The sequence below is a fragment of the Shinella pollutisoli genome (genome assembly GCF_024609765.1).
Taxonomy (GTDB): Bacteria; Pseudomonadota; Alphaproteobacteria; order Rhizobiales; family Rhizobiaceae; genus Shinella; species Shinella pollutisoli.
Map to the genome: position 1 here is coordinate 1 of NZ_JANFDG010000038.1, position 42,312 is coordinate 42,312.

The window sequence follows — 42,312 nt, forward strand, 5'->3', positions numbered from 1 at the left end:
CCTCAACGCAAGAATGAGAGACCATCTCACAAAAACGCTTGCGGCCTAACACCGTTGCTTTTTTTCGTTTCCCGCCGGCGACGCGGGAATAAGCGGCGGCCCGTGTCCGTTTCCGGAAGATCGAACAGCCTCCAGGACGGAACCGCCCCATGCTCCGATTGTCCGCCGCCGCCCTCCTCGTCTCCCTCCCTCCCGCCCATGCGGCCGAGGAGCCGCCCTATGTCGGCACCTGGGACTGCGAGGTCTCCTCCTTCACCTTCACCGCCGACACCTACGACGCCGGCGAAGGGCCGATGCCGATCCTCAAGGTCGAGCGGCCGGACGGCGCCTATCGCCTGAGCTTTACGGACGGCTACGCCATCAACCTCGCCAACATCACCGCGACCGACATGGACTGGTTTTCCGAGGCGAGCGGCGACGTCTTCCATTGCAGGCGGATCGGCGGCTGAGCCCTCGCTGTGCGCGACTCTTGACCGGCGCGGACGAAGCACCTATTTCTTCGCCATCGAGATTTGAACGTTGACTTCTGCCTAGGCGCGCCCGCGCGTCGTGACGCGAACTTTCCTTCAAATTCGACCTCCCATGATCGCTGCCGACAGCGGCGATCGAAGATTGATTTGACGCATAGAAAGGTTTCGTCATGGCAATGGGCACCGTGAAATGGTTCAACACCACCAAGGGCTACGGCTTCATCCAGCAGGACAGCGGTGAGCCGGACGTCTTCGTCCACATCTCCGCCGTGCAGCGCGCCGGCCTCGCCGGCCTCAACGAGGGCCAGAAGGTCTCCTTCGAGCTCGTGCGCGACCGCAAGTCGGGCAAGATGTCGGCGGACCAGCTCTCCGCCGCCTGATCGGATTTTTCCGTCAGCGATGAGAAGGCCGGCTCTGCCGGCCTTTTTTGTTGCCCGCGTCAGGCCGCGCTCAGCCCCGCCTCCGCCCAGCGGCATTCCGCAAGGCCCGCCTTCGCGAAGGGATCGACGAGCGTGCCGGAGACGATCGCCGCCAGCAGCTGCGGCGCCGGCGGCACCCTCGCCACCGTTGCGACCAGCCGGTCGCGCAGCCAGGCGATCGCCCGCGAATCCGACTGGTAGAACGGCGTGAACAGCAGCGACAGCAACTGGAAGAGCCGCACGTGGCCCCGCCGCGCGGCGGCATAGGCGGCAAGCCCCTCCTCCACCGTCGCGGCCTGCGCCAGCGCATGCGCGAGCGCGGCTGCGTCGAGCAGCGCCATGTTCGCGCCCTGGCCGAGTTGCGGGCTGGTCGAGTGGGCGCTGTCGCCGACGAAGGCGATGCCGTCGGCATGGGGCGGCAGCGCCGTGCGGTGGGCGTAGCGGGCGAGCGTCAGCTGGTCCCAGTCGGCGATCTGGTCGAGGAAGGGTTCCGTCTCCGGCCAGTAGCGCCGGATCTCCGCCTTCCAGCGGGAAAGGCCTGCCCGCTTCACCGCGTCCGCCTCGGCCACCTTGAGGCTCCAGAAGAAGGCGGCCTTGCTGCCCTCGCCGATCCGCGCCCGGCCGACCGGCAGCACGCCGATCATCACCCGCGCCGCGTCGTAGCGCTGCGTCAGCGCATGCGGGTCGTGCGGGACGGCGTCGCAGTCGAGCGTCGCCCAGAAGGCGCCCCAGGCGAGCGCGCGCACGTGCGGGGCGACGACGGACGCCGCCGCCAGCGGCGAGCGCGCGCCGGTTGCGTCGACCACGAGGTCGTAGTCGCCGACGATCTCGCCGTCCGGATCGTGCAGCGCCGTGCGCGACAGGCGCGTCTCGGCCTTCGCGAGCGTGATGCCGGTGCGAAGCGGAATGCCCTCGGCGAGAACCGCCTCGTGGAGCGTGCCGAACAGGGCCGCGCGATGCACCGCAAGCCCGTAGCGCCCGCCGGCAAGCGCGTCGTAGCGCACGTCGAGCACGGTGCGCCCGCTGAGCGCGTCGGCGCCGTGCAGCCGGTCGATGCGGTTGCCGAGCGCGTGGATCGCCGGGCCGAGCCCGAGCGCGTCGAGGACCGTCAGCCCCGTCGGCTGCATCAGGAGCCCGGAGCCGACCGGCGCAGGCGTGTCGAAACGCTCGATCAGCTCGACACGGTGCCCCGCACGCGCCAGGAAGAGCGCCGCCGCGAGCCCCGCAGGCCCCGCGCCGGCGATGCCGATCTCCAGAGGCTTCATGCCGTCCCTCCCCCCTTTCCCCTCAGGCCTCGCCGGCGTCATAGGCGCGGCGCGCGGCGCGGATGGCCGCGTGGTTTTCCGCCGACCACCGCACCAGCGAGCGCAGGAGCGCGAGGAAGGACCGGCCGAGCGGCGTCAGCCGGTATTCGACGCTCGGCGGCTTCGTCGGATAGACCGTGCGCGTGATGTAGCCGTCGCGCTGCAGGTCGCGCAGCGTCTGGGTCAGCATGCGCTGGGAAATGTCCGGGATGAAGCGGCGCAGCTGCGAGAACCGGCGCGGCCCCTCGGCGAGCCCCATGATCATCAGCGAGGTCCACTTGCCGCCGACGCTGTCGAGCACGTCGCGCACCGGGCAGTCGTCGAGCGACATGGCGACGCCGTCGATGAGGACGACGCGCTCGCCCTCGGCGCGGTCGACGGTCCTGTTCATGGCCGGTTCCCTTCGCGTAACCATGGCAGGAAAACCTGCCTCCTTTACAAATCCTAGCAGCCTACAAGATAAGAGCAAGTCTCGATAAGAGACCAACTTGCGGCGGGAGCCTCTTCCTCCCGGCCGCCCGCTCGAAAGGCAAGGACATGACCGAAACCCTCCTCATCACCGGCGCCTCCGGCCAGCTCGGCCGCCTCGTCATCGACCATCTCCTCGCCTCCGGTAAGGTCGACCCGGCGACGGTCATCGCGACGACCCGCGACCCTGCGAAGCTCGACGCCTATGCCGTAAGGGGCGTGAGCGTCCGCAGGGCCGACTTCGACGACCCGGCCTCGCTCGATGCGGCCTTCGCCGGCGCCGACAAGGTGCTGATCGTCTCGACCGACGCGCTCGACGCACCCGGCAGGCGCCTCGCCCAGCACAAGGCCGCCGTCGCCGCCGCCGCGAAGGCCGGCGCGAAGCACATCCTCTACACGTCCATGCCGCAGCCCGACGATTCGCGCGTCACCTTCGCTCCCGACCATCTCGGCACCGAGGCGGCGATCAGGGCGACCGGCATCCCGCACACGATCCTGCGCAACGGCTGGTATGCGGAAAACCTGTTCATGTCGCTGCCGCACGCGCTGCAGACCGGCGCCTGGTACACGTCCTCCGGCGCGGGCCGCATCGCCCACATCGCCCGCGCGGACATCGCCGCCGCGGTCGCCGGCGCGCTCCTGAAGGTAGGGGGCGAAAGCGCGACCTACACGCTCACCGGCACGAAGAGCCGCACGGCGGACGAGATCGCGGCGATCGTCTCGGCCGCGACCGGCAGGCCGCTGGCGGTGGTGCACGTCAGCGACGACCAGCTCGCCGAAGGCCTGAAGGGCGCCGGCCTGCCGGAGGCCTTCATCCCGACGATCGTCTCCTTCGACGCCAACACGCGCGACGGCAAGATCGCCATGGTGACGAAGGATGCCGAAACGCTCGCCGGCCGCGCGCCGCAGCCGTTCGAGGATTTCGTCGCGGCCAACCGGGCCGCCCTCCTCGGCTGAGATCAGACGGACTGGCCGCAGGCGCGGCGGAAGCGGCGCACCGTTTCCGCCATGCCGTATTCGAGCGCGTCGGCGGTCAGCCCGTGGCCGATCGAGACTTCGGCGAGCCTCGGGATGCGGGCGACGAGCGCCGGCAGGTTGGCGACGGTGAGGTCGTGGCCGGCGTTGACGCCGAGGCCGAGGTCGAAGGCGATGTCGGCCGTCTCGCCGAGCCGTCCGGCAAGCCGCTCCGCCCCGGCAGAATCGTCGTAGCAGCCGCCATAGGGGCCGGTGTAGAGCTCGATCCGGTCGGCACCGACCTCGCGGGCGATCGCGAGCGCCTCGCGGTCCGGCTCGCCGTCGGCGAAGACCGAGACGCGCAGGCCGAGCCCCTTCAGCCGGCCGACTACCGTTTCCAGCACGCCGCGGCTCTTACGGAAATCCCAGCCGTGGTCGGATGTCGCCTGCGCGGGGTCATCGGGCACCAGCGTCACCTGCTCGGGCCGGTGCATCTCGACCAGCCGCAGGAAGCCCTCCTCCGGATAGCCTTCCATGTTGAACTCGGCTTCGGGGAACTCCGTGTCGATCAGCGCGCGGATCGGCCCGAGGTCGGAAAAGCGGATGTGGCGCTGGTCCGGGCGCGGATGGACCGTCAGGCCGCTCGCTCCCGCCTGGAGCGCGATCCGCCCAAGCCCCGTCACGCTCGGCCAGGGAAGATCGCGCCGGTTGCGCAGCATGGCGATGGCGTTGAGGTTGACCGAAAGCTTCGCGGGCATGGGAAGGCGGGCTCCTGTTCTTGCCTCCCACCTCTAGCCTGTCGCTCCGGCAAGGGCAATCGGCCCGCGCGCGACGGTACGCGGCTCGGGCGTCCCGGCGGACGGTCCAAGCCCTTGCGCTTCGTCAAGAAACACTGATAAACTTTTCGTGATCACGCGCGGGACTGCTCTATACTGCCCGCATCGAGGAGATTCGGGAAGGAAACGGGCGAAGACGATGGCGTCCCCCCACGCAGCGCTATGAGCGGAACCGTCAGGCCGGACAGCGAGGCCGTGCGCCGCGCGCTCGACGCGATCCTGTCGAGCGAGGCCTTTGCGCGCTCCGAGCGGCTCCGCTCCTTCCTCGGCTACGTGGTGGAAAACGAACTCTCCGGCAAGGCGGCCACGCTCAAGGGCTACAGCATCGGCATCGACGTCTTCGGCCGCCCGCCCGGCTTCGACGCCGGCAACGATCCGCTGGTGCGCGTCCAGGCCGGCAAGCTGCGCAAGCTGCTCGACCACTATTACGAGACCGACGGCGCCGACGAGGCGCTGCGCATCCGCATCCCGCTCGGAAGCTACGTGCCCGAATACGAGATGCGGGCCACGCCACCCGCCGCCGACCCCGAGGCGCTGCCGGAACCGCCGCCGGCGGCACCCCCGCCGCACCATCGACGCCGCCGCTCGCGCGGCGGCTGGCTGCCGGCGCCGGTCTCCTCGCCGCTCGCGCTGTTCTCGCTGCTGCCGCTCTTCTTCCTCGCCCCCACGACCTATCCCGGCACCACGAGCGCGGCGATCGACGAGCCCGGCCTGACGCGCGCCGTGCAGGACAGGCTCTCCGGCCGGGCCAACGCCCTGCCGCGGGTGCAGATCCTCCAGTGCTGGCCGGCGAGCGGCGAATGCAGCGCGCTCGCCGAGGCCCTCGCCGCGTCGATCGCCTATCACAAGACCGTGCGCATCGACGACCGGCAGGACGGCGACGGCGCGCCGCTCGCCTATTCCGTGCGCATCGACAACCAGCCGGACGGCCGCGCGCTCTTCATGCGCCTCGTGCACGACCAGACGGGGGCGACCGTCTATGCCCGCCACCTGTGGCGCGAGGAGCTCTCCAGCGAAAGCAGCATCACCTACGAGGCGGTGTCCTTCGCCGCCCGCACGCTGTCGCCGAACGGCCTCGTCTACCGCCATGCCCTGCGCGCGGGCATCGCGAGCAGCCTCATGCGCTGCCTCGCCGACACGGTGCAGAGCGCACCGCCCGGCGGACCGGAAACGGTCGACCCGGAGGCCTGCCCCCTCGGCATGCCGGAGGCGGTGGCCGAGGCCGCGCCCGACGGCGACGGCCGGGCCGCCGACCGGACGCTGATGCGCTGAGCATCCGTTCTGCGCGGCTTGCGGGTCCGCGCGGCCCGATACATCCCTAGAGTTCACGATATGCACCGCCGCCCGTCCGGATTATGTATGACCGCGGGGCGGCTGGTTCGGATTCCGTCCAGGTTTGCCGGGCGGGGCGGACGAGATGCGGTGCCTGCGCGGACAAACCCCGAAATCGATGCGGATCGTCCCGTCTCGCGGCGGAGGCGGACGATGCGCGAAGGGACATCGGCCGTGCGGCGTCCGTTCTGCGGACCGAAGACGCCGTCCGGCCAGCGAGGGATACGATGGCACATCTTCCATCCGAAAGCGGCTTCCATGATGGCGAATGAATCGCGCAAACCGTCCGTCCACGGCCGGCAGGCGGTCGGCGTCAGGAAACCCATCCGCTTCCTGCCCGCGGCCCCCCTGCCCGACGACCTGCCCGAGGGGCGCCTTGCCATCGCGGACATGGCGAACGTCTTCGGCGTCACCCACCGCACGCTGCACTTCTACGAGGAGAAGGGCCTGCTGACGGCCGCGCGCGTCGGCCCCATGCGGGTCTACGGCCCGGCGGAGATCCAGCAGATGGCGGTGGTCAACACCTGCCGGGAGACCGGCATGCCCGTCGCCGTGATCCAGGAACTGCTGGGCGATCTCTCCGGCGCGGAGAGCCAGCAGGAGGCCGACGAGATCTTCCGCACGGCGATGATCGCCCGCAGGCGCGAGCTGGCGGCGCAACAGTCCACCATCCGCCGGCAGATGCAGCAGATCAACGAACTCCTCGATTTCAGTGCGGAACAGGGCATGGAAACCAACGACAACGCGCCGCGCGCCAACCTGACCACGACGGAGCTGCACTGCCTGTCGCTGATGGCCGAGGGCTATCCGGTGAGCCGCATCGCCCGCGCGCTCGACATCGAGCCCGGCGAGGTGCAGGCGATGGAAAGGGCGATCATCGCCAAGTTCCACAGCAACAACCGCTTCCAAGCCGTCGCCAAGGCGGTGATGCTCGGCATCGTCGGCCACTGAGCGGTCGCGATCACCGCACGACGGTGAGCGTCTCCGCCGCCCGGGTGATCGCGGTGTAGAGCCAGCGCTCGCGCGTGTCGCGGAAGGCGCGGCTCTCGTCGAACAGCACGACGTCGTTCCACTGCGAGCCCTGCGCCTTGTGCACCGTCAGCGCATAGCCGAAATCGAACTCGTCGTAGCGCTTGCGCGTCGACCAGGGGATCTCCTCGTCGAGGTTCTCGAAGGCGGCCTTGAGCAGCTTGATCTTCGCCGCGCCGCGGTCCATGTCGTCGTCTTCCGGGCGGATCATCAGGTTGATGCCCGGCTTCACCGTCTCCTTGGACGAGCTCATCACCTGCCAGAGCGAGCCGTTGAGCAGGCCCTTGGCAGGGTCGTTGCGCAGGCACACCAGCTTGTCGCCGGATTGCGGATAGTCGGTCGTAAAGCCCTTCAGCTCGCGCAGGCGCTGGTTGTAGCGCCGGCGCGTGCGGTTGGTGCCGACGAGCACCTGGTCGGCGTCGAGCACCAGCGACTGCGTGACCTCGTCGCGGCCGATCACCTTCGCCGCACCGTAGTCGCCGTAGTCGATGTCGCCGCCCTCGCGCACCTGCATGGCGAGCCGGATGATCGGGTTGTCGCGCGCCTGCCGGTGGATGTCCGTGAGCAGATAATCCGGCTCGTGGCTGGTGAAATAGCCGCCCCCCGAGACCGGCGGAAGCTGGCCCGGATCGCCGAGCACCAGGATCGGCGTGCCGAAGCTCATCAGGTCCTTGCCGAGCGCCTCGTCGACCATCGAGCATTCGTCGACGATGACCAGCGCCGCCTTGGCGACGGGGCTCTGGCGGTTGATGGAGAACATCGGCGAGATCGAGGTCTTGCCCGTCTCCTCGTCCGCCACCTCCTCCTCGCCGCGCGGGCGGTAGATCAGCGAATGGATCGTGCGGGCGTTGGAGGCGCCCTTCGAGCGCAGCACCTGCGCCGCCTTGCCGGTGAAGGCGGCGAACAGCACCTCGCCGTCCACGTGCTCGGCGAAATGGCGCGCGAGCGTCGTCTTGCCGGTGCCGGCATAGCCGAACAGCCGGAAGAGCGGCGCGCGGCCCTCGCGCAGCCACGCCGCGACGGCCTTCAGCGCCTCGTCCTGTTGGGGTGCGAATTCCATGGCGGGACTTGGCAGGATTCGCAAGCGCGAGGCAAGGGCCGATGCGCGTCGCGCCGCCGCGTCTCCCGGGAATTCGGCGCTTCCCGCCTTTTGGCCCTGTCCTCCGCGCGCCGCTTCCTTTATTCAGGCGGCGGTATCGCATCGCGGAGCACCCATTTGCCGTCTCCCCTTCCCGAAGGCAGCGAATCATCCGGTCTCGGCCGGCTCGCCGCCCCCGTCCAGTGGCTCGTCCTCGGCGCGCTGTCGCTCGCCGTGACCGTGCCGCTCGAACTCTCCGGCTTCCCGGCGGCGCTGCTGATCGGGCCGATGCTCGCCGGTATCGCCGTCGGGCTGTCCGGCGGCACGATCCGCCTGCACCCCGTCTTCTTCCTTCTCATCCAGATCGTGCTGGCGCTGATGATCGCGGCGACCGTCTCGCGCGACTTCGTCGGCACCTTCGCCGCCAACTGGCCGCTGATGCTGCTGGTCGTGCTGTCGGTGATCGGCGTCAGCACGCTGAGCGGCTGGACCATCGCCAGGAGCGGCATCCTGCCGGGCACGACGGCGATCTGGGGCTCGTCGGCGGGGGCCGCCTCGACGATGATGGCGATGGCCGAGGCCTACGGCGCGGACGTGCGCCTGGTCGCCTTCATGCAATATCTGCGCGTCGTCTTCGTGGCGAGCATCGCCACCCTCGTCGCCCGCTTCGGCGGACATGCCGGCACGGGCATGCCGGCGCACGGCCTGCTCGACCCCGTTCCCCTCCTGCCGCTCGCGGAGGCGCTCGCCGTCGGCCTTGCGGCGGGCTTCGTCGGCCACCGGCTGCGCATCCCGGCCGGCGCCTTCCTCGTGCCCTTCGCGCTCGGCTCGGTGCTGAACCTCTCCGGCGCGATCGCCATCGCGCTGCCGCAAGGGCTGCTCGCCGCCGCCTTCACGCTGCTCGGCTGGAACATCGGCCTGCGCTTCACCCGGGCGATCCTGCTCCATGCCCGCCGCGCGCTCCTGCCGACCGTCGCCTCCATCGTGGCGCTCGTCGGCTTCTCCGCCCTGCTCGCGGTGCTGCTCGTCCTGCTCCTCGGCATCGATCCGATGACGGCCTATCTCGCCACCAGCCCCGGCGGCCTCGATTCCATCGCCGTCATCGCCGCCTCCAGCAAGGTCGACGCCGCCTTCGTCATGGCGCTGCAGACGGCGCGGCTCGTCGTCGTCACGATCGCCGGCCCCGCCCTCGCCCGCTTCGTCGCCGATAGAAGCTAAAGCATTTCCAGCCGAAGCGGCATCGCTTCGGCGTCGGATAATGCGGTAAAGCTAGCGCAGCATCGGCCAGAGGCTGGCGACCAGCAGCAGCGCCATGGTGATGTTGAACCATTTCAGCCGTGCCGGCTCGGCCAGCCATTGCCGGAGCGCCGAGCCGAAGCCGGCCCAAGTCGACACGCTCGGGAAATTGACGAGCGCGAAGGCCACGCCGACGAGGAGCACGCTGAGCGTATGGTTGCGCGGATCGGTATAGGTCGCCATCGCCGAGACGGCCATCACCCAGGCCTTCGGGTTGACCCACTGGAAGGCGGCGGCCTCCAGGAAGTTCATCGGCCGCGCCCCGGCCTTGCCCTCGCCGAGGCTGCGCGACGTGCCGATCTTCCAGGCGATCCACAGGAGATAGGCACCGCCGGCGAACTTCAGCACCGTGTAGAGCAGCGGCACCGTCTCCAGGAGCGCGCCGAGGCCGAAGCCGACGGCGATGAGCAGCACGAAGAAGCCGACGCCGATGCCGACCATGTGCGGGATCGTCCGCACGAAGCCGAAGTTCACGCCCGACGCGAACAGCATCATGTTGTTCGGACCGGGCGTGATCGAGGTCGTGAAGGCGAAGACGAGAAGCGCCAGGAAGATTTCGATCGGCATGCCGCCCCGCCTTCCAGCCGCTCACATGCCCTGCGGGCCGCGGTTCATCGCCGCGATCCCCGTCCGGCAGACCTCGGTGAGGCCGAGCGGCTTCATGATGGCGACGAACTGGTCGACCTTGGACGACTTGCCGGTGATCTCGAAGATGAAGTGGTCGACGGTGGCGTCCACCACCTTGGCCTGGAAGGCATCGGCAAGGCGCAGCGTCTCGGCGCGCAGCTCGCCTGAGCCCGCGACCTTCACCAGCGCCACCTCGCGCTCGACGGGACGCTCCTGGCCGAGCATCCGCGCGCGCACCGTCAGGTCGACGACGCGGTGCACCGGCACGATGCGCTCCAGCTGCGACTTGATCTGCTCCAGCACGCTCGGCGTGCCGCGCGTGACGATGGTGATGCGCGAGAGGTGCGCCTCGTGCTCGGTCTCGGAGACCGTCAGGCTCTCGATGTTGTAGCCGCGGCCGGAGAAGAGGCCGATGACGCGGGCAAGGACGCCCGGCTCGTTGTCGACCAGCACGGAGAGCGTGTGGCTCTCCGCGACCTGGGTTTCCTTGGCGATGAAATAGGCGGAGCCGGTGGGCTGAAGGTGTGCGTTCATTGTCTCTCTCTACCTATTCCTGTCAAACGAGCTGGCGGCCCTTGGCGTCGATCGCGTTGGCGACCGCCTCGTCGGTGGCCTCGTCGGGCAGCAGCATCTCGTTGTGCGCCTTGCCGGAGGGGATCATCGGGAAGCAGTTGGCGAGGTTGGCGACGCGGCAGTCGAAGATGACCGGCCGCTTGACGTCGATCATCTCCTGGATGGCCGCGTCGAGGTCGCCCGGCTTGTCGCAGGCGATGCCGACGCCGCCATAGGCCTCCGCGAGCTTGACGAAGTCCGGCATCGCCTCCGTGTAGGAGTTGGAGAGACGATTGCCGTGCAGCAGCTGTTGCCACTGGCGCACCATGCCCATGTACTGGTTGTTGAGGATGAAGATCTTGACCGGCAGGTTATGCTGCACGGCACAGCTCATCTCCTGGATGCACATCTGGATCGAGGCGTCGCCGGCGATGTCGACGACGAGGCTGTCGGGATGGGCGACCTGCACGCCGATCGCGGCCGGGAAGCCGTAGCCCATCGTGCCGAGCCCCCCGGAGGTCATCCAGCGGTTCGGCTGCTCGAAGCCGTAGAACTGCGCGGCCCACATCTGGTGCTGGCCGACCTCCGTCGTGATGTAGGTGTCGCGGTCCCTGGTCAGCTCGTAGAGCCGCTGGATCGCGTATTGCGGCATGATGACCTCGTCGCTCGGCTTGTAGGCGAACGAATTGCGGGCGCGCCAGCGGGCAATCGAGGTCCACCAGTCGGAGAGCCCCGCCTTGTCGAAATCCTTCGCCGCCGCGCGCCACTGCCGGACCATGTCCTCCAGGACGGCGCCGACGTCGCCGAGGATCGGCACGTCGACGCGGACGTTCTTGTTGATCGAGGACGGGTCGATGTCGATATGGATCTTCTTCGAGTTCGGCGAGAACGCGTTGAGGCGGCCGGTGATGCGGTCGTCGAAGCGCGCGCCGATGCAGACCATGACGTCGCAGTCGTGCATCGCCATGTTCGCCTCGTAGGAGCCGTGCATGCCGAGCATGCCGAGCCAGTTCTTGCCGGACGCCGGATAGGCGCCGAGACCCATCAGCGTCGAGGTGATCGGGAAGCCGGTGATCTCGACCAGTTCGCGCAGCAGGCGGGCGGCCTCCGGCCCCGAATTGACGACCCCGCCGCCGGAATAGATGATCGGCCGGCGCGCCGACTTCATCAGGCTGACGGCCGCCGCGATCTGGCCGGCGTCGCCCGTGGTCTTCGGCTGGTAGCTCTTCTGGATGGGGGCGGCGTCGGGCGGCGTGTAGGTGCCGGTCGCGAACTGGACGTCCTTCGGGATGTCGACGACGACCGGGCCCGGCCGGCCGGACTGGGCGACGCGGAAGGCCTCGTGGATGATGCGGGCGAGGTCGTTGACGTCCTTGACCAGCCAGTTGTGCTTGGTGCAGGGCCGCGTGATGCCGACCGTGTCGCATTCCTGGAAGGCGTCCGAGCCGATCAGCGTGGTCGGGACCTGGCCGGTGATGCAGACGAGCGGGATCGAATCCATCAGCGCGTCCTGCAGCGGCGTGACCGCATTGGTGGCGCCGGGGCCGGAGGTCACCAGCATGACGCCGACCTTGCCGGTGGAGCGGGCATAGCCCTCGGCCATGTGGCCGGCGCCCTGCTCGTGGCGGACGAGGATGTGCTGGATGTCGTCCTGCTGGAAGATCTCGTCATAGATCGGCAGGACGGCGCCGCCCGGATAGCCGAAGATATGCTTCACGCCATTGTCCTTCAGCGCCTGAATGACAATTTCCGCGCCCGTCATCTGGTTTTCTGTTCCGCTCATCGGATTTTCCGTCCGTCTTTCAAGAATTGCCGGCTTTCGAGAATTGCCGGTGTGTTATCGAATCTGAAGGCATAAAAAAAGGCCCCTGGAGGAGCCTGCTTACCGCGCATGGGTGCTTTCGCCGGGTGGTTACACCACCCTGCCCATGCGCGTTCCCACCACGAGAATGACTGCGACGTGATTTTTCATGGCGCGGATTGTTAGACGCAAACGTGCCGCCCGTCAACGCTCTTTGCGCTGTCGCGAAACGGCACGCCCGCCGGTGCTCCCGCCCGCGCGCCGTGCCGCGACGAAACGTCTTGTTAAGCCGCGGCCTTTAAGGTTGCGCCATTGTATGGGGTGCCCCGAATTGCTGAACAGTGATTTTCAGAGCGCGATGGCCGCGGGAGAGCAGGAGCGTCGCGACGACGGCACCGCCGGCAACCGCCTGCTCGGCCGCGTCGTCGCCTGCAGCGGCTCGCGCGCCACGATCAGCGCGATCGCCGAATACGGCCAGACGGCGCTCACCGAGCTTTGGTCCGTCGGCCGGCTGATCTCCATTTCCGTCGGCCCGAACCGCATCGTCGCCCTCGTCTATGCCATGTCGACCGACCAGCAGAGCTGGGTGGAGAACCGCGACACGATCTTCCGCATCGAGGTCGAACTCCTCGGCGAGGTGCATGTCGGCCCGGACGGGCGCGAGGAATTCTCCGCCGGCATCACCGACTATCCGCATCTCGGCGCCATCGCCCACCGCATCCGCGCCTCCGACCTCGCCAGGGTCTACGACACCGGCAAGAACGACGTCTGCACCATCGGCAAGCTCACCCAGGACGAGAGCCTCGACGCGACGATCCACGTGCCGTCGATGCTGGAGAAGCACTTCGCCATCGTCGGCACCACCGGCGTCGGCAAGTCGACCGCCGTGACGCTGCTGCTGCACAAGGCGATCCAGGCCGACCCGCGCCTGCGCGTGCTGATCCTCGACCCGCACAACGAATTCGCCGCCGCCTTCGGCGAGCTCGCCGTCGTCGTCGACACCGACACGCTCGACCTGCCCTTCTGGCTGTTCCGGCTGGAGGAGTTCGCCGAGGTCGTCTTCCGCGGCCGCCCGGCCGTGCCGGAGGAGCTCGACATCCTGCGCGACCTCATCCCCGAGGCCAAGCGCGCCTTCCGCGGCTCCAGCGAGAGCGGGCTGATGCGGCGGTCGACCGAGAAGAGCTCGGTGACGGCCGACACGCCGGTGCCCTACCGCATCGCCGACCTGCTGGCGCTCGTCGACGAGCGCATCGGCCGGCTGGAAGGCCGGGCGGAGAAGCCGCACCTGCGCTCGCTCAAGGTCAAGATCATGTCGGCGATCAACGACCCGCGCTATCATTTCATGTTCTCCTCGAACACGATCACCGACACGATCCTCGACACGATCGCCCGCATCTTCCGCATCCCCGGCGACGGCAAGCCGGTCACCACCTTCCAGCTCGCCGGCATCCCGTCCGAGGTCGTCAACTCGGTCGCCTCGGTGCTCTGCCGCATGGCCTTCGAGATCGGGCTGTGGAGCAACGGCGGCGTGCACATGCTGGTCGTCTGCGAGGAGGCGCACCGCTACGTGCCGGCCGACCCGAAGCTCGGCTTCCTGCCGACCCGCCAGGCGATCGCCCGCATCGCCAAGGAAGGCCGCAAGTACGGCGTCTCGCTCGGCATCATCACCCAGCGCCCCGGCGAGCTCGACCCGACGATCCTCTCGCAGTGCTCGACCATCTTCGCCATGCGGCTCGCCAACGAGCACGACCAGGACATCATCCGCTCGGCGATCCCGAATTCCTCCTCCTCGACGACGAGCTTCATCTCCTCGATCGGCAACGGCGAGGCGATCGCCTTCGGCGAGGCGGTGGCGGTGCCGATGCGCATGCGCTTCTCGCGCGTCGAGGCAAGCCGCCTGCCGAAGGCGAACGGCACCGGCGTCAAGACGACGGAGGAGACGCCGAACAACGTCGACCTGCGCTCCATCGTCGCCCGCATGCGCGCGATCAGCGGGCCGGACATTTCCAGCTTCCAGAATTCCTACCTCGCCGCACAGGGCGGCGGCGCGCCGCTCACGGCCGGCTACGAGGACGCGCCCTACGAGGACGAGGAGGACTATGTCGAGACGCTGCAGGCCGCGGCACCCGCCCGCGCGCCGGCTCCGCCTGCGGCCGAGCCCTACCGCGCCAACATGCTGCCGGGCGCCGCCGGCGCCTACGAGCCGCCGCCGCGCGACCGCTTCGAGGCGGCGCGCCGCGAGCTCGAGGCCGACGCGCCGCGCACGCCACAAGCCCCGGCGCCGGATCCCTATCGCCAGCAGCCGCCCCGCCCGGCCCCGAGCTTCGGCGAGGCGGGCGGCGCGGAAGGCCGCCGCGATCCCTCGATCCGCGAGCAGCTCCTGAAGAAGCCGCTGAGCAGCCTCATCCGGCGATAGGCCGCTTTCACGTTCGCGCGTTTCCGGACGCAAGCCGGAATTGCTAGTCCGACAGCGGATCGATCCGCCGCCAGCTCTCGTCGAGCTGGTTGCGGAACCAGGTCATCTGCCGCTTGGCATATTGCCGGGTCGCCGCGCTGGCGCGCTCGATCACCTGCGCCCGCGTCATCTCGCCGGCCAGCATCGCCGCGATCTGCGGCACGCCGATCGCCTTCATCGCCGGCATCTGCGGCGGCAGGCGGAGCGCCAGCAGCGCTTTCACCTCCTCCACCGCGCCGCTCTCGAGCATGGCGGCGAAGCGCCGGTCGATCCGCGCGGCAAGCACGGCCCGGTCCGGCAGCACGACGATCTTCTCCGCCGCCGCGGGATCGATCACCGCCGCCCCGCCGCCCGCCTGCAAGGCGGAGATCTGCTGCCCCGTCGCCGCCAGCACCTCCAGCGCGCGCACGATGCGCTGGCCGTCGCCCGGCCGCAGCCGCCCGGCCGCGGCGGGATCGCCGCGCGAGAGCTCCCGGTGCAGTGCCTCCGGCCCTTCCGCCGCGAGACGGGCGCGCAGGCCCTCGCGGATCGCCGGCGGGATCGCCGGCATGTCGGAAAGGCCGCCGGTCAGCGCGCGGAAATAGAGCCCGGTACCGCCGACGAAGACGGGAAGCCGGCCCCTGCCCCTCAGCTCCTCCACCAGCCGGGCCGCCTCGCGCAGCCAGTCGCCGGTCGAATAGGCGGCCCCCGCCCGCACGTGGCCGTAGAGCCGGTGCCCGATGCCGGCCATGTCCTCCGGCTGCGGGCGGGCGGTGAGCACGTTCAGCGTGTCGTAGACCTGCATGCTGTCGGCATTGACCACCACGCCGCCGTGCTCGGCGGCCAGCCGCACGGCGAGCGCGGACTTGCCGCTGGCCGTCGGCCCCGTTATCAGGATCGCGCCCCATTCTCGATCAAGGTTCCTCATCATGGCTTTCGTTGCCACGCTTGTCGCCAATCCGTCAAATCCCGTCCTCACGCCGAAGCTCGCCGAGACGGCCGCGGACAAGGTGAAGGCGTCCGGCCTCTACTGGCTCGCCGACGGGATCGCCTGCGACATCGCGCTTCGCGACGGTGACGACGTTCAGGCCGCCCGCGACACGATCCTCGCCGTCATCGGCGGCGAACCCGTCGATCTCGCCGTGCAGGAGGCGGAGAGCCGGCGCAAGAAGCTGCTCATCGCCGACATGGATTCGACGATGATCGGCCAGGAATGCATCGACGAACTGGCGGCCGAGGTCGGCCTCAAGGAGAAGGTGGCGGCGATCACCGCGCGCGCCATGAACGGCGAGATCGCCTTCGAGCCTGCGCTGCGCGAACGCGTCGCGCTGCTCAAGGGCCTGCCGATCTCGGTGGTGGACGAGGTGATCGACAAGCGCATCACGCTGACGCCGGGCGGCCGCGAACTGATCGCCACGATGAAGGCGAAGGGCTATTACACCGCCCTCGTCTCCGGCGGCTTCACCGTCTTCACGAACCGCATCGCCGCCGTGCTCGGCTTCGACGAGAACCGCGCCAACGTGCTCCTCGAATCGAATGGCCTGCTCACCGGCGAGGTCGCGGAACCCATCCTCGGCAAGCAGGCGAAGGTCGACGCGCTCGCCGGGATCGCCGCCCGCCTCGGCATCTCGACCGATGAGGCGATGGCCGTCGGCGACGGCGCCAACGACCTCGGCATGCTGCACCTCTCCGGCGCCGGCGTGGCGCTGCACGCCAAGCCCGCCGTCGCGGCGGAGGCGAAGATCCGCATCGACCACGGCGACCTGACGGCGCTCCTCTACCTCCAGGGCTACCGCAAGTCGGACTTCGTCTCGTGAGGGTCGCCGAGACGCAGCGCCTCGTCTTGCGCAACTGGGAGGACCGGGACCGCGACCTCTTCCACGAGATCAACTCCGATCCCGAGGTCATGGAATTCTTCCCCTTCCGCCGCACGCGCGAACAGTCGGACGCGCTCCTCGGCCGGCTTTCCGCCGTCATCGCCGGGACCGGCCTCGGCTTCTTCGCGCTCGCCGACCGGGCGACCGACGAGGTCTTCGGCTTCTGCGGCCTCTCGCGCACCGACCTCGAACCGCACCTGCCGAAGGGCACCGTCGAGATCGGCTGGCGGCTCGCCCGGCGCCACTGGGGCCGCGGCTACGTGACGGAGGCCGCGCGCGAGCTCCTCCGCCTCGGCTTCGAGGACAATGGCCTCGACGAGATCGTCTCCTTCGCGGTCGCCTCGAACGCGCGCTCGATCGCCGTCATGCAGCGGATCGGCATGCGCGCCGACCCTTCCCGCGATTTTCCGATGCCGGACATCGACGAGGCGCACGCGCACCTGCGCCCGCACGTCTTTTATGCCATCAGCAAGGCGGACTGGCAGCGGAAAGGCCGCTGAAGCGACGCTTCAACGGCCTGAATCGATCCCTGCATTTCGCCGTGCAAGCCCTTGGCGGGACTCGCCTTTCCGTCAGTCGATGCGGACGGTGACGAAGCGCAGCGCACCGGTCTTGTCGGCGATCATCAGGAGGGCGTTGCGCCGGTCCTCGGACTTGAGCCTGGCGATGCGCTTCGTCACGTCCTCGGCCGTCGACACGGCCTCCTGGCCGATCTCGACGATGACGTCGCCGGCGACGATGCCGCGCTCGGCCGCGGCCGAATCCGGCGCGACCTCGGTGATCACCACGCCCTGCACGCTCTCGGCGATGCCGAAGCGCTGGCGGGCGGCCTCGTCCAGCGCGCCGACCGACATGCCGAGCACCTTGCCGGCCGCCGCGACCGTGTCGGCCGGATCGCCGTCCTCGGGCGCGGTGTCGTCCTGCGTCACCTCGTCCTGCGTGTCCTCGGTCTCGTCGGCCGCGGCCTTCTCGCCGTCCTCGAGCCGGCCGAGCGTCACCTTGACGCTCGTCTCCTTGCCGTCGCGCAGCAGCACCACGTCGACCGCCTTGCCGACCGGGCTCTCGGCGACGACGCGCGGCAGGTCGCGCATCTCGTCGACGTCCTTGCCGTCGAAGCGGATGATGACGTCGCCGGTCCGGATCGAGCCGTTGTCGACCGGCCCGCCCTTGATGACGCCGGCCACCAGCGCGCCCTTGGCCTCGCTCATGCCGAGGCTTTCGGCGATGTCGTCCGTCACCGGCTGGATGCGCACGCCGAGCCAGCCGCGCCGGGTCTCGCCGAATTCGCGAAGCTGGGCGAAGATGTTCTCCGCAAGCTCCGTCGGCACCGAGAAGCCGATGCCGATCGAGCCGCCGGAGGGCGAGATGATGGCGGTGTTGATGCCGATCACCTCGCCGTGCATGTTGAACAGCGGGCCGCCGGAATTGCCGCGGTTGATGGCGGCGTCCGTCTGGATGAAGTTGTCGTAGGGACCGGCGTTGATGTTGCGCCCGCGCGCGGAGATGATGCCGACCGTCACCGAGCCGCCAAGCCCGAACGGGTTGCCGATCGCCATCACCCAGTCGCCGATGCGCATCACCCGCGAATCGCCGAAAGGCACCGCCTTGAGCAGCGTCTTCGGTTCCACCTTCAGGAGCGCGAGGTCGGTCTTCGGGTCGGTGCCGACGAGCTTGGCCTTGAGCTTGGAGCCGTTGGCGAAGTTCACCTCGATGTCGTCCGCGCCCTCGATGACGTGGTTGTTGGTGGCGATGAAGCCGGACGGATCGATGACGAAGCCGGAGCCGAGCGAGTTCACGGTGCGCGGCTGGTTGTCGTTGCCGCCCTCGCCCTTGAAGAACTCGTCGAAGAAATCCTGGAAGGGCGAGCCCTCCGGCACCTGCGGCATCGGCGCGCGGTCCTCGTTCTTCACGTTCTGCGAGGTCGAGATGTTGACGACCGAATCGAGCAGGCTCTCGGCGAGGTCGGCGACCGATTCCGGTCCGGCCTGCCGGTTCTGTTGTGCCACCGCCGGCGCCGGAACCGTGCCGCCCGCCGCAAGCGAGATGCCGAGACCGAGGGCGAGTGCCGCACGGATTGCGCTGGACCTTTGCTTCGAAGCCATGTTCGGCATTCCTTTTTCGTCTTTCGTGTGCGGCACAGTGTTCGCCGGGGATGCGGCAAAATTCCGTCCGCCGCGCCGGCCCGAAGGCGCACTCTTGCCTCTCTTCGCCGCCGGCCGCAAGCCCGCCGCGTCAGCCGCGGATGAGCCAGACCATGAGGACGCCGAGCGCCATCGCGGCAAGCCCGCCGAAACGCAACTGCGCCTCGGGCATGAGCGGCAGCATTTGCGACAGCCGCTTCAAAAACGAAGGGGCCAGTGCGTACACCAGCCCCTCGATGATCAGGAAGAAGGCGATCCCCGTCAGGAAATCGGACACGGGAAAAGCCCTCAGTTCGCGCCCGCGGGCGGCGCGGCGACGGCCGCACCGGCGGCATCGCCGAAGTAGCGGAAGAATTCCGACTCCGGCGAGATGACGAGCGTCGTGTCCGGCGTCGTCAGCGAGGCGCGGTAGGCGCTCATCGACCGGTAGAAGTCGAAGAAGCCCGGATCGCGCGAGAAGGCCTCGGCGAAGACGCGGTTGCGCTCGCCCTCGCCCTCGCCGCGCAGGATCTCCGAATCGCGCTGGGCGGCGGCCACCAGCTCGACGACCTGGCGGTCGGCGATGGCGCGGCGGCGCTGGCCCTCCTCGTTGCCGCGGGCGCGGATCAGCTCGGCCTCGGCGAGACGCTCGGCCTTCATGCGGTCGTAGGTCTGCTGCGAGACCTCCTGCGTCAGGTCGGTCCGGCGGATGCGCACGTCGGAAATGGCAAGGCCGAGGTTCTCGGCGTCGCCGGTGAGCTCGCCGCGCACCTCGCGCATCATCGAGGCGCGCTCCTCCGAAAGGGCGGACTCGAAGCCGCGCAGACCGTAGACGCGGCGAAGGGCGGCGTCGAGACGGGTGCGCAGCCGCGCTTCCGCCGCCTCCCGGTCGCCCGAGACGGCCTCGCGGAAGCGGTGGGCGTTGGTGATCTTGTAGACCACGAAGGCGTCCACCTCGTAGAACTTGCCGCCGGAGACCTGGACGCGGATGTCGTCGAGGTCGAAGCGCAGCGCCTGGTCCTGGATGTACTGGACGCTGTCGGCGTCCATGAAGCCGAAGGGCAGCTTGAAATAGATGCCCGGCTCCGTCTTCACGTCCTGGATCTGGCCGAAGCGGATGACGATCGCCTGCTGCCGCTCGTTGACGACGAAGACGGAGGAATAGGCGATGAAGAGCAGGACGCCGACGGCGATCAGTATGGCGGGTACGCGGTTGGCCATCACTGGGTTCCTCCCGTCGCCTGCTGCTGCTGGGTGCTGCCGCGGCCGAGCTCGTTGAGCGGCAGGAAGGGAACGACGCCCTGTCCGCCCTGCTTCTCGTCGATGATGACCTTCTTGGAACTCTTCATCACGCCTTCCATGGTTTCGAGGAACAGGCGCTTGCGGGTGACGTCGGGCGCCAGCCTGTACTGTTCGTAGACGGAGACGAAGCGCGCGGCCTCGCCTTCCGCCTCCTTGACGACGCGGTCCTTGTAGGCGGCCGCCTCTTCGCGGATCTGCGCGGCCTCGCCTCGGGCCCGGCCGAGCCGCTGGTTGGCGTACTGATTGGCCTCCTCGACGAAGCGGTCCTCGTCCTGCTCGGCGCGCTGCACCTCGTCGAACGCGTCGGCCACCTCGCGCGGCGGCGCGGCGTCCTCGATCGCCACGGTGTTGACGGAGATGCCGGCGCCGTAGGCGTCCATCGTCGCCTGGATCGTCGCCTTGACGCTCTCGGCGATCGCCTGGCGGTTGTCGCGGAAGATGTCCTGCGCCGGACGACGGCCGACGACCTCGCGCATCGCGCTCTCGGCGACCTGCTGCAGCGTCTCGGCCGGATATTCGAGGTTGAAGAGGTAGGCCTTCGGGTCGGTGACGGAATAGAGCACCGAGAACTGGACGTTGACGATGTTCTGGTCGCCCGTCAGCATCAGGCCGGAATTGTCGGAGCTGGAGGGGGCCGCGCGGCGGCCGACGTTCTGCTGCTGCTCGGTGATCTTCACCAGTTCGACGGTCTCGACCGGCCAGAACAGGAAGTGCAGGCCCGGCATGGAGATCTCTTCCTTCGGCTTGCCGAAGCGCAGCTCGACGCCGCGCTCGTCCGGCTGGACCGTGTAGATCGAGTTCATCAGCCAGAAGACGCCGATCAGCAGCGCGGCGATGACGAAGATGCCGCCGTTGAAGCCGCCGGGCATGACGTTCTTGAGCTGGTCCTGGCCGCGCCGGATGATCTCGTCGAGATCCGGCGGCCCGCCGCTGCCGCTACCGCCCCCGCCGCGGGGACGCTGCGGCCCCTGCCCCCAGGGGCCCTGATTGTTGCCGCCGCCGCCCCAAGGGCCGCCGCCGCCGTTCTGATTGCTCCAGGGCATCCATACCTCTTTCTTGTCAAATCCCCTATGCGCCGGATTTCGCGGCTGTCACGCCGCGACAGGCGAAGTGATCCCGTTATAGGTATCCCTCCGGCACCTTTCAACAAATTGCCGCGGCCCTTCGCCGCCAATGCGGCAAAATAGTTCGTGATCGGCCTCAGCCGGCCGCTTTTCGGCGCCAGGTGACGAAATGCATGGCGTGGCTGTCCTTCTCCCCCTGCGGGATCGGCTCCTCGGCCACCTTCTCGAACACGGCCGGGTCGATCCGCGGAAAGCGCGTGTCGCCCTCCACCGCGGCCTCGACATGGGTGACGTGGAGGATGTCCGCCCGATCGAAGACCTGCCGGTAGATCTCGCCGCCGCCGATGACGCAGATCTCGTCGACGCCGAGCGCCTCCGCCTCGCGGCGCGCGGCCGCCAGCCCCGCCTCCAGCGACGAGACGACCTCCGCCCCGGGCGCGGAGAAGCCGGGATCGCGGGTGACGACGATGTTCGGCCGCCCCGGCAGCGGCCGGCCGATCGAGGCCCAGGTCCTGCGCCCCATCAGCACGGGCTTGCCGAGCGTCAGCGCCTTGAAGCGCCTGAGGTCGGACGGCAGCCGCCACGGCAGGTCGCCTTCGCGGCCGATGACGCCGTTCGCCGCCACCGCGACGACGAGGACGATCTTCGCCCCGCTCATACCGGCGCTCCCTGCGGGGCCGCGTCCTTCGCCTGCGCCCGCGTGAGCGCCGGGCGGGCCGCCATGCGTGCGATATGGCCGTCGACCGCCGCGCTCTCCGGCAGGAGGTGGCGCAGCCACATCAGCGAGCTCGCGACGATGATGTCGACCGCCGAGACTTTCTCGCCGAGCAGGTAGGGCTGCGCGGCGAGCGTGCCGGCGACGCGCTCGCACATCGCCGCATGCAGCCGCGCCGTCTCCGCATCCGTCCTGGTCGCGCCCGTCATGTGGGCGATCTGCAGCGGCTCGATCACGCCGGCATAGTAGGCGAGCCACGAGAGATAGGCGCCGCGCTCGGGGTCGCCCTGCGGCCGGCCCATCTCCGAGCCCGGATGGAGGTCGGTGACGTATTGCGCGATGGCGACCGTCTCCGTGACGAGCGCGCCGTCGTGCAGCAGCGCCGGCACCTGGCCGTGCGGATGCGGGTTGGCCGGATCGACGCCCCCGGACCCGTCGCGCCGGCGGATCGTGACGTAGCGGATGTCGTAGTCCGCCCCCACCTCCTCCAGCAGCCACAGCATGCGGAAGGAGCGCGAGAGCGGTGCGTGGATCAGTGTCAGCATGGCTCCTCCCCGGACAGGCCTAGACGGCGATCGGCGCCTTGATGGTTGAATCGGCTTCGTAGCCGACCAGGGTGAAGTCCTCGAACCGGAAGGAGAAAAGGTCCTTCACATCCGGGTTGAGCTTCATGAAGGGCACGGGCTTCGGCCGCCGCCTGAGCTGCTCGCGCACCTGGTCGAAATGGTTGTGATAGATATGCGCGTCGCCGAACGTGTGGACGAAGTCGCCGGGCGCGAGCCCCGTCACCTGCGCGACCATCATCGTCAGCAGCGCATAGGAGGCGATGTTGAAGGGCACGCCGAGGAAGATGTCGGCCGAGCGCTGGTAGAGCTGGCAGGAGAGCCGGCCGTCGGCGACGTGGAACTGGAACAGGCAATGGCAGGGCGGCAGCGCCATCTCGTCGACCAGCGCCGGGTTCCAGGCCGAGACGATGTGGCGGCGCGAATGCGGATTCGTCCGGATCGCCTCGACCACCGCGGCGATCTGGTCGAGGTGGCGCCCGTCGTGGGTCGGCCAGGAGCGCCACTGGTAGCCGTAGACCGGGCCGAGCTCGCCGTTCTCGTCGGCCCACTCGTCCCAGATCGTCACGCCGTTCTCGCGCAGATAGGCGACGTTGGTGTCACCCCTCAGGAACCAAAGGAGCTCGTGGATGATGGAGCGCAGGTGCAGCCGCTTCGTCGTCAGCACCGGGAAGCCTTCGGAAAGGTCGAAGCGCATCTGGTGGCCAAAGACGCCGCGCGTGCCCGTGCCCGTACGGTCGGGCCGGTCGGTGCCGGTCTCCATCACATGGGCGAGAAGGTCGAGATATTGCTGCATGGTCGCCGCCGATTCGTTGTCCAGCGGACAATTCTAGACGGCAAGCGGCGGCGGCCATAGGGGGTATGGAAAGGTTTCCCGGCTTTCCTCAGGCGAGCGCGCCGAGCTTCCCGAGTTCCTTGGCGGTGAGATAGTAGAAGGTCACGCGCGACTTGGAGCGGTCGTCGGCCATCGCCTTGCAGACGGCCTCGACGGCGCTGTCGGCGGCGTCGCCCGTGACGCCGAGCTTCTTGGCGCACCACTTTTCCTTGACGCGGTTCAGTTCGTCCGGATCCGAGCAGGAGACCAGCGAGGAGTCGCGGTTGCGCAGCGCGATGCCGAGATGCGTCACGATCTTCTTGACGATGGCCTCGTCGGCGCCGCTGTCGTATTTGCGGACATCTGCCAGGTAGTCGGTCATGGGGTCTCCCTCTGCTGTTCCCGGGACGGCCGCCCTCATGGCGCCGCCGCGGCGTGCCCATGTTTTCACGCTCCGGTGGCAAGTCAAGCCCTAATGCGGCACGGAGCACAAAGCCCCTTTTCTTGCGGCGGGGAAGCTCCTATATAGGGGATGCCGCCTCGGCGGCTATGGCAATAAACGGGCGATGAAATAAACCCATTGGACCCGGGGGCGGTACCCGGCGCCTCCACCAAAAACCGGTCTTTCCCTGACCGACCGGCTTTTGATGGGGGCGAAATAGGATCGACAAGGGCGTAAAGATCGACTTTTTGCTCGGCATTGTACCACCGTTATCGGGCTAAACTTATAGTTGCCAACGACAACTATGCGGAAGCTCGTCTCGCTGCCTAATGGCGGTGTGACACTTCACTCAAAGTCCTGACGGGTCGCACCGGCAGGCGGGGTCCGAAGGCACCTGGCAACAGAAGCCTTCACCTTCTCCATTTCCGTGAAATGCTCTATAGCTGAAAAAACGACTCGTGCCGGGCGCGTCCGGGCAACGCGGGCGAACCGGCGCAATGCCGGGGGACGAAGCCAGGAAGAAAAGACAGGAACGCTGATGGCGCAAGACCACATCCGCTACGACATTCTCGCCCAGGACGCGCTGCGCAGCGTCATTCGCAAGGTCTTGTCCGAGGTCGCGGTCACGGGCCATCTGCCCGGCGAGCATCATTTCTTCATCACCTTCCTCACCAATGCGCCGGGCGTGCGCATCTCCCAGCACCTCAAGGCGAAATATGCCGAGCAGATGACGATCGTCATCCAGCACCAGTTCTGGGACCTCAAGGTCACGGAAAGCCAGTTCGAGATCGGCCTGTCCTTCTCCGACACGCCGGAAAAGCTCGTCATCCCCTTCAACGCCATCCGCGGCTTCTACGATCCGTCCGTCAGCTTCGAGCTGGAGTTCGACGTGCCGGCGGCCGGCGAGGACGAGGGGGCCGCCGAGATCACCGCCTATCCCGCCGCCGAGACGGCGGCGGACGAGACGCCCGACGATCCGGCCCCGCCGGCCGGCGGCGGCGACAAGAGCGGCTCCGTCGTCTCGCTCGATTCCTTCCGCAAGAAGAACTGAGCGGGCGATGAGCGGCGACGTCGTCAATCTCCGCCAGTTCCGCAAGCAGAAGACGCGTGCCGAGAAGGAGAGGCAGGCGGAGCAGAACCGCCTCAGCTTCGGCCGCGGCAAGGCGGAGAAGGCGCTGACGCGCGCCCTCAACGAGAAGGCGGAGAAGGCCCTCGACCAGGGCCGCCGCGAGCGGCCCGGCGACGGCGACGGCCGGCAGGAGTCCTGATTTCAAGGACTTGCCGGAGGAACCGGAATCGCCTTCTCAGCCGGTTGAATCGATCTGCGAGGAACGGCCGTGATCCGCAAATATTCCACGACGCTGCACGGCCACCGCACCAGCTTCTCGCTCGAGACGGCCTTCCACGACGAACTGGCGGCGATCGCCCGCGACCGCGGCCTGCCGCTCGCCGCCCTCATCCGCGAGATCGACGACGCGCGCCCACCGGAGAGCAACCTCTCCTCGGCGCTGCGGCTCCATGTGCTGGAATGGCTGCGCGGCCGGCTGCGCGACGCCGCCGTCAGTTGACGCCCGGCAGGGTCCCGAAGTCGAGCACCTCGCCGCCCGCGCCGCTGCTTCCGTCGACCGGCGGCAGCTCCCCGCCCCGCTCCACGCCCTCGCCGGGAAGTGCCGGCAGGCGCTCCCGGCGCGTCCGTTCCTCCGCCTCGCGCGCCTGCTCCGCCCGCTGCTCTGCGCGCGCACGGGCGGCCGCCTGCCCCGCCTCGATGCGGCGGCGCGCCTCCTCGGCGGCCTCGCGGCGGGCGCGCTCGGCCGCCTCCACCGCCTCCCGCTCGCCGCGTTCCCGCTCGGCCCGCTCGCGCGCCTCGGCCCGGCGCCGCTCCTCTTCCTCGCGCAGGAGGCGGTCGGCCTCCTCGCGCGCCGCGCGCGCCTCGGCCCGCGTGCGGTAGAGCGCGGCCTCGCGGCGCAGGCGCTGCTTTTCCAGCACGTTCGCCTGGAGCGTCTCGACGCGCCGGCGCTCCGCCTCGAAGCGGCGCAGCGACAGGTAGTTGGCGAGCGGCTGCACGTCGAGCTCGAAGCCGGGCGCATCCATGAGGCCGCGGAAGCCGAGCACCACCTCCGGCTCGGCCCCGGCGAGCGCTTCCTCGCCGGCATCGAAGGCGACCGACAGCCGGGCGTTCATCGTGCCTTCGGCGAGATCGACGTCCGCGTCGCCGGAAAGCCGCGCCCTGCCGTCCTCCGCCGCCACGCTCTGCACGCGCAGCTTGCCGCCGGCAAGCGCCACCGGAATGGCGAGGCCGCCGAGCGACGTCTTCCCCTTGACGATCTCGCGCGCGGCAAAACCCGCCACCTTCTCCGGCGTGATGTCCCCCTCGATGCCGTCCGCCGCGGCGAGAAGCGCCGGGAAGGCGCCGGTGTCGATCCCCGCGAGCGCCAGGCCGGAGACGCGCAGTTCGCCCGAGCCGCTCGCGCCCTCGACCATGGCGCGCACGCTCTTGCCGGCGGCGTCGACGGCGAGCGTCGCATCCGCCCGGCCCTCGGCGACGACGCCCTCCGGCCCGCTCCAGACCAGCCGGGAAAGGTCGATGCCGGACAGCTCCGCGCGCGCCTCGAACAGGCCGTTCTCCTCGGCACTGGCGACCTTCAGGCGACCGGAAAGCCGGCCGCCGAGCCAGTCGCCGGCCATGTCGTTGAGCGTGAGCTCGCCGCCCCTCCAGCCGAGCTCCGCGCGAAAACCCGAGACGGCGCCGTAGAGGCCGGGCCAGAAGGTGCCGGCCTCCAGCATCACCGCCACGTCGGCGGCCTCCAGGATCGGCCGGGCGAGCGCGCCGGCGTTGAGCCCGCCGTCCAGCGGATCCGTCACCGGCCCGGCGACAGCCTCGGCGAGATAGGCGAAATCGACGCTGTCGAAGCGCAGCGTGCCGCGGGCCGCCGGCACCGCCGCCGTGCGGTCGAGCGTGAGATCGCCGGAGAAGGCGTTGCGGTCGGCCTTGCCGGCGATGTCGGCGACGGCAATCTCGCCCGCCGTGGTCGCGACCGAGGCGGCGAGCGTCAGCGGCAGGCCGGCGCCCGCCTGCGGCATGGCGATGCCGTTCATCAGCAGGTAGGGCTCGATGTCGCCGCTCTCCAGCGAAACGGCGAGCGCGCCGGAAAGGAAGTCGCCGGCCGCAAGCGCGGCCGTGCCCTTGGCCGAGAGCGACGTGCCGCCGGCCTTGAAGGTCGCCGTCACGCTGGCCGGCCCCTCCTCCGGCTGCACGGCGCGGAAGGTGATGCTGCCGTCCGGCTCGGCGTCGAAGGGCAAGGGGTCGAGCCCCGCCTGGCCGGCGAGCACGACGGTGCTCGGGTTGAACAGGCTCCCCTCCAGCTCGAAGTCGCGGCCGGCCAGGAGATCGGCGAGGGTGGCGGCGGAGAGGCGGAACTCGACGCGCCCGTCGTTGACGGGGCCTGCGAGCGTCAGCGTCGCCGGGCCGCCCGCCTCGCCGGGAAGCGAGGCGCGCACGGTGAGGTCGGCGCCGTCGTAGTAGCCGGCATTGGCGACGAAGCGCGACAGCAGCGGATGGGCGGGCAGATGCCGCGCCAGGAGCTCGGCGACGGGGCGCATGTCCTGCGCGTTCAGCCGCAGGTCGATGCCGGCGCTCGGCGACGCGAGCCCGCCGCCGAGCGTGCCCTTGGCGGAGAGGCGCGCGCCTTCGAGCGAGGCGACGTCCAGCCGGTCGAGCGCAAGCGCGCCGTCGCGCACGGACAGCACGGCGTCGACGCCCGACGCCCGCTCGCCGAAGGCCTCGAAACGGTCGGCCTTGAGGTCGAGCGCGATGGAATGCTCGAGCACGCTGCCGAGCGAGGCGTCGCCGGCGACGAGACCCACGAGGGCGCGCAGCGAATCGAACCGCACCTCGTTGCCGGCAAGCTCGACGGAGAGCGTCGGCGCCGCATCCGGGCGCGACTCCCGCTCCAGCCGGCCGGTGAGCGTGGCGGGGCCGACGGCGATCTCCAGGGTCTCGAAGCGCTGCAGCTCGTCGCGCAGATCGACGCGGGCGGAGAAGCCGGCGGTCTTCAGCTGGCGGATCTCCGGATCGACGGAGCCGGCGAGCCAGGCCGCAAGGCCAGAGGGCTGGTTGGAGGCGACGACCAGGTCGCCGACGAAGCCGCGCTCGCCCTTGAGCGTCAGCCGGCCCTTCGCCTCCAGCGCCGTGCGGCCGGGAAGAAGCGCGTCGGCGCGGCCGATCCTCCAGCCGTCGCCGTCGGGCTCGACGTCGAGCCGGATCTCGCGCACCGTCGTGTCGCCGACGACGATGGCCGGCAGCTTGAGGCTCGCCCGGCCGGGCACCTGCGGGATCGGGATGTCGGCGGCGATCGCCAGCAGCGCCTGCAGCCGCTGGCGCACGGAAAGCTGTGGGTCGCGCCCGGTCTTGCCGGACTCGCCGCTGGCGCCGATGCGGCTGACGTCGATCTGCTGGCCGTCGGCGATCAGCAGGAACTCGGGCGCGCGGCCGGTGTCGAGCGTCGCCTCGCCCGTCACCACGTAGGGATCGTCGCGCGGCCCCGCTTCCAGCCGGTATTCGGGAACGCGCAGCCGCTCGTTGGAAAGCTCGAACTTGCCGGCGATGCGGATCGGATCGGCCGGTGCCTCCTCCTCCGGTTTTTCGGAAAGCGTGAAATCGCCCTGATATTGCGGGCGGAAGTCGACGATCTTCAGCGCACCGTCGAGATCGGCGACGAAGGGCAGCGCGTCGGGCACGACATGCGCGCGCATCGTCAGCGTGCCGTCCTCGTCCAGCTGGCCGCTCGAAAGCTGGAAGCTGCCGCTCTCTCCGTCGAGGCTTCCCCGCCCGTCGATGCGCCACGGGCCGGACAGCGAGCGGGCGACGATCTGCGCGTCGAGCCCGGTGACATGGCGCGTGCGGCCGGTCTGCTCGTCGACGAACTCGATCTCGCCGCCGCTCACCGTGACGTTTTCCAGCACAACGGTACGGGCGGGGATGGCGGAGCGTCGGCCCCGCACCCAGTCGAGCGTGCCGTCCGAAAACAGCTTCACCCGCGCCTTCGGCTCCTCGATGCGCATGTCGAAGATCAGCGCCTCGCCGGACAGGAACGGCGCCAGCTCCGCGTCCATCGAGAAGCGCGCGACCTCCACGAGCGGCGCGCCGTCCTCCGGCTCGCCGACGCGCACGTCGTTGAGCGTCACAGACGGAAAGGGCAGGATGCGCGCGTCGACGCTGCCGTGGACAACGACGGTGCGGCCCATGATCCGGCTCGCCTCGCGCTCGAAATCCTGGCGGAACGTCGTCCAGTCGACGAAGAGCGGCGCCAGCAGGGCCGCGAAGAGCACCGCCACCACCAGCCCGCCGATGAAGAGCATGATCCTAGACAGCACGCCGCACGCCTCGATTTCCGTTCGATGCCAGAAGGATAACGCGAATATGGGCTAGGGCGTCGAAAAAATCTTGCCCGGATTGAAAATGCCGTCCGGATCGAGCGCGTGCTTGATCGCCGCCATCAGCGTAACCGCACCGCCGAGCTCGCCCGGCAGGAACCCCTGCTTGCCCTGGCCGATGCCGTGCTCGCCGGTGCAGGTGCCGTCCATGGCGAGCGCCCGGCCGTTGAGACGGGCGACGAAGGCCTCGGCGGTCGCCACGCCCTCCGGGTCCTTGTCGTCGAACAGCAGCGAGACGTGGAAATTGCCGTCGCCGGCATGGCCGACGATGGGCGCCACGAGGCCGTGCGCCTCGATGTCGGCCTCCGTCTCCGCCACGCAGTCGGCAAGCCGCGAGATCGGCACGCAGACGTCGGTGGCGAGCACGGCGTGCCCCGGCCTCAGCGCCTTCGCCGCCCAGTAGGCGTCGTGCCGCGCCTTCCACAGCTTCGCCCGCTCCGCCGCGTCCGCCGTCCAGCGGAATTCGCCGCCGCCGCATTCGGCGGCGATCGCCCCGAACTCCTCCGATTGCAGCCGCACGCTCTCCTCGTTGCCGTGGAACTCGACGAAGAGCGTCGGCTGCTCGGCGAGCGAAAGGCCGGAATAGGCGTTGCAGGCCGCGACCTGCAGCGTGTTGAGAAGCTCGATGCGCGCGACGGGGATGCCGAGCTGGATCGTCATGATGACGGCGTCGGAGGCGTCCTTCAGCGTCGGGAAGCCGCAGACGCCGCCGGCGATGACGGCGGGGATGCCCTGGAGTCTCAGCGTGACAGAGGTGAGCACGCCGAGCGTGCCCTCCGCGCCGACGAAGAGCCGGGTGAGGTCGTAGCCGGCCGAGGATTTTCGCGCGCGCCGCGCGGTGCGGATCTCCTCGCCGTTCGCCGTCACCGCGGTGACGGCGAGCACATTGTCCTTCATCGTGCCGTAGCGCACGGCATTGGTGCCGGAGGCGCGCGTCGACGTCATGCCGCCGATCGAGGCGTTGGCGCCGGGATCGATCGGGAAGAACAGGCCGGTGTCGCGCAGATAGGTGTTCAGCTCCTCGCGGGTGATGCCCGGCTCCACCGTGCAGTCGAGGTCCTCCGCATTGACCGCGATGACCCGGTTCATGCGGCTGAAGTCGATGGAGATGCCGCCGGACGGCGCGTTCACCTGCCCCTCCAGCGAGGAGCCGGTGCCGAAGGGGATGACCGGCACCTTGAGCGCCGCGCAGATGGCGACGGCCGCCTTCACGTCGTCGGCGCTCTCGGCGAAGAGCACGCCGTCGGGAAGCTGCGCGGGGATATAGGTGGTGGTATGGGCGTGCTGGCCGCGGATCGCCGCCCCCGTCTGGAAGTTCGCGCCGAAGCGGGCGGAAAACCGCCCGAGCGCCTCGGCGATCGCCGCCTCGTTGCGCTCGCCGCCCCTGATGTCCGACAATGCCATCGCCAAACCCTCCATCTCACGAGCAGGGCTATCGCATATGGAGCAGGCCATTGCCACATCTTCCCCTTCTCCCCGCGGGGAGAAGGTGGCCCGAAGGGTCGGATGAGGGGGCGATGCGGACGCAACGCCGTGCTTTCCCGCCTCATCCGCCTGCCTATTCTCCTTCTCCCCGCGGGGAGAAGGAGAATAGGCATCGCCGCAATCCATACGCGATAATCCCCGTCTCGCGGCGTAATGTGCAAATTGGCGCGCGGCTGTCCAGCGGCAAAGTTCTGCCGCGTCACTCCGCCGGCTGCGGCAGCGCCGCGGGCTCCGGCCGCGCGGCAAGGGCGGCGGCCTGGTCCATCTCGGCCTGCAGGCGCTTCTCCTCGTCGGCATGCGGGCTCGTGAAGCGGGCGATGACGAGATAGGCGACCGGCGTCAGGAACAGGGTGACGACGGTGGCGAGCCCCAGCCCGCCGACCAGCACCCAGCCGAGCGCGATGCGCGCCTCCGCCCCCGCCCCGCTCGCCAGCACCAGCGGCAGCGCGCCGACGACGGTGGCGATCATCGTCATCATCACCGGGCGGAGCCGGATGTTCGAGGCGTTCTCGATGGCGCTCCTCACATCCTGGCCGCGGTCGCGCAGCTGGTTGGCGAACTCGACGATGAGGATGCCGTTCTTCGCCATGATGCCGACGAGCAGCACCAGCCCGATCTGGCTGTAGATGTTGAGCGTCGTGCCGGTGACGATCATCGCGAAGACGGCGCAGGCGAGCCCGAGCGGCACCGTCGTCATGATGATCAGCGCGCTGACGAAACTCTCGAACTGTGCGGCGAGCACGAGGAAGATGATGACGATGGCGAAGCCGAAGGTGATCATCAGGCCGCTGGCGTTCTCGTTGAGCGTGGCGGCCTCCGCCATCGGCGCGACGCGCGCGCCGGGCGGAAGGAGCGGCTCGGCCATCCGCTCGACGATCTGCAGCGCGTCGCCGAGCGCCATGTTGTCCTTCAGCCCGACGGAGACGGTGACGGAGCGCAGCTGCTGCTCGCGCGAGAGCTGCGGGGCGACCGCCTTCTCCTCCAGCGAGGCGATCGAGGACATCGGCACGATCTTGCCGTCGCCGGTCTTGAGGAAGATGTTCTCGAGATCCGTCGGGTCGTTGATCGGGTTGGTCGTCGACGACAGGATGACCGGATAGGACTGGCCCTCGACATAGATGTCGACGACGCTCGTGCCCTCCAGCATGGCCTGCAGCGCCGAGGCGAGCCCGGTGATGTCGATGCCGAGGTCGGAGGCGCGGTCGCGGTCGATGGTGACGGACAACTGCGCCTGGTTGGCCTCGTAGTTGAGCCGCACGGTGTCGAAGCGCCCGTCGTCCTCGATCGCCCGCTGCAGCTTCGCCGAGGCCTCGCCGAGCTTGGTGTAGTCGTTGCCGAGCAGCGCCACCTGCAGGCCGTTGCCGGCGCCGCGGATGCCGAGGCTGTTCGGCTGGATGGCGAAGGCGTTGACCGAGGGGATGGTGCGCACCGCCGCGTTGATGTCGGCGACGATCTCCTGCTGCGTGCGCTCGCGCTCGCTCCAGGGCGCGAGCGTCAGCACCATGAAGCCGCTGTTGGCCGAGCTCCCCTGCCCGGAGATGGAGAAGATGTTGACGATCTCGCCGCTGTCGTAGAGCGGGCGCAGCTTGTCCTCCACCAGCTTCATCTGCTGCTGCGCGTAGTCGAGCGACACGCCCTGCGGGGCGGCGACGCGCATCATCACCATCGCCCGGTCCTCGGTCGGCGTCAGCTCCGATTTCAGCGTGAGATAGCCGCCCGCGCCCGCCACCGTGAAGAGGCCGGCGACGACGAAGACGACGAGCGGCGCGCCGAGGCAGGCATGCAGCGCCCGCCGGTAGACGCCGGCAAGCAGCCCGCCGAGCCGCCCGAGCGGGCTGCCGCCGTGGCCGTGCGCCATGTCCTTCTTCAGCATGCGCGAGGCGAGCATCGGGCAGAGCGACAGCGCCACGAAGGAGGAAAGCAGCACCGCGAAGGCGAGCACGAAGCCGAACTCGCGGAAGAGCCGGCCGGTCTGCCCCGGCAGGAAGGAGAGCGGCAGGAACACGGCGACCAGCGTCGCCGTCGTGGCGATGACGGCAAAAAATACTTCGAGCGTGCCGAGCACGGCCGCCGCCCGCGGTCCCAGACCCTCGCCGCGGCGCCGGACGATGTTCTCGAGCACGACGATGGCGTCGTCCACCACGAGCCCCGTCGCCAGCACGATCGCGAGCAGCGTCAGGATGTTGATGGAGAAGCCGGCGAGATAGATCGCCGCGATCGTGCCGACCAGCGCGATCGGCATGGAGATCGTCGGGATCAGCGTCGCGCGCCAGTCGAGCAGGAAGAGATAGATGACGAGCGTGACGATGAAGACGGCGACGGCGAGCGCGATCTCCACCTCGTGGATCGCCCCGTCGATGAAGACGGCGTCGTCGCTGGTGATCGTCAGCGTCGTGCCCTCGGGCAGGATGTCGCCGAGCCGCGCCACGACGCCCTTCACGCCCTCGGAGATGTCGAGCGTGTTCGACTGCGCCTGGCGGATGATGCCGAGGCCGATGCCCTGCCTTCCGTTCGAGCGCAGCGCCGTCGAGCCGGTGTCCGGCCCGAGGGTCACCGAGGCGACGTCGCGCAGGCGCACGCGGTTGTTGATGAGGAGGTTGCCGAAGTCCTCGGGCGTCGCGAGGTCGGCGGTCGCCCGCACGCTGATGTCCTGGTTGACGCTGGTGAGCGAGCCCGCCGGCACGTCGAAGGAGGCGGTGGCGAGCGCGGCGCGCAGATTCGCGACCGTGAACCCCCGGCTCGCGAGCTTGGCCTGGTCGACGTCGACGCGGAAGACCTTCTCCTGGTCGCCGTAGACGGCGACGTCGGCGACGCCGCTGACCGCCGCGAGCCGGTCGGAGATCTCGTTCTCCACGAGCAGCGTCATGTCCTCCATCGACAGGCGGTCGGAGGTGAGCGCGAGCCGCATGATCGGCTGGCTGTCGGCGTCGGCCTTGACGACGCGCGGCTCGTCGGCGCCGTCGGGCATGTTGTTGGAGACGCGGCCGAGCGCGTCGCGCACGTCGTTCGCCGCCTGGTTCACGTCGCTGGAATCGGAGAATTCCAGCGTGACGCGGCTGCGGCCGAAGGAGGATTGCGAGGAGATGCTCTGGATGCCCTGGACGCGCGAGACGGCGCCCTCGATGACGGTGGTGAGCTCGCGGTCGACCGTCTCGGGCGAGGCGCCGTCGAAATCGGTCGTGACGGTGACGACCGGCCGGTCGACGGAGGGAAGCTCGCGCACCTCGACGCCGGAGAAGGCGGCGAGGCCGGCGACGACGATCAGCGTGTTGACCACCAGCGCGAAGATCGGCCGGCGGACGAAGAGCGCGGTGAAGCCGGCCTTGCCGGAATGGAGATCCCCCTCGGGCGCCGCCATCACGAGCCCTCCGAGATCCGGGGCGCCGCGGCGCCGTCGTCGCGGCCCACGATCTTCACCTCGCCGCCGGGGGCGAGCCGCTGCACGCCCTCGGTGATCACCATGTCGTTCTCGGCGAGCTCCGCGCTCAGCAGTACCTTGTCGGGATTGCGCTGCACGATGCGCACGTCCACCTTCTCCGCCTTGCCGTCGACGACGCGCCAGACGTAGGAACCTTCCGCGCTCCACTGCACGGCGAGCGGATCGACGCTCGGGAAGCGCTCGCCGGGGAAGGTCATGTTGACCTGGAAGGACATGCCGGCGCGCAGGACGTCCTCAGGGTTGTCGATCTGCGCGCGCACGCGCAGCGTCCGGCTCTCCTGGTCGATGCGGTTGTCGACCGCCTGGATGCGGCCGGCGAAGGTCTCGCCCGGGCGCGCGATGGCGGTGGCGGAGACCTCGGCGCCGACCTGCACCTGGGTGGCGAAGCGCTCCGGCACCCAGAAGTCGACGAGGATCTCCGAACGGTCGTCGATGCGGGCGATCGCCGTCGTCGTGGTGACGTAGTCGCCGGGATTGACCGAGATGATGCCGACGATGCCGCCATAGGGCGCGACGATGTCGCGGCGGCGCAGGTTGAGCTCGGCGGTCTGCAGCGCGAGTTCGGTCGCCTTCAGCGCCGATTCCGCGTCCTGGAAGTCGGCCGTGCTGACGGCCGACGCGCTGCGCAGGCTCTCGACGCGCTTCAGCTTCTGCGCGGCCGCGTCGCGGGCGACGCGGGCCTGGTCGGCGGCGATCGCCTGCTCCTCGCTGTCGAGGCGGGCGATCACCTGCCCCTGCTTGACCCGGTCGCCGGAAGCGACGAGCACCTCGGTCAGGTTGCCGGTGGCATAGGGGGTGACGGTGACGGAGCGGATCGCCTCGCCGTCGCCGATGGCGTTCAGCCGGTCGTTGACGAGCGCGATCGCGACGGGCTTGGTCGCCACCAGCGCCGGGCCGCCGCCGAAGCCGCCGCGCCCGCCGCCGGAGCGGCCCTCGCCGCCCTCGCCGTCGCGCGCCGGCGCGATCGCCGCCACGAGCCGGCTCGGCAGGCCCGCCGCCTCCAGCATGTCGTTTGCGCCCGGCACGAACCTGCCCCAGAGGAACACCCCGGCGGCGATCACGCCGAGGCTCACGAGGAGCTGTTTCCCGATCCGCATCAAGTCATCTCCGAATTATCGCCCTGGTGGCGCGACATAGGCCAAGTATCCCGATTTGCAAACAAGCCGGCAACGAAAGAATGGCTTCATTACGGAAATGTAAGATTGCCGCCGGCCCGCGTTACCGAAATGTAAGAAACGGTGGACAAATCTTCCCGCCGCCGCCCGCCGTTGAGAACGGCCGTGGCTGGACCCCTCTTGCCTTTGTGATAGCTTTTCTTCCGGCCAAGCGGCCCGCCTTCCGTTTTTCGATCGTGTCTATTCAACGCATTAAAGGGGGAAATCCATGTGTGACGCCTGCGTCATCGAATCCGTCAAGAACCGCATGCTCTCGCGGAGAAGCTTCTTCCGCGCGGCCGCCGCCGGCGCGGCGACCGTCGCCGCGGCGAGTTCCGGCGCGCTCAGCCCGGCGCTCGCCCAGGCGCCGACCAAGGCGACCGACCTTACCCACGAGCTCTACGAGGAGTTCCCCACCTTCTTCGGCGACCAGCAGTTCTTCCGCGAGCAGAAGTTCAACTTCAAGGAACATCATTTCAACCTGTTCGAGCTGCGCGTGAACGAGCACACCGGCACCCATGTCGACGCGCCGCTGCACTTTTCCGCGGACGGGAAGTCGGTCGCCGAGATTCCGGTCTCCGATCTCGTCGTGCCGCTCGCCGTCGTCGACATCCGCGAGAAGGCGGCCGAGAACCCGGACGCGCAGCTCACGCCCGACGACATCAAGGCGTGGATCGCCGCCAACGGCGACCTGCCGGACAAGGCCTGCGTGGCGCTGCTCTCCGGCTGGGACAAGCATCTCGGCACCGACAAGTTCCGCAATGCCGACGCCGAGGGCAAGATGCACTTCCCCGGCTTCCACGCCGAGGCCGTGCAGTATCTCGCCGAGAATTCGACCGCCGTCGGCATCGCCGTCGACACGCTCTCGCTCGACTACGGCATCTCGCCGGACTTCGCGACCCACTATGCCTGGCTCGGCTCCGGCCATTGGGGGCTTGAAGGCGCCGCCAATCTCGATCAGCTTCCCGCCAGGGGCGCGACCCTCGTCGTCGGCGCGCCCAAGGTGCGCGGCGGCACGGGCGGCCCTGCCCGCGTCTTCGCGCTGGTCTGAAATCCTGCGGCCGGCGGCCCTCAGCCGCCGGCTCCTTTCACGGAGAACGCCATGAGCACCGTCAAGCCCGCCGACAACCTCGAAGCCGACCCGCGCGTCAAGGCGGTGTTCGACGACATCCGCGCCACCCGCAAGTCGGACTTCATCAACAACATGTGGCGCTACCTCGCCTTCGACCCGGCCCTTCTGGAAAAGACGTGGGGCGAGGTGAAGGCGGTGATGGCGACGCCCTCGGCACTCGACCCGCTGGTCAAGGAGATGCTCTACATCGCCGTCTCGGTGACGAACGGCTGCAGCTACTGCGTCCATTCCCACACGGCGGCGGCCAAGGCCAAGGGCATGACGGCCGAGCAGCACGCCGAGCTCCTCGCCATCGTCTCGCTCGCCGGCAAGACCAACCAGCTCGCCACCGCGCTGCAGCTGCCGGTCGACGCCGTTTTCGACGCGGACGCCTGAGCCCGCGGAATAAAAGAGGAACGCGAAACTGGCCTTTCCGCCCCGAATCACTACATTGGGCCGCATGACCAGCGGTTACGACGACATTCCCTTCTTCGACGAGGAACCCCAGCTTGCCCGCAAGCCCGCCGGCGGCATCGCCGCGCGCGCCATGGCCGCGCGCGACAGCGCCCGCGTGCCGGACTATCTCTCCGGTCTCAATCCCGAGCAGCGCGAGGCGGTCGAGACGCTGGACGGCCCCCTCCTGGTGCTCGCGGGCGCCGGCACCGGCAAGACGCGGGTGCTGACGACGCGCATCGCCCATATCCTCAGCCTCGGCCGCGCCTTCCCGAGCCAGATCCTCGCCGTGACCTTCACCAACAAGGCCGCCCGCGAGATGAAGGAGCGCATCGGCCTCCTCGTCGGCGGCGCCGTCGAGGGCATGCCCTGGCTCGGCACCTTCCACTCGATCGGCGTGAAGCTCTTGCGCCGCCACGCCGAGTTGGTCGGGCTGAAGAGCGACTTCTCGATCCTCGACACCGACGACGTCGTGCGCCTCATCAAGCAGATCATCCAGGCGGAGGGCATCGATGACAAGCGCTGGCCGGCCAAGCAGTTCGCCGGCATGATCGACGGCTGGAAGAACAAGGGCCTCGACCCGGCGCAGATCCCCGAGGGCGACGCCCGCGCCTTTGCCAACGGCAAGGGCCGCGAGCTCTACGCCGCCTACCAGAACCGCCTGAAGACGCTGAACGCCTGCGACTTCGGCGACCTGCTGCTCCATCCGATCCGCATGTTCCGCGCCAATCCGGACGTGCTCGCCGAATATCACCAGAAATTCCGCTACATCCTCGTCGACGAGTACCAGGACACCAACACCGCGCAGTACATGTGGCTGCGGCTGCTCGCGCAGCGGCCGAAGGGCACGCCGCAGAACGTCTGCTGCGTCGGCGACGACGACCAGTCGATCTACGGCTGGCGCGGCGCGGAGGTGGACAACATCCTGCGCTTCGAGAAGGATTTTCCGGGCGCGAGGGTGATCAAGCTGGAGCGCAACTACCGCTCGACCGCCCATATCCTCGGCGCCGCCGGCCACCTCATCGCCCACAACGAGGACCGGCTGGGAAAGACGCTCTTCACCGACCGCTTCGATCCCGAGGACGGCAAGGTCATGGTGCACGCCGCCTGGGATTCGGAGGAGGAGGCGCGCGCCGTCGGCGAGGAGATCGAGCAGCTCCAGCGGGGCAAGCACAAGCTCAACGACATGGCGATCCTCGTGCGCGCCTCCTTCCAGATGCGCGAGTTCGAGGACCGCTTCGTCACCCTCGGCCTCAACTACCGCGTCATCGGCGGCCCGCGCTTCTACGAGCGCATGGAGATCCGCGACGCGCTCGCCTATTTCCGCCTGGTCAGCCAGCCGGCCGACGACCTCGCCTTCGAGCGCATCGTCAACACGCCGAAGCGCGGGCTGGGCGACACGACGATCCGTACGCTGCACGACTATGCCCGCGCCCGCGACGTCCCCATGCTCGCGGCCGCCGCCGACATCGTCGAGACGGACGAGCTGAAGCCCAAGGCGCGCAAGGCCCTGTTCGACGTGGTGATGGACTTCCGCCGCTGGCAGTCGCTCCTGGAGACGATGCCGCACACGGAGCTTGCCGAGCAGATCCTCGACGAGAGCGGCTACACCGCCATGTGGCAGGCCGACAAGTCGGCGGAAGCGCCGGGCCGGCTGGAGAACCTGAAGGAGCTGATCCGCTCGATGGAGAGCTTCGAGTCGATGCGCGGCTTCCTGGAGCACGTCTCGCTGGTGATGGACGCCGAGCAGAACGAGAACCTCGACGCCGTCTCGATCATGACGCTGCATTCGGCCAAGGGACTGGAGTTCGAGACGGTGTTCCTGCCCGGCTGGGAGGAAGGCCTGTTCCCGCACCAGCGCGCGCTCGACGAGGGCGGCCGCGCGGGGCTGGAGGAGGAGCGCCGCCTCGCCTATGTCGGCATCACCCGCGCCAAGCGGCGCTGCCACATCTGGTTCGTCTCCAACCGCCGCATCCACGGGCTGTGGCAATCGACGCTGCCCTCGCGCTTCCTCGACGAGCTGCCGGAGGCCCATGTCGAGGTGGCGGAGGTGGAGCAATCCTATGGCGGCTACGGGCGCGGCGGCTACGGCCAGTCACGCTTCGACAAGCAGGAGCCGTTCCAGAACAGCTATGCGACGCCCGGCTGGCGCCGCGCCCAGGCGAACCGCACCGACGCCACCCGCGACAACTGGGGCTCGCGCTCCGGCCATGCGGTGGAGCGCATCGGCTACGGCGAGTCCGGCCCGCGCACCCGCACCATCGAGGGCGAGCTGGTGGCGCGCTCCACCAATGCCGAGCCGTCGAAATTCTCCGTCGGCGACCGGGTCTTCCACCTGAAGTTCGGCAACGGCAACGTGGCGGCGATCGAGGGCAACAAGCTCACGATCGACTTCGACCGCGCCGGCCAGAAGCGCGTGCTCGACGGCTTCGTCCAGCCGGCGTGAGCATCTCCCGCAAACGCGCGGCGGTCCTGCCGGCCGCGAATTGCGCGAACGGGGTGTGATCACGCTCCCTTGCGGTAGAGCGCGGCGATCTGCGTGCGCGAGCCGGGCATGGAGGGCACGACGATCAGCGTGTCGATCCTGCCGCGCTTGAAGGCGTTGAGGAACGGCTCGTAGTTCTGGAAGGCGACGCAGCCGTGCGAGCCGATCTGGCCGCGAAGCAGGTTGGTGTGCGTGAGCAGGCCGGTGCGGTTCTTCGGATCGCGCCCGTCGATCGAGGTCATGCGGATCGCCTCGACGCCGTGGAAGCGCCGCTCGCGCATCTTCAGGCGATAGATGCCGGCGGGCGTCGGCCCGCGCATCTTGACGTGCTCGAACTTCGGGTTGTCGCGCATGTGGCCGATGCCGGAATGGGCACGCAGCTTCGTGCCGTCGGGCATGTAGACGGTCGCGCCGGAGACGTCGTAGATCGCGACCTTGGTGCCCTTGCCCGGCCAGCCGGAGCCGCCGTTGCCGCCCTTGAACAGGTCGCCGAACAGCGAACGCTCGGGCTTGGCATAGGCGAGCTCCTGCTTTTCCTTCTCCTTGGTCTTCGCCTTGTCCCTGCTGCGCGTGATGCGCGGCGCGGGCTTCTCCTCGACGGGCTTTTCCTCCACGACGACGGTCTCGAGCGCGGGGCGCGCCTCCGGCAGCGGGATCGCGCCGAGGAGCGGCTCCTCCTCCGTCTCGGGCTTGTTCATCACGAGCGCGAAGGGCCTCGCCGCCTTGTCGTCGCGCAGCGAGACGTTCTCGACCAGCGCCGTCATCATCGAGGTCTCGCCGGCAGGCGCGCGTTCCTGCTCGGCGGCGCGCTCGGCGCGGGCGACGGCGGCCTCCAGCATCAGCGCCTTCGCCTTCTCGCGCTTGACGGCGGCGGCGAGCTGGACGGAGACGCGGCGATGGTGCGCGGCCACGACCGCGTCGGCCGTCAGCTGCTTCTGGCGCAGCTCGCTGTCGCTCGGCGGCGAGAGGCGGGAGAATTTCGCGATCTTCACCAGCCGGCGGGTGTCCGGGCCGGCGGAAACCGGCCTGGGATCGGCGGCGGCGACGAGGCTCCTGCGCCCCTCGGAGAGCGCGCTTGCGGCCTCCTGCATGGCACCGAAGGTCGACACCAGCGCCCAGGCCGAGCCCGCGACGACGCCGCAGGCGAGGAAGGCTCCGAGGAGGATGCCGCCGGAGCGGGCGCGAGGGGACTTGCGCGCGGCGCGCGCGGCTTCGGACACAGACGCCATGATACTCGTTACCCGATACTCGTTACTCGACGCGGCCGCGGAGTGACGCCCCCGCAGGCCGAAACGCTGGCGGCCGACGGCGGGACCACGCGTCCCGGATCGATGCCGAACGCGGAGAGAATGACGAAATATGGTAAGCAAAGTCTTTACGCTGCCTCGCACATTCGAAGGGTTCCGGCGGATGTCCCCCGCCGCTGGCAACCTGCGTGTCATCCGAATGCGGCGGCGGCATGTCCAAGTTGTCCCGCCTCCCTAGAATTGGGGATGGCGGCGGCGGTGACGGCCTGTTCCGGGCGGAACAGCGCCGCGCCCGTTCTCATGGGACAGTGGTGCCAATGGATGAAGCGGTTTCGTCCATGCCAGTGACCCAGAGGAGATCCGAAATGCGCAAGATCGTTCTATCCGCTGTCGTCGCCACCGTGGCAGCGCTGTCCTTCGCCGCTCCCTCCCAGGCCGGCGGCTTCTACTTCGGCTTCGGCCACGGCCATGGCCACGGCTGGGGCGGCCACCACCACGGCTATGTCAGCCACTACTACGGCCACCGCCACTGCTTCTGGAAGAAGGTGAAGCGCTACAACAAGTGGGGCCACGTCGTCTTCAAGCGCGTGAAGGTCTGCCGCTAGGCGCCTCTGCCGCCACGCTTTTTGCGTCCAGTCGTCGCAATCCCGGCCGCCCCGCGGCCGGGATTTTTCCGTGGCCGCGGGGCGATGATTCCGCAACCTGTTCCTTTTGAACGGAAAATGTGCTTATATTGAATGAACGTTCAGCAAGATAAGGGGAGCGGCATGAACGAGATGATCCGTGACATCAGCATCCCGAACGACTGGGACCGGCGCGGGCTGCCCGGCTGGTGCTACCATAGCACCGCCCTCCTGGAACTGGAGAAGCAGCATGTCTTCCGCGCACACTGGCAGATCGCCTGCCACGTCTCCGACGTTCCCGAGCCCGGCGCCTACCTGACGATGGACGTCGTCGGCGAGCGCGCGCTGATCCTGCGCGACAAGGACGCCGGCGTGCGCGCCTTCCACAACATCTGTCGCCACCGCGGCTCGCGCCTCGTCGCCGACGAGACGGGCGCCTGCCGCAACGCGCTTGTCTGTCCCTTCCACGGCTGGGTCTACAATCTCGACGGCACGCTGAGGGGCGCCGCCCGCCCGAAGAGCTTCCCGCCGCTCGACAAGGACGAGTTCGCGCTGAAGCCGGTTGAGTGCGAGGTCTGGATGGGCTTCGTCTTCATCCGCTTCGCCCCCGGCCCCCAACCCTCGGTCGCCGAGCAGATGAAACCCTTCGCGGAGGAGCTTTCGCACTACCGCAGCGAGGAGATGGTGCCGGCGGGCGGCATCTGGACGCAGGAGACGCCGGTCAACTGGAAGTCCGTGCGCGACGTCGACAACGAGGGCTATCATGTCGCCATGGCCCATCCGGCGCTGCAGGACCTCTACGGCTCGACCTATTACGACGAGCCCTTCGTCGACGGGCTCTGCCGCTCGTTCGCCACCTACAATCCGCATGCCGGCCGGCGCTGGAGCGTGCGCCACTACGTCAAGATCGCGCCCGGGAACCCCCGCCTGCCGGACAGGCTGCGCAAGGCCTGGGTCTATTTCGGCCTGTTCCCGAACGCCGTCATCGCGGTGACGCCGGAGACGGTGCAGTTCTACCAGGAATTCCCGCTCGGCGTCGGCCGCACGCTCCTGCGCGGCGGCATCTACCGCTACCGCGACGAGGACCGCGCGCAACGCCTCGCCCGCTACCTCGCCTTCCGCATCGACCGCGACACCCAGGCCGAGGACGTGCAGCTCACCGTCTGGTCGAACGAGGCGATGACCTCCGCCGCCTTCGCCGGCTTCTACCTCTCCGACCTCGAATACGGCGTGCGCACCCACCACGATCATCTCCGCCGCGTGCTGCCGGTGATGACGCTGGACGAAGCGCCGGAGGAGAAGGAGATGGCGGGGGTGAATGCGCGAATAGCGAATAGCGAATAGCGAATAGCGAATAGCGAATAGCGAATAGCGAATAGCGAATA

38 protein-coding genes and 1 other RNA gene are annotated in these 42,312 nt (G+C 69.0%); 18 read left to right on the forward strand and 21 right to left on the reverse strand.

Annotated features, from left to right (window positions below; translation table 11 throughout):
* Positions 1–149: 149 nt before the first annotated feature.
* Positions 150–449: a hypothetical protein gene (locus NNZ72_RS22985; protein ID WP_257318020.1), complete on the forward strand. Its 300-nt coding sequence runs from the start codon at positions 150–152 to the stop codon at positions 447–449.
* Positions 450–640: 191 nt separating this feature from the next.
* A complete protein-coding gene (locus NNZ72_RS22990; RefSeq protein ID WP_257318021.1) occupies positions 641–850 on the forward strand; it encodes a cold-shock protein in 210 nt (69 codons plus the stop codon).
* A gap of 59 nt (positions 851–909) precedes the next feature.
* Here the strand turns inward: NNZ72_RS22990 and NNZ72_RS22995 are convergent, their stop codons facing one another.
* Together NNZ72_RS22995 and NNZ72_RS23000 are read right to left on the reverse strand one after the other, a co-directional pair.
* Positions 910–2,154 (reverse strand): FAD-dependent oxidoreductase, encoded by a 1,245-nt coding sequence (locus tag NNZ72_RS22995; RefSeq protein WP_257318022.1) that lies wholly within the window; start codon positions 2,152–2,154, stop codon positions 910–912.
* Positions 2,155–2,176: 22 nt separating this feature from the next.
* A complete protein-coding gene (locus NNZ72_RS23000; RefSeq protein ID WP_257318023.1) occupies positions 2,177–2,584 on the reverse strand; it encodes a winged helix-turn-helix transcriptional regulator in 408 nt (135 codons plus the stop codon).
* 146 nt (positions 2,585–2,730) lie between these two features.
* Between NNZ72_RS23000 and NNZ72_RS23005 the strand changes: the two genes are divergently transcribed.
* Positions 2,731–3,618: an NmrA family NAD(P)-binding protein gene (locus tag NNZ72_RS23005; protein ID WP_257318024.1), complete on the forward strand. Its 888-nt coding sequence runs from the start codon at positions 2,731–2,733 to the stop codon at positions 3,616–3,618.
* A 2-nt stretch (positions 3,619–3,620) separates the two neighbouring features.
* On the opposite strand, the gene NNZ72_RS23010 is transcribed toward NNZ72_RS23005, so the two are convergent.
* Positions 3,621–4,373, reverse strand: coding sequence for a pyridoxine 5'-phosphate synthase (locus tag NNZ72_RS23010; protein ID WP_257318025.1), 753 nt, complete (start codon positions 4,371–4,373; stop codon positions 3,621–3,623).
* A 240-nt stretch (positions 4,374–4,613) separates the two neighbouring features.
* Between NNZ72_RS23010 and NNZ72_RS23015 the strand changes: the two genes are divergently transcribed.
* Together NNZ72_RS23015 and NNZ72_RS23020 are read left to right on the forward strand one after the other, a co-directional pair.
* Positions 4,614–5,723, forward strand: coding sequence for a hypothetical protein (locus NNZ72_RS23015; protein ID WP_257318026.1), 1,110 nt, complete (start codon positions 4,614–4,616; stop codon positions 5,721–5,723).
* A 321-nt stretch (positions 5,724–6,044) separates the two neighbouring features.
* On the forward strand, positions 6,045–6,734 hold the full coding sequence (locus tag NNZ72_RS23020; protein WP_371747815.1) for a MerR family transcriptional regulator: 690 nt from the start codon (positions 6,045–6,047) through the stop codon (positions 6,732–6,734).
* A gap of 10 nt (positions 6,735–6,744) precedes the next feature.
* On the opposite strand, the gene NNZ72_RS23025 is transcribed toward NNZ72_RS23020, so the two are convergent.
* A complete protein-coding gene (locus NNZ72_RS23025) occupies positions 6,745–7,872 on the reverse strand; it encodes an ATP-dependent DNA helicase (RefSeq protein WP_257318028.1) in 1,128 nt (375 codons plus the stop codon).
* 156 nt (positions 7,873–8,028) lie between these two features.
* On the opposite strand from NNZ72_RS23025, the gene NNZ72_RS23030 reads away from it, so the two are divergent.
* Positions 8,029–9,108 carry an AbrB family transcriptional regulator gene (locus NNZ72_RS23030; protein ID WP_257318029.1) on the forward strand — a complete coding sequence of 360 codons (1,080 nt, stop codon included), beginning with the start codon at positions 8,029–8,031 and terminating at the stop codon, positions 9,106–9,108.
* Between the two features lie 51 nt (positions 9,109–9,159).
* Here NNZ72_RS23030 and NNZ72_RS23035 read toward each other — a convergent pair whose 3' ends face one another.
* From NNZ72_RS23035 to NNZ72_RS23045, 3 genes are read right to left on the reverse strand one after another with little or no spacing between them, the layout of a single operon-like run.
* A complete protein-coding gene (locus NNZ72_RS23035; protein ID WP_257318030.1) occupies positions 9,160–9,753 on the reverse strand; it encodes a LysE family translocator in 594 nt (197 codons plus the stop codon).
* A gap of 21 nt (positions 9,754–9,774) precedes the next feature.
* Positions 9,775–10,347: an acetolactate synthase small subunit gene (ilvN, locus tag NNZ72_RS23040; RefSeq protein ID WP_257318031.1), complete on the reverse strand. Its 573-nt coding sequence runs from the start codon at positions 10,345–10,347 to the stop codon at positions 9,775–9,777.
* A gap of 22 nt (positions 10,348–10,369) precedes the next feature.
* Positions 10,370–12,148 (reverse strand): acetolactate synthase 3 large subunit, encoded by a 1,779-nt coding sequence (locus NNZ72_RS23045; protein ID WP_257318032.1) that lies wholly within the window; start codon positions 12,146–12,148, stop codon positions 10,370–10,372.
* A gap of 376 nt (positions 12,149–12,524) precedes the next feature.
* Here NNZ72_RS23045 and NNZ72_RS23050 point away from each other — a divergent pair, with 376 nt between their 5' ends.
* Complete coding sequence (locus tag NNZ72_RS23050; protein ID WP_371747814.1) at positions 12,525–14,582, forward strand: ATP-binding protein; 2,058 nt, start codon at positions 12,525–12,527, stop codon at positions 14,580–14,582.
* Positions 14,583–14,625: 43 nt separating this feature from the next.
* Here NNZ72_RS23050 and miaA read toward each other — a convergent pair whose 3' ends face one another.
* Positions 14,626–15,531, reverse strand: coding sequence for a tRNA (adenosine(37)-N6)-dimethylallyltransferase MiaA (gene miaA / locus NNZ72_RS23055; protein WP_257318034.1), 906 nt, complete (start codon positions 15,529–15,531; stop codon positions 14,626–14,628).
* Here miaA and serB point away from each other — a divergent pair.
* Both serB and NNZ72_RS23065 read left to right on the forward strand, forming a co-directional pair.
* A complete protein-coding gene (serB, locus tag NNZ72_RS23060; protein ID WP_257318035.1) occupies positions 15,530–16,417 on the forward strand; it encodes a phosphoserine phosphatase SerB in 888 nt (295 codons plus the stop codon). The two genes, miaA and serB, sit on opposite strands and share 2 nt — an antisense overlap.
* Entirely contained in the window at positions 16,414–16,977 is a 564-nt protein-coding gene (locus NNZ72_RS23065) for a GNAT family N-acetyltransferase (RefSeq protein ID WP_257318036.1), read from the forward strand. The genes serB and NNZ72_RS23065 overlap by 4 nt, the downstream gene beginning before the upstream one ends.
* A gap of 72 nt (positions 16,978–17,049) precedes the next feature.
* Here the strand turns inward: NNZ72_RS23065 and NNZ72_RS23070 are convergent, their stop codons facing one another.
* The 8 genes from NNZ72_RS23070 to NNZ72_RS23105 form a co-directional block, all read right to left on the reverse strand.
* Positions 17,050–18,579, reverse strand: a complete 1,530-nt coding sequence (locus tag NNZ72_RS23070) for a DegQ family serine endoprotease (protein WP_257318037.1) — start codon at positions 18,577–18,579, stop codon at positions 17,050–17,052.
* A gap of 130 nt (positions 18,580–18,709) precedes the next feature.
* Complete coding sequence (locus tag NNZ72_RS23075) at positions 18,710–18,895, reverse strand: DUF2065 domain-containing protein (RefSeq protein WP_257318038.1); 186 nt, start codon at positions 18,893–18,895, stop codon at positions 18,710–18,712.
* Positions 18,896–18,906: 11 nt separating this feature from the next.
* Positions 18,907–19,818 (reverse strand): protease modulator HflC, encoded by a 912-nt coding sequence (gene hflC / locus NNZ72_RS23080; RefSeq protein WP_257318039.1) that lies wholly within the window; start codon positions 19,816–19,818, stop codon positions 18,907–18,909.
* Positions 19,818–20,942: an FtsH protease activity modulator HflK gene (gene hflK / locus NNZ72_RS23085; protein WP_257318040.1), complete on the reverse strand. Its 1,125-nt coding sequence runs from the start codon at positions 20,940–20,942 to the stop codon at positions 19,818–19,820. The genes hflC and hflK overlap by 1 nt, the downstream gene beginning before the upstream one ends.
* A 157-nt stretch (positions 20,943–21,099) precedes the next feature.
* Positions 21,100–21,621 (reverse strand): dihydrofolate reductase, encoded by a 522-nt coding sequence (locus tag NNZ72_RS23090; RefSeq protein ID WP_257318041.1) that lies wholly within the window; start codon positions 21,619–21,621, stop codon positions 21,100–21,102.
* Positions 21,618–22,223, reverse strand: coding sequence for a glutathione S-transferase family protein (locus NNZ72_RS23095; RefSeq protein ID WP_257318042.1), 606 nt, complete (start codon positions 22,221–22,223; stop codon positions 21,618–21,620). Before NNZ72_RS23095 ends, NNZ72_RS23090 begins: the two co-directional genes overlap by 4 nt.
* 19 nt (positions 22,224–22,242) lie before the next feature.
* Complete coding sequence (locus NNZ72_RS23100; protein WP_257318043.1) at positions 22,243–23,037, reverse strand: thymidylate synthase; 795 nt, start codon at positions 23,035–23,037, stop codon at positions 22,243–22,245.
* Positions 23,038–23,125: 88 nt separating this feature from the next.
* The gene (locus NNZ72_RS23105; protein ID WP_257318044.1) at positions 23,126–23,437 is read right to left on the reverse strand and encodes a DUF2853 family protein; all 312 of its coding nucleotides are present in this window, start codon (positions 23,435–23,437) and stop codon (positions 23,126–23,128) included.
* Between the two features lie 113 nt (positions 23,438–23,550).
* On the opposite strand from NNZ72_RS23105, the gene ssrA reads away from it, so the two are divergent.
* The 4 genes from ssrA to NNZ72_RS23125 all read left to right on the forward strand — a co-directional run bounded on the left by ssrA (position 23,551) and on the right by NNZ72_RS23125 (position 25,065).
* Positions 23,551–23,912: a transfer-messenger RNA gene (gene ssrA / locus NNZ72_RS23110) on the forward strand.
* Positions 23,913–24,035: 123 nt separating this feature from the next.
* Complete coding sequence (locus NNZ72_RS23115; protein WP_257318045.1) at positions 24,036–24,548, forward strand: SspB family protein; 513 nt, start codon at positions 24,036–24,038, stop codon at positions 24,546–24,548.
* A 7-nt stretch (positions 24,549–24,555) separates the two neighbouring features.
* Positions 24,556–24,765, forward strand: coding sequence for a DUF4169 family protein (locus NNZ72_RS23120; protein ID WP_257318046.1), 210 nt, complete (start codon positions 24,556–24,558; stop codon positions 24,763–24,765).
* A 69-nt stretch (positions 24,766–24,834) separates the two neighbouring features.
* On the forward strand, positions 24,835–25,065 hold the full coding sequence (locus tag NNZ72_RS23125) for a ribbon-helix-helix domain-containing protein (protein ID WP_257318047.1): 231 nt from the start codon (positions 24,835–24,837) through the stop codon (positions 25,063–25,065).
* On the opposite strand, the gene NNZ72_RS23130 is transcribed toward NNZ72_RS23125, so the two are convergent.
* The 4 genes from NNZ72_RS23130 to NNZ72_RS23145 all read right to left on the reverse strand — a co-directional run bounded on the left by NNZ72_RS23130 (position 25,058) and on the right by NNZ72_RS23145 (position 34,951).
* On the reverse strand, positions 25,058–28,855 hold the full coding sequence (locus NNZ72_RS23130) for an AsmA family protein (RefSeq protein WP_306766425.1): 3,798 nt from the start codon (positions 28,853–28,855) through the stop codon (positions 25,058–25,060). The two genes, NNZ72_RS23125 and NNZ72_RS23130, sit on opposite strands and share 8 nt — an antisense overlap.
* A 66-nt stretch (positions 28,856–28,921) precedes the next feature.
* Complete coding sequence (locus tag NNZ72_RS23135; RefSeq protein ID WP_257318049.1) at positions 28,922–30,334, reverse strand: FAD-binding oxidoreductase; 1,413 nt, start codon at positions 30,332–30,334, stop codon at positions 28,922–28,924.
* 280 nt (positions 30,335–30,614) lie between these two features.
* On the reverse strand, positions 30,615–33,773 hold the full coding sequence (locus tag NNZ72_RS23140; RefSeq protein ID WP_257318050.1) for an efflux RND transporter permease subunit: 3,159 nt from the start codon (positions 33,771–33,773) through the stop codon (positions 30,615–30,617).
* Positions 33,773–34,951, reverse strand: a complete 1,179-nt coding sequence (locus NNZ72_RS23145) for an efflux RND transporter periplasmic adaptor subunit (RefSeq protein ID WP_257318051.1) — start codon at positions 34,949–34,951, stop codon at positions 33,773–33,775. Before NNZ72_RS23145 ends, NNZ72_RS23140 begins: the two co-directional genes overlap by 1 nt.
* 286 nt (positions 34,952–35,237) lie before the next feature.
* Between NNZ72_RS23145 and NNZ72_RS23150 the strand changes: the two genes are divergently transcribed.
* The 3 genes from NNZ72_RS23150 (at position 35,238) to NNZ72_RS23160 (ending at position 39,018) form a co-directional block, all read left to right on the forward strand.
* A complete protein-coding gene (locus NNZ72_RS23150) occupies positions 35,238–36,059 on the forward strand; it encodes a cyclase family protein (protein WP_257318052.1) in 822 nt (273 codons plus the stop codon).
* Between the two features lie 51 nt (positions 36,060–36,110).
* Positions 36,111–36,515: a carboxymuconolactone decarboxylase family protein gene (locus NNZ72_RS23155; protein ID WP_257318053.1), complete on the forward strand. Its 405-nt coding sequence runs from the start codon at positions 36,111–36,113 to the stop codon at positions 36,513–36,515.
* Positions 36,516–36,579: 64 nt separating this feature from the next.
* Positions 36,580–39,018, forward strand: a complete 2,439-nt coding sequence (locus NNZ72_RS23160) for an ATP-dependent helicase (RefSeq protein ID WP_257318054.1) — start codon at positions 36,580–36,582, stop codon at positions 39,016–39,018.
* Positions 39,019–39,077: 59 nt separating this feature from the next.
* On the opposite strand, the gene NNZ72_RS23165 is transcribed toward NNZ72_RS23160, so the two are convergent.
* Positions 39,078–40,286, reverse strand: coding sequence for a DUF2778 domain-containing protein (locus NNZ72_RS23165; RefSeq protein ID WP_257318055.1), 1,209 nt, complete (start codon positions 40,284–40,286; stop codon positions 39,078–39,080).
* Between the two features lie 383 nt (positions 40,287–40,669).
* Between NNZ72_RS23165 and NNZ72_RS23170 the strand changes: the two genes are divergently transcribed.
* Together NNZ72_RS23170 and NNZ72_RS23175 are read left to right on the forward strand one after the other, a co-directional pair.
* On the forward strand, positions 40,670–40,909 hold the full coding sequence (locus NNZ72_RS23170) for a hypothetical protein (RefSeq protein ID WP_257318056.1): 240 nt from the start codon (positions 40,670–40,672) through the stop codon (positions 40,907–40,909).
* A 162-nt stretch (positions 40,910–41,071) separates the two neighbouring features.
* Entirely contained in the window at positions 41,072–42,271 is a 1,200-nt protein-coding gene (locus tag NNZ72_RS23175; RefSeq protein ID WP_257318057.1) for an aromatic ring-hydroxylating oxygenase subunit alpha, read from the forward strand.
* Positions 42,272–42,312 lie beyond the last annotated feature (41 nt).

Bases quoted from the DNA above. Each gene is read 5' to 3' on its own strand.
- NNZ72_RS23010 (WP_257318025.1), bottom strand. From the start codon at position 4,373: ATGCCCGCGAAGCTTTCGGTCAACCTCAACGCCATCGCCATGCTGCGC.
- NNZ72_RS23165 (WP_257318055.1), bottom strand. From the start codon at position 40,286: ATGGCGTCTGTGTCCGAAGCCGCGCGCGCCGCGCGCAAGTCCCCTCGC.
- NNZ72_RS23025 (WP_257318028.1), bottom strand. From the start codon at position 7,872: ATGGAATTCGCACCCCAACAGGACGAGGCGCTGAAGGCCGTCGCGGCG.
- NNZ72_RS23150 (WP_257318052.1), top strand. From the start codon at position 35,238: ATGTGTGACGCCTGCGTCATCGAATCCGTCAAGAACCGCATGCTCTCG.
- NNZ72_RS23090 (WP_257318041.1), bottom strand. From the start codon at position 21,621: ATGAGCGGGGCGAAGATCGTCCTCGTCGTCGCGGTGGCGGCGAACGGC.
- NNZ72_RS23050 (WP_371747814.1), top strand. From the start codon at position 12,525: ATGGCCGCGGGAGAGCAGGAGCGTCGCGACGACGGCACCGCCGGCAAC.
- NNZ72_RS23100 (WP_257318043.1), bottom strand. From the start codon at position 23,037: ATGCAGCAATATCTCGACCTTCTCGCCCATGTGATGGAGACCGGCACC.
- NNZ72_RS23005 (WP_257318024.1), top strand. From the start codon at position 2,731: ATGACCGAAACCCTCCTCATCACCGGCGCCTCCGGCCAGCTCGGCCGC.
- NNZ72_RS23015 (WP_257318026.1), top strand. From the start codon at position 4,614: ATGAGCGGAACCGTCAGGCCGGACAGCGAGGCCGTGCGCCGCGCGCTC.
- serB (WP_257318035.1), top strand. From the start codon at position 15,530: ATGGCTTTCGTTGCCACGCTTGTCGCCAATCCGTCAAATCCCGTCCTC.
- NNZ72_RS23130 (WP_306766425.1), bottom strand. From the start codon at position 28,855: ATGCTCTTCATCGGCGGGCTGGTGGTGGCGGTGCTCTTCGCGGCCCTG.
- NNZ72_RS23070 (WP_257318037.1), bottom strand. From the start codon at position 18,579: ATGGCTTCGAAGCAAAGGTCCAGCGCAATCCGTGCGGCACTCGCCCTC.
- NNZ72_RS23175 (WP_257318057.1), top strand. From the start codon at position 41,072: ATGAACGAGATGATCCGTGACATCAGCATCCCGAACGACTGGGACCGG.
- NNZ72_RS23105 (WP_257318044.1), bottom strand. From the start codon at position 23,437: ATGACCGACTACCTGGCAGATGTCCGCAAATACGACAGCGGCGCCGAC.
- NNZ72_RS23135 (WP_257318049.1), bottom strand. From the start codon at position 30,334: ATGGCATTGTCGGACATCAGGGGCGGCGAGCGCAACGAGGCGGCGATC.
- NNZ72_RS23120 (WP_257318046.1), top strand. From the start codon at position 24,556: ATGAGCGGCGACGTCGTCAATCTCCGCCAGTTCCGCAAGCAGAAGACG.
- NNZ72_RS23095 (WP_257318042.1), bottom strand. From the start codon at position 22,223: ATGCTGACACTGATCCACGCACCGCTCTCGCGCTCCTTCCGCATGCTG.
- NNZ72_RS23170 (WP_257318056.1), top strand. From the start codon at position 40,670: ATGCGCAAGATCGTTCTATCCGCTGTCGTCGCCACCGTGGCAGCGCTG.
- hflK (WP_257318040.1), bottom strand. From the start codon at position 20,942: ATGCCCTGGAGCAATCAGAACGGCGGCGGCGGCCCTTGGGGCGGCGGC.
- NNZ72_RS23140 (WP_257318050.1), bottom strand. From the start codon at position 33,773: ATGGCGGCGCCCGAGGGGGATCTCCATTCCGGCAAGGCCGGCTTCACC.
- NNZ72_RS23045 (WP_257318032.1), bottom strand. From the start codon at position 12,148: ATGAGCGGAACAGAAAACCAGATGACGGGCGCGGAAATTGTCATTCAG.
- miaA (WP_257318034.1), bottom strand. From the start codon at position 15,531: ATGATGAGGAACCTTGATCGAGAATGGGGCGCGATCCTGATAACGGGG.
- NNZ72_RS22990 (WP_257318021.1), top strand. From the start codon at position 641: ATGGCAATGGGCACCGTGAAATGGTTCAACACCACCAAGGGCTACGGC.
- ilvN (WP_257318031.1), bottom strand. From the start codon at position 10,347: ATGAACGCACACCTTCAGCCCACCGGCTCCGCCTATTTCATCGCCAAG.
- NNZ72_RS23115 (WP_257318045.1), top strand. From the start codon at position 24,036: ATGGCGCAAGACCACATCCGCTACGACATTCTCGCCCAGGACGCGCTG.
- NNZ72_RS23155 (WP_257318053.1), top strand. From the start codon at position 36,111: ATGAGCACCGTCAAGCCCGCCGACAACCTCGAAGCCGACCCGCGCGTC.
- NNZ72_RS23145 (WP_257318051.1), bottom strand. From the start codon at position 34,951: ATGCGGATCGGGAAACAGCTCCTCGTGAGCCTCGGCGTGATCGCCGCC.
- NNZ72_RS23000 (WP_257318023.1), bottom strand. From the start codon at position 2,584: ATGAACAGGACCGTCGACCGCGCCGAGGGCGAGCGCGTCGTCCTCATC.
- NNZ72_RS23160 (WP_257318054.1), top strand. From the start codon at position 36,580: ATGACCAGCGGTTACGACGACATTCCCTTCTTCGACGAGGAACCCCAG.
- NNZ72_RS23035 (WP_257318030.1), bottom strand. From the start codon at position 9,753: ATGCCGATCGAAATCTTCCTGGCGCTTCTCGTCTTCGCCTTCACGACC.
- NNZ72_RS22985 (WP_257318020.1), top strand. From the start codon at position 150: ATGCTCCGATTGTCCGCCGCCGCCCTCCTCGTCTCCCTCCCTCCCGCC.
- hflC (WP_257318039.1), bottom strand. From the start codon at position 19,818: ATGGCCAACCGCGTACCCGCCATACTGATCGCCGTCGGCGTCCTGCTC.
- NNZ72_RS22995 (WP_257318022.1), bottom strand. From the start codon at position 2,154: ATGAAGCCTCTGGAGATCGGCATCGCCGGCGCGGGGCCTGCGGGGCTC.
- NNZ72_RS23020 (WP_371747815.1), top strand. From the start codon at position 6,045: ATGGCGAATGAATCGCGCAAACCGTCCGTCCACGGCCGGCAGGCGGTC.